Source organism: Aliidiomarina celeris (assembly GCF_003316875.1).
Lineage (GTDB): Bacteria > Pseudomonadota > Gammaproteobacteria > Enterobacterales > Alteromonadaceae > Aliidiomarina > Aliidiomarina celeris.
Window position 1 is genome coordinate 1 of record NZ_QMIL01000005.1, and the last position, 57671, is coordinate 57671.

The window sequence follows — 57671 nt, forward strand, 5'->3', positions numbered from 1 at the left end:
CGCGCGATATGGTCATGCTATGAGTCAGTATGATGACTTCCAAGTCTGGACTCCAGAGTCTAAACAGGCTCGAGAGTTACGCGCCATGCTGCGTCGCCTCGATGCCTTAGAAAAAGACAAACGAAGAGAGCAGAACCGTTTAGAGGCCTCTCAAATTAGCGGGGCTTCCGAGCGCGTGCTCGAGTCTATCGAAGCCATGATAGCGAGCCTAGAAGCCGAGATTAAGCGGCTGACATCGGATGTTGATAACCATATCGATGGCGACCCACAGCTCAAGAAAAACAAAAGCCTTCTGATGTCCGTGAAGGGTGTAGGCCACGTTATCAGCCGAGAGCTGGTGAGCTTATTCGCGGTGAAGCAATTTAAAACCGCAAAGCACTTTACTGCTTATCTAGGGCTCATACCTAAGCTCCAGGAGTCTGGGAATATGAAAGGTCGAGTTGCTTTGAGTAAACAAGGGCCTTCTCGAATTCGAGCGAAAATCTACATGGCGAGTGTCTCTGCTGGCACTCATAATCCAGATATTATTAAACAAAAACAACGGCTTTTAGCCGCCGGCAAGCTAAAAATGCAGGCGATAGGAGCTGCCATGCGTAAGCTGATGCAGATCTGTTACGGTGTAATCAAACACCAGCAAGAATATCGACCTCTAGCGACGTGAAATTATCGCTAGAAGTCGGTTGTGAGAGATGGTATCTACCGCGAAACACGCGAGCATCAAATTTTAAGGAACACTATGACGCACAAAGCGCAACTAAAAATCCCTGCTACCTATATGCGTGGCGGCACGAGCAAGGGTGTATTTTTTCGTTTAGACGATTTGCCAGAAGCTGCGCAGCAGCCGGGTGCGGCTCGAGACGCCTTGTTACTGCGCGTTATTGGCAGCCCAGACCCTTACGGTAAGCACACCGACGGTATGGGCGGAGCTACTTCGAGCACCAGTAAAACGGTAATCTTGTCGAAAAGTACACAGCCAGACCATGATGTAGATTACCTATTTGGTCAGGTGGCTATCGACAAACCCTTTATCGATTGGAGTGGAAACTGCGGAAATTTGACCTCTGCGGTGGGCTCCTTTGCGGTAACGGCTGGTTTAGTCGACGCAAGTCGGGTGCCAGAAAACGGTACCGCAGTGGTTCGCATTTGGCAGGCCAATATCAAGAAAACCATTATCGCCCACGTGCCCATTACCCATGGCGAGGTGCAAGAGACCGGCGATTTTGAGCTCGATGGCGTTACGTTTCCCGCTGCAGAAGTGCCTATCGAGTTTATGGATCCCGCCGACGGCGAGGGCTCTATGTTCCCGACGGGTAATGTGGTGGACGATCTGGAAGTCCCGGGCTTAGGTGTACTGAAAGCTACTCTAATCAACGCCGGTATACCGACCATTTTCGTCAATGCAGCGGACATCGGCTACACGGGAACCGAGCTTCAAGGTGCTATTAACGAAGACGCTAAAGCCTTAGCCATGTTTGAAAACCTGCGCGCTCATGGCGCAATAAAAATGGGGTTGATCAAGGATGTAAGCGAAGCCGAAGCGCGCCAACATACGCCGAAAATTGCCTTTGTGGCAGCACCGAAGTCGTACGTTTCTTCTAGTGGTAAAGATGTCGGCGAAAACGATATCGATTTACTGGTTCGCGCTATGTCTATGGGCAAACTGCATCATGCCATGATGGGTACAGCAGCGGTTGCCATTGGCGCGGCAGCAGCGGTTCCAGGCACGCTGGTTAACCTTGCGGCTGGAGGCGGTGAGCGCACTGCGGTTACCTTTGGGCATCCGTCCGGCACCTTACGGGTAGGCGCAGAAGCCAAGCAAGTCAACGGCGAGTGGGTAGTTACTAAAGCGCTCATGAGCCGAAGTGCTCGCGTACTTATGGAAGGTTGGGTTCGCGTTCCCGACGTTTAGGCGCCGGTTGCTGGCTAAGAAGTTGGAAGCCTCGCTTGACAGGGCGGGGAGCAGTCACTTTTATATATTTTGAATTCCGCAATTCTCGAATTGCGTGAAAACCGAGTTGCGGGAAAACCTAAACTAACTTAAAATCATTACCAATTAGGTAACGGTTTTTATACATCGGAACCAATCTAGCTCAAGGAGGAGCGGATGCCGATTCATCATTGGAAGTCTTTGTCACTTCAAGAGTTCTATTTCGGAGTTTGCGACGATTTACATATATTCCTTTTACCTCATTTGCGCCAACAGCTGCGGGACTCCCTAGATATTCTGGATTCGGCAATAACAGAGCGAGACCTGGAGCTAACTTGGGCGCGGAAGTATGCCGAGCCGTGTTCTTGGGTTATGCCTATTGGTTACAATGCCTTGGAAGTAAATGTACATGTAACCTTTAAATTTCGAAGAGCATATCCAGGAAGGCCTGCAGAAGTGTGGGATGTTGATATTTATGAACACAATTAGGAGAAGATCATGACTCAAATCAATGTAATGAAGCGTGTCGTGACGCATCCTGGACTATTTGTTCTTGAGCGTATTTTGCAGCCACATCAAATATCTTTAACAAAGTTTGCTGAATACTTGAAAGTAAGTCCTAAACATTTATCAGAGATTACTCGTGGTCTAAAACCTATCAGACCAAATTTGGCATATCGCATTGAGCTAGCGACAGGATACAGTGCCGAGATGTTTTTGGAATTGCAAATGAAACATGACTTGTCGATTGAAAGAGAACATGCTTTTGGCATAAGTCGTATTCCGCCATTCAGCGACAGGCTGGAGAAATAGCGCGGGGAATTAAAGCGAGTAGTAACCGCGAGCTCAGCGCTTATACTGTGTAGGACAATAAGCGCGGGTTACGTTGGGGGAGCGTAGGGCTAGATGTTTGGTTTTACGACCACTGACGCGGGTACGCCAGAGTTTAAAAGAGCTCGTTTTGAGCTCTTTTCTCATCAGTTTTATGACCTCTTTTTCCGCTAATCCATATAAACGCTCAATGGCTTCAAAGGGGGTGCGATCTTCCCACGCCATTTCGATAATGCGAGAGCGTTGTTCTTCGGTCATCACTGTTCTTTGCTCCCGTTGTTGTGCATCGCAAAGGCAAGGTAATTCACTTGGGCACTGTTACTTTCACGCCATATTTTGCTAAAGGGATTAAAATTTAGCCCGGTTACGTGGTTAATGTGAAATGCATGGGGTAGCAAGTACTCTTGCATACGGGCGGGGCGAACAAAATAGCGCCAGTTATGGGTACCCTTCGGGAGTAGCCGCAGCACATATTCCGCACCAATAATGCCAAATAAAAAAGACTTGAGCGTTTTATTCAGCGTTGCCAGTACCAGCAGGCCTTCGGGTTTACATAACCGACAACAGGTATCAATCAGTCCTTGCTGGTCTTCCACATGCTCGATGACTTCGGTGTTGAGTACAACGTCAAATTGCTGGTCGTGACCGAGCTCTTCGGCCAAGCAATGCCGGTATTCAACCTTCACCTTGCTTTGTTCGGCATGGGCTTGGGCGATACGAATACTGTATTCACTGCCGTCGATGCCAATGACTTCAGCGCCTGCGCGGGCCAAAGCTTCGGTTAATAGGCCGCCACCACAACCGATGTCTAAAATACGCAGGCCCTTGAGCGGTAATTGCTGGTTTAGTTCGCGTTGGAAATGCTCGGCAATACGCCGTTCAATTACAGCAAAGCGCGCGTGGTTAAACGCCAACACATGTTTGAATTTGCCATTTGGGTCCCACCATTCCGGCGCTAAGGCGTCGAACTTCGCGAGCTCTTCGGAGCGGGTAAAACTATTGGGGAGCGACTGACGTTGGCTGCGATCAAGCATGGTGTATGAAAGTTTAAAGTGGAATTATGTTTATTAAACGTGAGTATCGAAGGTTTGGTTCAGTGGCTACGCATTAGGTAACAAAAAAGCCCGCAGACATGCAGAGGAGCACATGCTGCGGGGGCCGAAAGCTGCTCTGTGAGGATTTAATTTTCCTTGCTGCTAACAAATTCTGGATAGGCTTCAACACCACAGTCGGTTAAGTCGGAGCCAATTCGTTCTTCGCTGGCGTTAATGCGAATACCCAAGGTTACTTTTAAGAACAGCCAAAGCACTAAGCTGGCAGTAAATACCCAGCTAAAAATAGCGGCGGCCCCCAACAACTGGGAGAGTATGTTGGCGTCGGCGCTCGTCCATGCGACGAGCAGCAAACCATAGAGCCCACAAACACCATGCACAGAAATTGCGCCTACTGGATCGTCAATGCCACGGCGGTCGAGGAACAGAATAGAGCCAACTACGATCACACCTGCACCCAATCCAATCAAGCAGGCAATCAGTGGCGTGGGCGCAGAGGGCTCAGCGGTAATAGCCACGAGTCCTGCTAATGCTCCGTTTAAAATCATGGTTAAGTCGGCTTTTTGCCATTTGAGCCGAACCAGTAAGAATGCACCTAAGGCGCCACTTGCGGCGGCAGCATTGGTATTCACGAATACCAGTGCAATGGCATTGGCGTTGTCGGTGCCGCTCAGTTGCAACTGCGACCCGCCGTTAAAGCCAAACCAGCCCATCCAGAGAATAAAAGTACCTAAGGTTGCCAGTGGCATGTTGGCACCGGGAATGGCACGGCTGGTACCGTCTTCTGCGTATTTGCCTTGGCGTGGACCGAGCAGTAATACCCCAGCAAGCGCCGCTGCAGCACCAGCCATGTGAACAATGCCAGAGCCGGCGAAATCGACAAAGCCAAGTTCACTTAAAAAGCCTCCACCCCAGCTCCAACTGCCTTGCACCGGATAAATAACGGCTGTGAGCACGAGGCAGAACAGTAGAAAGCTATTGAGCTTCATGCGCTCGGCCACCGCACCCGAAACAATCGACATGGCGGTGGCCACGAACACCATTTGGAAAAAGAAGTCGGCTTGTTGAGCGTAAGTTTCAACGTTGGGGGTTCCGTACATTAAGCGGTAGCCGATCACGAGATAAGCAATGCCGGCAATAGAGTAGAGCAGCACGTTCTTAACCAGTATTTCGGTGGTGTTTTTACTGCGCACCATGCCTGCTTCTAGCATGGAAAACCCTGCGGCCATCCACATCACCAGTGCCGCGCTCATTAATAAATAGAATGTGTCTACTGAGTAAGCCAGTTGTTCTATTGTCATGTTAGGCCTCTTAAATTGCGCTTTCGTTCGTTTCGCCGGTGCGAATGCGCACCGCATGTTCAAGGCTAAGTACAAATACCTTGCCGTCGCCGGTATTGCCCGTTCGTGCTGCGTTTTCAATGGCGCTGACAATACGGTCGGCGTCTTCCGACTGCACGGCAATGTCGAGGCGTGTTTTCAAAAGAAATTCGGCATGGTGAGGGGCGCCACGATAAAGTTCGTCATGGCTTTTCTGTTGCCCGAATCCTTTCACTTCGGTAATGGTCATGCCTTTGCAGCCAGCGGCTTGTAGGGCGTCTCGTACTTCCGGTAGTTTTGCCGGTTTAATAATGGCAATAATAAGTTTCATGGCAGGCGTCTCCGTGGTTCGTCGCGAAACTGCAATGGAACATGAGCAACCGCCGTGCCAATATTTATATCTTTGTTTTTAATGATATTTTTATAACACACCCCGTTCCGCTGCTGCATTTTTGTGCACGCTTGCACAGCATTGGTGCAAGTCCGCTCAAAAAAAATCCCTGCGAATGCAGGGCTTTGTTTATGTGCTAAGGGCACGGCGCTAAGGTTAGAGCGCCTAGAAGCGGCCTTTAAACCCTAAGGCTAAGGTTGGTCCATACTCTTCAAACTGTAAGGTATAGCTTGGTGTGCCTTGATAAAGTTCGAGTGGCTCGTCGGTAATGTTGGTTACTTCTGCCACCAGCTCGAATCCTTTGCTGAACTGATACGACGCGGTCCAATCCAATTGGGTATGCGCTTTTACATAAAGGTCGTAGCGGCTATCGTCGCCCACTTCTTGCAGGTACTTGTCGCGGTGTGTCCAGCTTAGGCGGGTACTGAATGCGCCTTTTTCGTAACCCACAAAGGCATTCGCGGTCAGTTCAGCGGCTTCCGGTAGTGCGAAGGTTTCGTTCGTGCGCTCGAGTAATTCAAGTTCTGTATCCAGCACGGTAAGGTTGGCACCCAGCAGTACGCCTTGCATAGGGCCGTCAACAAAGTTGTGCAACCAGTTTGCTTCTACGCCCATTACCGACGCTGAAGTGCTGTTGGTTGGTCGCGTTACGTCGAACCCTGCGTACTCGGGTACATTGTTCGAAGTCACTTCTACAACATAGTTGTCGATGTCTTTGTAGAAAGCGCCCAAGGTGAATACGCTCCCTTCGGCATAGTACCAGTCGAATACGAGGTCGAAATTCATAGCTTCGTAGGGGTCAAGATCTGGGTTGCCTAATTCAACTTCTAGGTCTTCGCGGTCAACCGATGCACGCGGCGAAATGTCTGAGAAACTGGGGCGTGCAATGGTGTTTGTCCATGCAGCGCGGAGCATCATGTCGGGCGTGAGGGTGTAGGCAATGTGATAGGCGTTATCTTCTGGATTGGCTTTGGCGAGGTGTCGTTTGTCGATCGTCGCACTAATGAGAACAAAGTTACTAAACTCGATGATTTCAGTTAGTTCGCTCATGAACGCAAGTTGATGCTGCCGGCTACGGAAAATATTGAACTGGCCAGTTCGGCGCCGAATCTCATTTTCATGCAATACTATTTGGTCATGGCCAAAATGGTTGAACTTAAACTTTTCGAGTGTAGGTACAATGACTTCGCTGTAGTGCCGTTTATGGAATACACAAAACGCGAGTACGAAAATAGGGTACTGTGGATCAATACTCTGCAGGTTGTGATTACCGCTTTCATCTACATAAACAATATATCTACTGAACTGGTCGTCTTTACCATTGATGTGGGGTTGATGTTTTCCGAGTTGAGCTAAATTATCAGGCGAAAACTCAAATAAAGGGAGCTGACCACTGGCTACTTGAGTTTTCTTCTTTTTCCATACCCCATTGCATGATTCCTCTGACCGCTCCACATGAGTTGACATTTTAGAGTTGCAATTCTCCATAATAGCGTCGTTGGGTCACTTTCTTCTACATAATGGTAGAATCCGTGGCGCGTTTGGGAATGATAAAGCGGGCAACTTGTAGTTTCGTTTGCCGCGCATTGTGCTACCCTTCATTTCCTTGTGAGAGCATTGAGCTTAAATTCAAAGGGAATCTGCGGTGGACAAACGATTCAAAGTGCTACTGACCACACTAATTCTGTTGGCCTCTTTTTTTTCTGTGGTATGTGGCGCAAGCACTTCATTTCAATTTTATTCAGAGCGACTGGGTGAAACGACAACCATAAGGGTGGCGTTACCCGAAACCTATGTGCATTCTTCACACTATGAGTATCCGCTGCTTTTGGTTATGGACGGTTCAACACAATTTAATCATATAGCGGGTAATATTGAGTTTCTGAGCACATTCGCTGAAATCCCCGACATGATCGTGGTCGGTGTCAGTGCAAATAGCCGTTTGCTGAACTTTACCCACACCGAGTTAGAACAGTTTGCGGGTCGCTCTGGTGGTGCGGAAAACTATACAAAATTCGTGTTTGAAGAGTTGCTGCCCAAGCTGCGTGAAGACTATCGGATTGCACCTCACGTGACAGTGACCGGACATTCGCTGTCGGGATTATACACGGCTTATCTAGCGCTCAATCACACTGATCGAATACAAGCCGCAATTTCTATCAGTCCTAGTTTGTGGTGGGACGATTTCGCTATTGTAAATGATTTGGCATCTCTTACGGCTGAAAGCGCCAAGGTTCGTTGGTTCGCTAGTATGGCTAGCGAACCTGACGAAATGGCCGAGGGTTTTAATGCTTTAGAAGCTGCACTCGGCGAGTTGTCTGACGGTAATTTAACTTGGCAGCTACGCCGATTTCCCGATGAAAGCCATGACTCAACACCGTTAATCGGCAATGTGGTGGGGCTTAGATCGGTTTTTCGAGGCTTTAATGCGGTCCTACAAATCGAGGTTAAATCACTCGAGCAGCTTACCAAATATTATGCAGAGTTCGCCGAAATTGCAGACTACAAACTGTCGATGTCTGTCCACCAGTATAATGTTTATGGCCTAAAAGCCGCCTACGAAGGCCAACTTGCTTGGGGCGTTGAAATTTTAGAGGCTGGTACAAAAGCGTTCCCGTATTCAGAGATATTATGGGATAGCTTAGCAACCGCTTATACCATGAATGATAATCGTGCAGGTGCTTTAACTGCGTCGGAAAAAGCTGTGGAATACGCAACAAAGCATGATTCGAAATACTTGAGTGAAATCCTGTTGCAAAACGCTAATTTGAAGCGAGACATACAATAGCGTTTGGGTTTATAAATAAAAAAAAGCCAAGAGGACGTACGCAATGATAGAACGAATGTTACCTAGCGCCGCCCTTGTTTTGATGAGTACAACGGCATTTCCGTCGGTTGACTATGTGGTTCAAGAAAAACTTCATACCATTGCAGCCGCACCTTCTGCCGCCAACATTGAGCGTGATATTGCCAAACTCGTGAGTTTCGGCACCCGTCATACTTTGTCTGAGACCGAGTCGGAGACACAAGGTATTGGCGCCGCTCGGCGTTGGATATTTGAAGAATTCGAGCGTATTTCGGCCGCCTGTGGGGGATGTTTAGAAGTGTATTACAGTACGGACGTGATTGAGGGCACGCCGCGTATACCGAATGCGACCGAGGTGGTAAGTGTGGTGGCCATTCAACGGGGTAAGAATGACCCGAATCGCTATGTACTAATGGCAGGTGATATTGACTCTCGCGCAACCGACATTATGGATTCCACCTCGGCAGCGCCGGGTGCCAACGATAATGCGTCGGGGGTGGCGGGAACACTCGAAGCGGCTCGTGTGCTTACCCAGTACGAATTTAATGGCTCTATTGTGTATGCAGCACTGTCGGGTGAGGAGCAAGGCTTGTTTGGTGGTCAAATTTTAGCGCGCCAAGCACAGGAAGAAGGCTGGCGCCTGCATGCCGTGTTGAACAATGACATGATTGGTAATATTGCCGGCATCAATGGCGTTATTGATAATACCTCTGCGCGTATTTTTGCCGAAGGCACGCGTATGAATGAAACGCCTGAGCAAGCCCGTTTACGCCGCTTTACTGGGGGTGAGGTAGACTCACCGAGCCGTAATTTAGCCCGCTATATCGACTGGATTGCAGATCGTTACATTCCAAACCTCGATACCATGGTGGTTTACCGTCTGGATCGCTTTCGTCGTGGTGGCCACCATCGGCCTTTTAACGACTTAGGTTTCCCCGGTATTCGCATTATGGAAACCAACGAGCATTACGACCGCCAGCATCAAGATTTACGCAACGAAGAGGGACGCCATTATGGTGACACCATTGAGTATGTGGATTTTGATTACGCTGCGAAGTTAACAGCATTGAATGCGGTTTCGTTGGCAAGCATGGCATGGGCACCAGCGCCACCAACGGGGGTTGAAATTGCTGGCGCAGTGAGCCCTCATACTACGGTAAGTTGGGACGCGCCGAGTGCAAAAGAGCAGGAAATTATTAAGGGGTACAAAATTTATTGGCGTTATACCGATCAGCCGCAATGGCAATTCAGCCGCGAAGTGGGCAACGTAACCGAGTTCACCTTAGAAAACGTAGTGATTGATAATTACTTCTTTGGTGTGGCCAGTATTAACAAAGACGGTATTGAAAGCCCGGTTGTGTTCCCAGGCCCTGCCGGCACCTTTGAAGTGCTGTAATTCGTGTTTTAGAGCGCCGTTGCAGGGGTAGCCTATACCGCTGCAATGGCATAGCTTTAATCTTTTAGCGACTCACAGTGCACTTCTTTGCACATGCGTTCGAGCCAGTTTAAGTCTGTGAGCTGATTACCTTCAAGCTGCACGGTTACTGCGGCTGCAGCTACCCCGTAATGGGCTGCGGTTTTGAGCTCGGCGTCTTGATTGAGTTGGTGTACGAGCGCCGACATGAAGCTGTCGCCAGCACCCACATGACTTACAATATGAACCTTCGGCGCCGTGTAAAGATAGGCCTCGCCGTTAGCACTCACAAGCATAGCGCCGCCACGGCTTAAGGTTACAATAAGCACCTGTACCGCACCTTTTGCCACCAATCCCTTCATTTGTTGATACAAGGTTTCCATGTCGGCGTGTTCGTCGAAGCCACTGGGGTTGTTATTAAACGTGTTGGCTAACGAAGCAAATTCTTTGCGATTCAATTTGGCTAAATAGGCTCCTGCAAACAGGCTTTCAGACAATGCGGGACCAGACGTGTCGAGCATGACCTGAGTGCCTTTTTGATTGGCTTTGGTAATCACCTCGCGGTAGAAAGTAACCGGTACGGTGCTCGGCAAACTGCCACTAAGTACCAAATAGCGAGGCTGCGGCGCACAGCTAAAAATAGAGTCTTGGCATTGCTGGAACTCTGTCTCAGAAAGTACAGGGCCTGGAAAAACAAAATGGTGCATAACCTTGCGCTTACGCTCGGTAATGGCAAAGTTTTGTCGTGTTTCGTCAGCAACCTCAATTGCGGTAAAAGGTGTTTTATCCGCCGCTAATAATTTCTTTAGGAGGGCGCCATTTACGCCACCGGCGGGAAAAACAGCCATGGTTTGACTGCCCATGCGTTGAATGTTGCGAGCAACATTGATTCCGCCGCCTCCGGGTTCAGACGAAGCTTTGTCGCAGCGACTTTTCGAGTCATCAAAAATTTCGTCGGTAACACCAAAAACATCAACCGCCGGATTCATAGTAAAGGTCACAATATCGATAGACATGATTGCATTCCTTGTTGAGTTACCCAGTTAAGTTACCCGGTTTAATTCGCCGAAAACTGCAGCGGAATACGCCCAGTTTTCACCACATTTTTCTGCAGTCGCGGTTCGGGTGCAATAACGTATAAGTCACCATTTCTGCCAGAGAAGCTAAACTCAATACCGCGTTCGCTGGCGAGTTTTTGGTGGAAATCCAAATGCTCGGGTTCACCATGAGTTGGAATTGCTATTTTGGGTTGTACCCAGTCGTAAAGCAGTTTGAGCTCTTCTTGGCAGGGGTGGCCACTGGCATGAATTGGGCGCGCTGTTTCATGCGCCTGAATAACGTTGAAGCCGCGCGCTTTGAGTGCGCGAACCAAAGCGGCTATAGCGTCCTCGTTGCCGGGAATAATCATTGAGCTAAAGATAACTCGGTCGCCCTTTTCAAGCTGTAAATCACGAAAACCGTCGTTTGCTAAGCGGCGTAATGCTGCGCGCGGTTCACCTTGGGAGCCTGTGGCCACGGCCAGCACTTCTTCCGCGGGGAGATAGCCCAAGTGGCGCTGATCGGCCACTGGAATGTCGGCAGGCCAATACCCAGTAGTACGCGCTATACTCACCATGTTCTGCAATGAACGACCGATAGGCGAGAAGTAGCGGCCGGTTTCTTTGGCAATTCGGCCTAACGTAATTAAGCGGGCAATATTGCTACTGAAACAGCTTACCACGACACGGTTACGGGTTTCGCTAATGAGTTTTTTTAACTCCGGATACACGGCCGCTTCCGACGTTGAGTAACCTGGCTTGAGGGCATTAGTGGAGTCGCAGACCATGGCGCTAATGCCTTGTTCAGCCATGCGCTCAAAGGGGCGGCTTTGGAACTTTTTGCCTAATACAGGGTTGGCGTCGATTTTCCAGTCGGCGGTGTGAAAAATAGCACCTGCTGGTGTACGAATAACCAACCCGTGGGGCTCTGGAATAGAATGCGTGGTGGCCAACCATTGCACTGAAAATACGCCAATGTTTTGTGTGTCGCCGGTGTTTACTTCAATAATGGGTACCTGGTCGAGCAAATTAAATTGCTGGAGTTTGCGCCGTAGCACTTCGGCGGTAAAGGCAGTGGTGTAAATGGGGGCTTGAAAACGCTGCCATAAATAGGGAATGGCCCCCAAGTGGTCTTCATGGGCATGCGTAATAACAATACCTGCAAGGTGCTCTTTGTGTTCCACAATAAATTTAGGGTCGGCGGAAACCACGTCGAATAGCGTTGGGTTTTGTGTATTCAGTGGCTCTTGGAAGGTTACTCCGCAGTCGACCATAAGCCATTGCCCGGCATGGCCAAACAAATTTAGGTTCATACCAATTTCGCCGGTACCGCCGAGCGGAAGAAACCAGAGATCGCGTGGGCCTGGAATGAGGTAATTAATAAGCAACTCCTACTACTGCGGTAACGACCGATAAAGTGTAACCGAAAGCGCACGGCTGTGCATAAGAACATACTCATGAAAGTAGACATTCGCGCGGTTATTTGCTTTCATCGGGGCCTTCACAAAGGGTTTTGAGTATTTCCATGAAAACAACGACCATGCTTTTGCGTATTCCTTCGGTGTTGGCAGCTGCAGCGCTTTTACTGGGTTGTGCTTTCCCTCAGGAGGAAAGCACTACGGAAAAAACCTCAACGGCAAAAAACGCCGCATTTAGTGTGTACATTGCGCATGTGAACGACACTCATTCGGCTTTTGACCCTATCGGCGCTTCTGTTACCGCTAACTTCAACGCAGGATTAGCAGAACCGCATTTTGCCAAGGGGCAGATGCTGTACACCGAATTTGGTGGCCACCCGCGGTTACTGAGTAAGGTGGAGCGTTATCGTGCGCAAGCAGAAGCGGCGCAACAACCGTTTTTGTTATTGCATGGTGGCGACGCTTGGCAAGGCACGGCTTATTTCAAGTTAAATGAAGGTTTAATGAACGCCGACATATTGAGCCAGTTTGGTTTCGACGCGATGGCGCTTGGGAACCACGAGTTCGACCTCACGAATGCTCACTTAAATGCCTTTCTTGAGCGAGTTAATTTTCCAATGGTTGCGGCGAATATTGATACAACGGCCGACCCAGACCTTGCCGACCAAGCCAACTTAATGCCCTATGTGATTTACGCCATGAAAGGCAATGAGAAACAGCGCATAACGTCGCTCAACGAACTGCGCCAAGTAGAGCCTGACTATACTTTAGTGGCTCTGTTTGGGCTGGCGCTCGACAGTATGGCAACCATTTCTTCAAACACCGGCGCCGTACAGTTTTTTGAGATGGTGAGCGCAGCACAGCAAACCGTAGACGAACTTACCGTCCACGGCATTGAACATATTATTGCGGTAACCCATATCGGCCACAGTGAAGACCTGCGTGTGGCGCAAAACGTGAACGGGATCGACGCTATTGTGGGTGGCCACTCTCACACCTTGCTTGGCGATTTCACTAACCTTGGCTGGGACTTTCCGGGTGAATACGCCCAACGTGTTGTGAATCCCGACGGGCAAGGAACAACCTGCGTAGTGCAGGCGGGGCAATATGCCACGGCCGTTGGGTTGCTGAATATTCAGTTTGACCAACAGGGGCGAGTAGCGGCCTGTGACGGCGGCAATACCTTGTTAAGTGACGGCACCTTTTACTTGCAAAGCCGCCGTGCTGAGCGAGACAAAGCCAGCGATATTCAGCATCAGTACGTTGGTGCGTTTATTGCAACACAACGGAATATTGCCATTGTTGAGGAGCAACAACGCTTACGAGCGCATATTGATCAGTACTACAAACCAGCATTAAACGAAGCCTATGGCGACGTACTTGGTTTTGTGCCGCAAACCGTTACCCATGTTCGTTTGCCCGGGCAAGGGAATTCGGGAAGCCAAGGCTCTGGTTTGGCACCCTTGGTAGCAGAAAGTCAATTTCAATGGTTTATGCGCCCCGAGGTGCAAGCGCTGACTGGGCTTACTCCAGATTTTGCTTTGGTGGGTGCAGGCGGTATTCGCCAATCGCTGTCGCAAGGCGAGCTGCGTGAAGGCGATATTGCGCTGGAAATGCTGCCCTTTGCGTCGCCGTTGTCTATTGTGCCGTTAACCGGCCAGCAAGTGCATCACCTGCTCACCGAAGTGCTGCTGCAAGTGCTACCGGAAGGCGCACACGCAGGTAAGTTTCCTTATGGCGGGCGAATCCGCTACCATTTTCGGGAGCAGCAACGCGGTGTGAGCGGTGAATTGGTGTCTGTTGAGGTAAATAGGGGCACACTGGCAACGCCGAACTGGCAACCGCTCGACCTTAACGCACGCTACAATGTGGTAATGAGTGCCTATAGTGCTGCCGGAAACGACGGCTGGCTTGCCGTTTATGAAGCGCAGCGCGAGCAGTCGCAGCGTATTGATATTGCTTATGTAGACAACCAATTAACTGCGTTCAACGTAGAGCGCGTTAGCCAAGAGAACGGCCAGCGGTTGCAGACGCTTTATCGAGGTGAGGCGCTAAATTGCAGTGCGCCAGCGGTAAACTGTGCGCTCGACGCCAAGGCGTTAATTGAATTTTTTCGGGCAGACAGTGATCGCCTACAACCGCTGCCTTATCCGGTAGTGAACTTTGAACGCAGCCGCTAATCGCATTCGGGCGCAAGCCATTAAAATAACAAGAAGAGTAGCTTATGAACCACACCAACTCCCCGGCTAAAATGCCGTCGCCCGCCACTCGTTGGCTGGTGTTACTGTTTGTTAGCCTTGCCATGTTTGGCAATTACTATATTTACGACGCGCTTTGGCCGGTCGTGGACTTGTTGCGTAACGACTTAGGTTTTAGTTATGCACAAATAGGTCAGTTGTCGACCGCTTACAATATAGCGGCGCTGCTCGTGTTGTTGGCGGGTGGTTATATTATTGACCGTTTTGGCACGCGCACGGCCATTACCGTGTTTGCCATTGTGTGTATGGCAGCGGCAGCATTACGTGCTGCCTTTCCTTATTTTGAAACCATGTTGGCCGGGCAAATACTGCTCGGTTTGGGCGCAGAACCACTGATTGTGGCTGCTACGGCCACGCTGGCGAAATGGTTTCGTGGCCGCGAACTCAGTTTTGCTTTTGGCATTAACCTGTCTATTTCCCGCTTGGGTTCAGCCTCGGCCGACCTGTCTACTTCGTTTGCCAGCCCGCTCTATGTGAATTGGCAAGACCCATTATGGCTAGCAACCGCGGTGGCCGGCATTTCCGTAACTGCGGCTATTCTGTACTGGATTACCGAGCGCAGAGTTGAACAAGGCTATGTTTTAGGTAAAGCGGACGAAACGGAAAAGCTAGACTGGAAAAGCATTTACAAGTTTAGTGCGTCGTATTGGTACATTGTGGCGCTTTGCGTGGTGTTTTATGCCACCGTGTTTCCGTTCCGTAGCTTTGCTATTGACTACTTCCAAGAAGCTCACAATTTAAGCCGTGAAGCGGCCGGCATGTTAAGTAGTATGTTGCCGATAGCGGCAATTATAGCAACGCCGTTGTTTGGCCTCTGGGTTGACCGTGTTGGGCGCCGCTCGTTGTTTATGGCAGCGGGCTCATTGGTAATGTTGCCGTTGTTCTTAATGGTTACTTATTTACCGCCAGGGCCGATGATTGCTATTGGCATTCCGGGTCTTGGCAGTGAGTTGGTGCCGCTCTCTTTATTTGTGGTGATTTTAATGCTGGGCGGTGTTTTTTCGCTCATACCCGCCGTAATGTGGCCTTCAGTAGCCTATATTGTGAGCGACAACCGAATTGGCTCTGCCTACGCCTTAATGACCTTTTGCCAGCAGCTCGGCTGGGCGGTGGTACCGCCCATTGTGGGTTGGTTAAACGACACTTATCAAGCGGGCGCAGAAAATGTAGCGGGGTATGCGCCGGGTATGTGGTTCTATACCGGCTTGGCCGCTACGGGCTTATTCTTTAGCTTCAAACTCTGGCAGTCGGAGCGCGGCCCCAATGCCCATGGGTTAGAAACCATTACCGCGAAATCACAGAGTTAAGCGTTGTATTGCGTTAGGCCTTGGTCGCTGCTTTGAGTGTGGCGACCAGCTGATCGCTATTATGCATTTCGCCATTAATAACCACAGTTGTTTGTTGGGTTTTGCCATTGGCGTCGCGCCACACGAGCGCATATTGCTTGCCAATACTAGTAATTAAGAATTGCCGCCACATGGGGCGTTCCTTGAGATCAAGAATGGCGTCTCGTGAAAACGTGCGGCTACCAAACAAAGAAGTTTGCGTAAGCTGGGTATCGCTGAGTGTGTAGCGAGTCCATGCAATATGCGCGCCGATTGCCATTTGTCCGCCCAAAATGAATAAAATGATATTCAGTACAGGCCCGCTCGCCGCCATATAGCCGTAGCCAAATAAACCGAGAAGACAGCTTACGGCAATTCCGCCCATAGCCACGAAGAGAAACACGGCTGCATATTTGCTACTTTTCTGTGAGTACACTTCTAATACTTCGCCCTGTTCTGTTTGTGTTGCTGGCGCGGGCTTTGCTTGTGTGAATGCAAAGCTATACCAGTAACTCATAAAAAAGCCGTAAAAGGTCATATTGAACAAGAACAGCGTGGCCAGGGTTGATAGGTTTTCCATAACCGAAGCCGTGGAGATTAAGTTCATAATCAACATGAGCGAAGCGAAGATCAAACCAAAACGAAAGAACATGGTAATAAACAGCTTATAGCGTTCGTGCCGCTGTGCTTTGGCATGGTGCTCTGCAGGGCCGAAGTTCGCTGTGGCTTGGGAACCCGCTTCCGACTCCGAGTAACCGCTGCAAAGGAGTTGGCTTTTTTGTTCTAAAAGATGATCGCGTACTTCTTCAAGGGTAACGCGGCGCACGCCGGTGCTACCTGCTAACCCCTTGTCGAGGGTTTGCAAATACTGGTCAATCGCCGCGTCGTTGGTGTTTAAGTCGGCTGGGAAAGCATGTTTGGGAAAACGTGTAAGGCTATGAAACTTCATATTATGGTCCTTTCTAACCGCTTTATAATTAAGATTCTTTAAAAATAGTGCGCTCAAGCAGGCTGAGAACTTGCCGCCATGACTCGGTTTGTTGGTTCAAATAGGTAAGCCCCGCTTGGGTAATTTTGTAGTACTTGCGCGGAGTGCCGCGCTCGCCCGGCTGCCGGTACGACAGTAAAAGCTCACGCCGTTCAAGCCTATGCAGCAAAGGGTAAAGTGTTGCTTCCTTTACCACCTCGGCGTCTTCACCTAGTTGCGTGCGCAAGGCTTCCTTAATACCAAAACCATAATTTTCATGCTCGCTTAGCGTGCTTAGCACGAGCGTGTCGAGTAATCCCTTTAAAATTTGGTCGTTGTCGTTTTTGGCCATGCCCGAATAAGCCTTATGCACTAAGCTTTATATTGTAAACATTATATTGTTGATATTAGAAGAAGCTCAAAAGGCTGGCAAGCCGCGCGCAAACAAAAACACCCAGTGAATTGTAACTGGGTGTTTCTAACGAGCGGTGCAACTAAATATTAAGCGCACCCGCAAGGCGGGCGGGTTAAGACTCAGGGTAGTCGAATACCCAGTTAATGTAGAGCTCGGTGCCGGTTTTCAGGGCCGCTTCGTCGGCGTAGAAAAACGGCGAATGATTGCTCGGTGCCGTGGCGGGGTCTTGATCAGGTGGAGTAATTCCCAAAAATACGAACAGCCCGGGTGTTTCTAGTGCATAAAACGAAAAGTCTTCTGCGCCGGTTACTAAGGGGTTCTCCAAAACATTATCGGCACCAGCAACCCGTTCCATGGTGGGTAACATGCGCGCCGTAAGTGTTGGGTCGTTAATGGTTACGGGGTAGCCCTCGTCAATATGCACATGTACTTCGGCTCCACTACTTTTCGCCGTGTGCTCTGCGGTGGCGGTTAAACGCTCAAAAATGCTTTGGCGAATGTCCATGTCGAAGTTACGAATGGTTCCTTCTAAATACACATTGTCGGGAATAATGTTGTTACGTACACCGCCTTCTACTATGCCAAAGCTAATCACCGCAGGTGCTTTGGTAATATCCACTTGGCGGCTCACAATGCTTTGCACGTTGGTAATAATTTGCCCAGCGGCAACAATAGGGTCAACGCCACCCCAAGGCCGAGAGCCATGGGTTTGTACGCCTTTTACATTAATTTCGAAACGGTCTGAAGACGCCATGAGCGGGCCCGAGCGATATCCCAATTTACCGGTGTTTTGTGCGCTCCAAACATGAATGCCAAACACGGCTTCGGGTTTTTGCGCTGCAAATAAACCTTCTTTGAGCATGAGCTCTGCGCCACCTTCTTCGTTAGCGGGTGCGCCTTCTTCGGCGGGTTGGAAAATAAACATGACCGAGCCTTGAATTTGCTCGCGGTGTGCCACCAAGTGCTCGGCAGCGCCCATGAGCATCGCCACATGCAAGTCGTGGCCACACGCATGCATAACACCGACTTCGTCACCCCGGTATTCGCCAATGGCTTCAGAGCGGAAGGGTAAATCTGTTTGCTCGGTGACCGGTAGGGCGTCCATGTCGGCGCGAAGCGCAATGAGCGGGCCGGGCTTGCCTCCTTCGAGAATAGCCACAACGCCCGTGTGCGCAACCTCAGTTTGCACTTCAAGTCCGAGCGACTCGAGGTGTTCGCTAATCACACGGGCAGTACGAAACTCGCGGTTACTTAGCTCGGGGTGTTGGTGTAAGTCGCGGCGCCATGCAATTACCTTTTGCTCTAGCGACGAGGAAATGCGCTCGGTAGCTTGCACCTCGATGGTGGATGAAAAACACGCCGTGAGTCCCAAAACAAGGCTAACTGCCATACTCAGTTTTAAGGTTTGCATTCTTTTCGCTCCCATGGGGTTAGCCTGCGCCCGGTACGCGTTCGAAAATTTCGATGCCGCGTAATTCTTCGTTGTCGTTCAACCATGCACTAATCATCGCGGCGATGGCTTCCGCTTGTGAGCCCACAAACTGGCCGTCTAGCGTACCGTAGCTAAAGAGACCCGTACCTTCGAGATTAACAGATGTGCCATTGAACAGCGCCATAATGTCGGCTTGCAATACCGATAAGGTATTGTTCATGCCTTCGTAATTAATGCTGAAATCGAAGGATTCATTTTCAAAGTCAACGTAGACACCGCCACTGACCGCATTCAGCGTTTCGCCCGTTACGGTATTAATAAGCCCCATGCTGCCACTGGTGGTTAAGCCGTAACTGGCGGCGCCAATGTTGCTCTGTAGGTTGCTTAATGCGCTGGCTTGCGTGGCATTGCTGGCGATCAAGTAGAAGTACGGTGAACTGTTGTCGAGCACGGTTTCATCACCATTTTCCGTGGAGAAGGTGAGCTCGTAACTTCCGCCTTGCCAATAGCCCCACAAAATTTCGTCTTCCCCTTCATTGGTGGCAACTTGATGCGAGCCGCCGGTCCAGTCCGCACTCGGGTTTTGCGACATAATGGAGAACAAGTGACCACCCTCGCCGTACATGCCCGTACCATGAACCACGAGCTGAGGCGTGCCGGTGCCGAAAATATCTACCAGAATGCCGTCGGTTTCTTTGCTCCAAAAGTTGTTGTTGCGGGCAAAGGCCGTTACGTTACCGTTCGGGTAGTAATCGCCAATATTAATACCAGGAATTCCTTCGCCGGGGCCACACGGGAAATCGGCAGACTCTACGCAGCGTAAGAAGGCATACAAGCCGAAGCCGGATATCGGGTTTTCGTCGAAGAAGTCGACATATAGTCCGCCTAGAATAGCGTCGAGCCCCCAACTTTGGTCACCCACAAAGGAGCCGTAGAAGCGCGCGTCGTTAAAGCTTAATTGAGTGTCTTCTGCGGCGAGCGAGATGAAACCGTTATAAAGGTCAAACACGCTGCCATGGCCCATAAGGTAGCCAATCATCTCGTTCGGACCATACTGGAACGGCAAGTTAAATTGCAGTTCAAAATCGCTGGCGGTGGCGTCGAGATTGAGCAGAATAGAACTGTTTGGCATTAAATCGAAATTCAGCCCGTTCGACAGGTTCATTCCCGGCCCGCCGGCAAGGTTAAACACCACCTGGCCTTCATGATGTTGGTTCGCAATCGAGCTCACCGTAGACGCCACACGAATGGTATGGTCGGAAATGAGGTACGGCATTGCCGCGCTATTATTCATTTCCTCGCCCCAATAGTTCTGCAGGCTATAGCTTTCTGCTTCCCAACCCCCCCAGTGAATCGTTGCTTCAGACTCCATAAAATACTCATTGAGCCACAAAGACTGCATAAAGTTGGGTAAAGCGCCTTCATTGGCATTAAAGGTATACGCGTTATTTTGCACATAAGTTGGGGCAAAATGACCGGCGGATACTTCCTCTACTTGGGCCTCGTCGAAAATTTCCATTTCAGCAAGGTTTACGTCGAGTATGCCGGCGTTCGTCAGGTTTATACCCGGAATTATCGGCAAATCGGTGAACGAACAGTCGTTGTTGTAATAGCAGTGTACGAAGGCCATGGTACCAAAGGCCACATCGCTGTCGTCACCGATTAATTGAAGCAGTAGCCCCGCTAACAAACCGTCTACGTTCGGATTTGCAGTCCAAGTGCCTTCAGTATCGCCCGGTAGGTAAGCGTAGCCGGTGAGCTGACCAAATAAGCGAGCAAGGCCAATAATAGGGTCGCTGCCTTGTTCAATCAGTTCAATGTAGTGCTCATAGAGGTCGACGATATTGCCGCTACCCACTAATTCGCGCAGGGTTGCAAAGTTTTCCTCCGAGTAGGTTACATCGATTTGTATTTGGATAGAGCCATCGTAGGGGTCCACCGTAATGGCGCTCGATGGCGCCACGTTAAAGGAACCGCCGTCACGGAACGTGAGTGGCGTTGCGCCTGCCAACCGGAAATTCATCGGCATGCTGTACCAACCTAGGGTTGTAATGGCACGGTCGTATGATTCTAAGCCAATGAAGTTGTTGGTTTCGGCAAAGGCATAATGGAACGCGGTGTTGCCGGTACCAGGAATAGGTTGATTGACGCCGTTGCCGTCTTCCTCATAAAAGCTCCACGAGCCAGCTTGGTAGGACCCCCAATACAGCCCTTGCCTTGGTGCAGTGAATGGCATCATGGCGTAAGTGGGTAAAATAAAGCCACTGGAGGTGTCGAAGGCGCGAATAAACTTACGCTCGCCGTCGTCGATAACGATTGGAGCCCACACCGCGTCGCCACCTTGTTGTGTGCCGGTTTGATTGGTGATAGCTGCTCCTTCACGGACAATGTAGCCTTGGTCCATTAAGCCACCATATTGCAACTCTACAGGCGGTGCAGGGTCACTGACTTCACAGCTTTCACCCATCCAACAATAAAGGAAATAATGCAAGCCAAAGCCGCTACCAGAACTCGCGTTCAAGTCGGTAATCGCTAAATAGAGCCCTGCAAGCAACGCGTCAATGCCTGTATCTTCGGAGCCGGTGAGCGTACCGTACATACGCGCCAGATCGACAATACGTTCGCCGCTGGTGGTTTCTTCAAGTTCAATGTAGGCCTCGTAAAATTCACTCAGCGAGCCACTCCCAAATAAGGTACGCATTATTTCCATGTCTTCGGCGCTGTAAGCAAAGTCGAGCTCAAATACAACTTCGGCGCTGTCTACATCAATAAATACGCGACTGGTGTCGTTGAGCTCTACCCGTTCGGCATTGCTTAAATCCACGCCAGTACCGCCGCCGAAGCGGAAGGTCAATACGCCCTCGTCGGCGTGATGACCTGCCAGCACGTCATTCACACGGTTTAAGCTTTCCAGCGACTGATCAGACATCATGTAAGGGAAGGCCGTGTTATTTGCGCGTACGTAACCGTTACTGTCCACAAGGCTGTACTCGCCAGCGGCGAAGCTGCCCCAATCGATAGCGGAGTAGCTGTTGGGGTTCCAGTCGTTCACCCAAGTAATATAAGACTCCGACGGCGTACTCACCAGTGCCTCAAAGGTAAGGTCGTCGTTGGCAACATAAATAGGGAAAATCTGGTCGTTCTGCCCTATACCCGCCTCAAATCGATCGAAGTCGCGCCCGCGCTCAAAATAACCACCAGTGGTGAGGCCAAGGCCTGCGTCTGGCAGTTCAAGCGGCGGCAAATAGGCAAACACCCCTGTTCCGCGGAAGGTTTCGTTTCCTTGCTGGGCTTCAATAAGTGCGATAATTGCGTCGAGCCCTTCACCGACAAAGGTTCCCCAAATGGAGCCGGTGTCGAACCCGTCGCCACCAAGGGTTACGCCGTCAATAGCATTCAAGAACGCATAAAGATCAAGGTTGCTGCCCGACAACACGGCGTTGTTGCCATTGTCGTCGAACACTAACATTACGCCGAAGGTGCTGTCGTTGAAGTTAACGGTAATACCACCCTCAAGCATGGGCAGCACTCTGTTGTCGAGGTCCGACACCAGCCCTGAACCGCCAACGTTAGAGAAGACAAAGCTACCGTCTGCTGGGATTTCCGTTGTTAAATGGCTGGCAAAGATAAAGTGGTAGTTGCTGTCGTTCGACAAGGTTTGCACTGGGTCGCCCGTAAGCGGGTCGAAGGTAAGACTGTAGCTGTCGGCAGCCCAATGGCCCCAGAAAATCACTAGCGGCTCACCATCGGTTTCAATAACAACGGCTTGGCCCGGTTCTAGGTTTGTGGTTAAGCTCTCTGGATCATGCGCTTGGAAGCGTACATATCCGGTTCCGCTACTTTGCTGCTGAGCGCTTACCGCCATGTATTCACTGAGCTCTTGCAGCCAAGTGAGTTCGCCTTGGCTTGGGATGAGACGGTTTGCATTCGACGCCAAAGTAAAGCCACTGCTCCAGCCCACGTCGGCAGCGTTTACTTGCCCTGGGCCTAACAGAGGGCAAGGGAAGTTACGCACACAGTCGTTTAAGAAAGCCAACATACCGTAGCCTTCAATAACGTCGTCACCGTCTTGCACCAACAAGGTTAACGCGGTGAGCAGCGCGTCGAAGCCCCAATCTTGGTGGCCGCTAAACACCCCGATGAGGCGCGAGCCGTCGAGAATAATAGGGTTAGCACCCATGTCTTGGAGCGCAATGTAGCTGGTGAAAAGGTCGGTAATGGAACCTTCGCCGTACATAAACCGATTGGTTTCGCCAGGTGTGTTATAGCCGTAAAACAGTTCAACGCCCACCTGACCGCTGTTCAGGTTTACCGAAATAAGCGAGTCGGTGCCAATTTCGAAACTTGCGCCGTTGCTCATTGCAACGCCGGGGCCTACGGGTAAGCCAAAGTGAAGCGTTTGGCCAAAATGCCAAGTTTCCGAAATATTGTTAAATAGGTTACCTGAGTAGATGGGGTTGTTACTGAACAGTGCTAAATAGTCGTAATTAACCTCTATTTCTTCGCCAAGCGAGTTCAGTAAACGGTACTGTTCAGCGGTCCAGCGCGCCCAGTTAATGTCTGAATTTGATGTAGCAAAGGTGCTAGAGGTATTCACGTAGCCTCGGTCAATATCGGCCACGTCAATTAAAGACTCAAAGGTTAAGGGGTCGCTAACTACGCTCGTAAGTACGAATTGTCCCGCCGGAATTTGTTCATAGCCAGGAACGAGCGCAAAAGTACCAAAGGGTGAGAGGCCAATACCAAAGTCGGGCAAAGGCAAAGGCGTATCGGGCTCGGGCTCGGGTTCAGGCTCTGGCTCAGGTTCCGGTTCAGGCTCTGGCTCAGGATCCGGCTGATTTTCATCGACAATGGTTTCAACGGTGTCTTCGGTGGCTTGATCGGGTGTGGTCAACACTGAATCGCCGGTTTGTTGGTTAGTCGTTGTGCTACTCGTGGTTTGGCCCGTTGAGGTTGTTTCCCCTACATCGTCGGCCATATCGTCGCCCGAGCCGTCATTGTTGTCGTCTTCGTCACTGGCTTGTTGCGTATTTTGCTGGGCAAAGAAAGCCAATACTTCCGGAGGCGCCGGAAGTGGGGCGGTTACTGCGTCGGGTACCCAAAAGGTTTCACCCATGTTCACCAGTTGCGCACCAGCTTGGTTGCTCACCAAAACCGCTCCGCTTTCTACTTGTACAAAGGTTCCTTCGGGCAAGCTAAAGTTTTGTGACTGACCGGGTGGAACATGCGCAATCGACAGCACAGTGCCGCGAATACCCATGGTGGCTACTGGGGTTTCAAACTCAACTTGTTCGGGTTTAGCGCGACCAATAGCACCGGTCATTGCGCGCAAACTACCGCGCAACAGTTGTGTGCGCTGTTCGCCGTCGCCGGGGTTATCGGCGTCGAAGCTGTAACTCGAAATTAAGAATGTGGAGTTCGGGCGAACGGCAACAAGGGCGTCGTCGCGAAAGCGTATTTGCGCACTGGAAGCTGCTTGGGTAGTGAGTATGTCTTCACTAAATAATGATTGGCCGCGCTGTGCCGCGCTGCGTGTGTCGTTGCGGCTGAGCTCAACCGTGCCGTGGACAAAAAGTAGTTTGCCGGCTTCTTCATTATTGCTTTGCGCCAGGGCCGCAAAAGCCAATGAACTGAGAAGTACAACCGTTACTACGCCGCTCCAAAATTTGCCTGCAGGTGCAAAAGTGACGTTAGAAAACATAGGTTACGCTCCCCTGAACTAAGGTTTGGTCTAAATCGAAGAAATCTATTGAAGAAGTTTGTTCGCGATACTGACCGAATAAACTGAATCGCCAGTGTTGAGTGGGCTGATAGGCCCATTCCAGCCGAGCGCGTAAACTGTCGTCGTCCCGAATATCGGCAACGCCACGGTTAAATACGGCAAATGCAGCACTGCTGTATTCTTGTGCTTCATAACCGAGGGTAGCGAGGATTTGTGTTTGCGCGCTGAGGTTATAGTCAATATGGGCACTCACGTGAAGTTTGTCGAGGTCACCGCCTTGTCGTGTGGTGGCTTCTACTACCGTTTCTTGTTCAAAGCCAGCTTTGAAGCGCAGACGCGTTTGCGCCGACCATGCGTGCCGCCACTCAAGGTCTCCAGACCATGAATAGTAGTCGTTACGGCTTTGATTAAACTGGAAAGTGCGATACGCGCCATTCACATGCAGTTCATTTTTACCATTCAGCTTTTCGCGTAACCCGAGTGTTAAGCCCGTATGGTAGCGATAACGGTCGTTGTCGAGCCACAACTGGGCATGTTCAACACCGACGCGGAGTTCGCGAGTGTCGGAGAGTTCAGTGCCAAAAACACCGGCGCCATGAATAACGGTGGTGTCGAACATACTTGCCGCGCTATTGTGGTTCACCCGCATTTGGCCCATAAGGCTCGCTTCAAAATAGCTACCGTGTTTCAGGTCAAAACGCTGCCAGTACACACCGCGAACGTTGTTGTAGCTGGTATCGTCGGCCTCGAGCACGGCAATACCCTCTAAAATGGTGTCGGCGAATAAGTCGAAACTGTCAGGATAGTTTAAATAGTTGCTGTCATAACCGGTGTCTAAAGAGAGGGTAACAAAACGCATATTATGTGAGTTTACGCTGCGGCGCTCGGCAATTACATCACGAAAGCGGTTCATGGCGGAGCGCGCTCGCGTGGGCGGGTTTAAACCGTCGAGTACGTCGAGTTGCTGCTCCGCTGAATTGAGTTGGTTTAATTGAATATAAACAGCAACAAGTTCGAGCCGCGCGCCGGCGTGATTTGGTTGATTCGCAATCACTCGCTCAAGCGCTACCGAGGCTTCGAAGGGCTCCCCTGCCCGCACCGCGGCAACACCATACCAGTAGTCGAATTGGTTGCTGCCCGCGAGCGTAGCTTCGTGTTCGCGAAAGTGCGCAAAAGCTTGTGTGGCTTGTTGCTGTGAGAGCAACTGCTGTCCGCGCTGAATAATTTGTTGCTGTTCTGTGCTCAGTGTTTGCGCGTTTGCTTGCGGCTTCGCATGGGTAAGGGTAGCGGCGAAAAACAAACTGAGCAGTAATGCGGAAAAAGCCCGGCGAGAGATTCTGTAATGTCCCATATTTTTCTCTTTTGGTTTGGCGCCTTCTTTCGCTTGGCGCATCGCAACGAGGAACGATAGGCTATTGAGTAGCCTCATTTACATATTTTTAACTCAGTATAGCGAATCTGCACTGGGTAACAAGTAAGAGCAGTGTTTTCTGTGTTTAAGATAAATAATTAAAAAAATTGGGAATAAACACCAATGGTGAGCGTTTTATAGGTGTATGTTTGCTCGCTAACGGTAGCGTTATGCTAGTTCCAGCGAGATCAAAAACGAGCGTGGCGTAATAAAAACAGGAGTATAGGTAGTGTCGGCCTATTCAGAGCATTGGTTGGAATGGTACTCGGGTGCGTTAGCACTGGCGCACCAATTATTAAAAGGTGCGAATACCCATGGTCATGACCCAGCCGATATTGTGCAAACAGCTTATTTGAAAGCACAGCAGCAAAAGCGCCTACCGGACGATGTGTATGCACAAAAGGCATGGTTACTGAAAGTAGTGCGTAACGCGTGTATTGATGTGCTGCGTGTAGGGAAAAAGTTTGACCCCACTGCGGCCGATGAAATGGCGGAGTGCAGCGAAATGAACGCAGGCAAACAGCAATTAATTGCGCAAGAGCGAACACTGCAAGTACGCCGCGCCATGGCCAGTTTACCGTTAGAAATGCGAGAAATCTTAGCCCTGCGCGACATTAATGACTTGCCGTATAGCGATATTGCTGCCGTGCTTGGCATTGAAAAGGGCACCGTAATGTCGCGGTTGTACCGCGCCAGAATGGCACTAAAAGAAAAGCTGAGCCACTGGTATGCGGACCAGTAAGAGAGGAGTAAAAAATGACGCAGTCGTTTAATTCAATGGCCCCGTGTGAACAAATGGAAGTGTTCATTTCGGGCTATATAGACGGGGAACTCACCCAGCAAGAAAGCCAACAAATGGCGGTTCATATTCGTCGTTGTGAATCATGTGAAAAACTTTATAAAGAACTTGTGGAGCTTAAAGGTATGACTAAAGAAGCGCATCACATTACGGTAGACGAGCGTGATTTACCGCGCATTTTGGAGAATAAAACCAATCGTTGGCTCATGACGCTTGCTTGGGCGCTGGTGATTATTGGCGGTTTGGTGGTGGGTGGTTTTATGGCGTGGGATCTTGCCTATGCTTTATGGACCGACACGAGCCAGCCGTGGTGGCTGCGCTTTGCCCTCGGCGCATTCTATTTAGGCTTTGTGGGCTTGTTCCTTGTAGTGCTACGGCAGCGATTAATTGCAAGAAAAACAGATAAATACAGAAAGGTAAAATTATGAATCCAATTATTGTGTGTACAACAGAAACCGTAGCAGGCCATGAAATAACCGAAACCTTAGGTATTGTGCGAGGAAATACCATTCGCGCACGCCATGTGGGGCGCGACATTTTGGCAGGGCTAAAGAATATTGTTGGGGGTGAGCTACACGACTACACCAAGCTTATGGCTGAAGCGCGAGAGCAGTCGATTGATCGTATGGTCGACGAAGCGAAAAGCCTTGGTGCCGATGCGATTGTTGGTGTGCGTTTCTCTACCTCGGTGGTCGCGCAGTCGGCAGCTGAAATTTTGGTTTTTGGTACCGCGGTACAACTAAAACCGAACCGCTAAGTACCGCAAAAGGTATTGCTTATTTCTTGTTCAGCCTTTGGCGCCTTGGCCCAAGGGCTGTTTTTTTGCTCACTGTTAAAAGGTTGCGTTGCGGCTCGCAATAAGTAATGGAACGGGCGCAGGTCGCCTTCGGCTTGCGCCACTTGAATAACCGCTTGCAGATGATGATTGCGCGGAATAACGACAGGATTCACGGTGTTCATGCGAGCAGCCGTTACGCTGAAGTCTTCCTGTTGGCGTGCCAATCGGTCAAGCCATTGTTGCCTCAATGCGCTCGGTAAGCGTTGCTCAGGGGCGAACTCATTAGCGGAGCTCGCCGGCTCAGCGCTGTCTGCAAGCGCCCGAAAGCCGAGCGTGAAGTCTATTTGCTGTTGTTGGAAATGCACCAGTACCTGATTAATCAGTTCGCGGTCGAATGGCGTGGGTTGCACAATGCCGAGTTTGGCGCTGAATCTCTCTAACCATGCTTTTTCATAAAGTGTGGTGAAGTGTTCGAGCGCTGCGCTTATATCGTCGGCAGCCTTTGTTGTGGGCATGAGTGGCGCTAAACACTCAGCGAAACGAGCAAGGTTCCACTGCGCAATGCGTGGTTGTTGGCTGTAGCGGTAGCGGCCGCGCTTGTCGATAAAGCTATAAAACTGCTCGGGTTGATAGCTGTCGAGCATGGCGCAGGGGCCATAGTCGATGGTTTCTCCACAAATACTGGTATTGTCGGTGTTCATTACTCCGTGAATAAACCCAAAACTCATCCATTGGGCCACCAACGTTGCTTGGCGTGCAATCACCGCTTCGAGCAAACCCAGGTAAGGTTGCGGTTGCGCTGCACATTCGGGGTAGTGGCGGGCAATAACATAGTCGGCAAGTAATTTTACCTGTTCAGGGCCACCATGGGCGGCAGCAAACTGAAAGCTACCCACGCGAATATGGCTACTGGCCACGCGGGTTAGTACGGCTCCCGGCTCGGCGCGCTCGCGCTGCACATATTCACCGGTCGCTATTGCTGCCAGTGCGCGGGTGGTGGGTACACCAAGGGCGTGCATGGCTTCGCACATAATAAATTCCCGCAATACCGGACCCAGCGGCGAGCGACCATCACCACCGCGGGAGAAGGGTGTTCGGCCTGCACCTTTAAGCTGCACGTCGCGCAATACACCTTGCTGGTCAAGAGTTTCTAAAATGGTAAGCGCGCGGCCGTCGCCTAAGCGCGGGTTAAAGTGACCAAATTGGTGGCCAGCATAGGCTTGGCAAAACGGAGCGAATTCGGAATAAACGGTGTTTCCTGCAAACAGAGTAAGCGCGGTTTCCTCAGCTAAAAATTCGGCGGGTAACTGTAGTGTTTCAGCAAGGGCTTGATTAAAAGCAATAAGCTGCGGGCGCTGCACTGGCGTGGGTGTGCATGGCTGGCTGAAAAAGTCGCCTAAAGTACGGTAGCTTGCGGTCATAATCGGCCTTCTCGTTGTTGGCGCGTGGGTGAATTGCGCTTCGTTGCTTAAATTGGTGACAGGCGCGCGCCTCATGTATAATAAACCGTTAATTTCTTGCAGTCACTGAATGAACGGAGCGCTATGAGCGTTAAGACTTTTAATCCTACTATGTCTCAGCAAAAGGACCAGCCAACGGCGCAGCCCTCGGAGCTGAATAACCCGACCACAACGCTCGAAGGGCCCGCCAAAGTGTTAGCGAAGCAAGCTGAGGGGGCGAGTGGCAGCCAAAAAATTGGTTTTGTAAGTTTAGGTTGCCCGAAGAACTTGGTCGACTCAGAGCGTATTCTTACGCAACTTAGGGTTGAAGGCTATACCGTGGTACCCGACTACAACCAAGCCGGTTTGGTGATTGTAAACACTTGCGGCTTCATAGACAGCGCGGTGCAAGAGTCGCTCGACGCAATTGGCGAAGCGTTAGCCGAAAATGGCAAAGTAATTGTGACGGGCTGTTTAGGCAAACGCGACGACGAAATTCGTGAAGTTCACCCGAATGTATTGGCGATTACTGGGCCTCATGCCTACGAAGAGGTTATGGGCCACGTGTATGCACACCTGCCAAAGCCTGAGAAGATCCCGTTCGAACAGCTGGTACCCGAAACGGGTGTAAAGCTTACGCCGCGCCATTTTGCGTATTTAAAAATCTCGGAAGGCTGTAATCATCGTTGCACCTTCTGCATTATTCCCTCGATGCGCGGTGACCTCGACAGTCGGCCGATTGGTAATGTGTTAGACGAAGCACAGCGGCTCGCGTCTGCCGGGGTAAAAGAATTATTGGTGATCTCGCAAGACACCAGTGCTTACGGTGTCGATGTGAAACACAAAACCGGTTTTTGGCAGGGGCAGCCGGTAAAAACCCGTATGTTAGAGCTGTGCCAAGCGCTCGGCCAGTTGGGTATTTGGGTTCGCTTGCATTATGTGTATCCGTATCCGTCGGTCGACGAGGTTATTCCCCTGATGGCTGAAGGCAAGATACTGCCGTATCTCGATATTCCTTTTCAACATGCGAATAAGCGCATTTTGCGCCTAATGAAACGGCCAGGTTCGTCGGACCGCGTATTGGAGCATATAGCTAAGTGGCGCGAGATTTGTCCTGAACTTGTTATTCGCAGTACCTTTATTGTTGGCTTTCCGGGCGAAACCGAAGAAGAGTTTGAAGAGTTGCTGGACTTTTTGCGCGTGGCGCAGCTTGATCGTGTTGGCTGTTTCAAATATTCACCGGTAGAAGGCGCGGTGGCAAACGACCTGCCAGAGCCTGTGCCCGAAGCGATAAAAGATCAGCGCTTGGCGCGTTTTATGGAAGTGCAGCAAGAAATTAGCGCCGCGAAATTACAAGCGCGAATTGGCCAAGAAATGCGGATTTTAATCGACGAAGTAACGCCGGAAGGCGCAATTGGGCGAACCTATGCCGATGCGCCTGAAATTGACGGTGTAGTGCATTTAACTGACGAATTCGATGTGGCGCCCGGCGATTTAATTTGGGGCGAAATTATTCACGCCGACGAGCACGACTTATGGGCGGTAAAAGTGAGTGACGACGAAGAGGAATAAATGCCGAACCCGCCTGCGAGAATAGATTTCAGACGCCTGTTCACCACTCAGCGCCCCATTGCTTCGAGGGGCGAGGTTGGCCATGAATGGGCGTACGAAAGCGACCGTGGGCGTATTATTAACTCGGCGGCTGTTCGTCGGTTGCAACAAAAAACTCAAGTGTTCCCACTCGAGCGCAATGCCGCGGTACGCAGTCGCCTCACGCACTCTTTGGAAGTACAGCAAACGGGGCGCTTTATTACCCGCCAAATCTTTAAAATTTTGGGTTCGGACGCCGAGCAGTACGGGTTAACCGGCCTTGAGCGTGCCATGGAGTCGTTGGTGGAAATGGCGTGCTTAATGCACGACATAGGGAATCCGCCCTTTGGCCATTTTGGTGAAGCGGCTATTTCTGATTGGTTTGCCGATTTTTTGCCATCGGTAAAGTTGCTCGAAAGCCAAAAGACTACGCAACGAAAGGCTTTTTGCGCTGCCATTCAAACAGAGTTGGGGCAATTTGAAGGAAATGCGCAAGGCATTCGCCTTATCGCGAGCTTACAAAAGCTGAACCTTACCTACACGCAAGCGGCCTGTGTGCTGAAATACACGCGTTTGGCAACCCAGCCGAAACCGAACAGCGCTGACCCCTGCAGTTATTTACAAAAGAAGCCGGGCTACTTTTTAACGGAGGCAACCTATGTAGCTGCGCTTCAGCAAGCGCTTGCACTGCAGCCGGGCCACCGTTTTGCACTGGCTTATGTAATGGAGGCTGCAGACGATATTTCTTACTGCCTTGCCGATCTTGAAGACGCCGTAGACAAAGGCCTACTGACCTACGCGGCGCTGGCAGATTTACTGAACAAAGAGTTTCGGCAACAATGCCAGCAGGGCTATAACAACGCGTATTTTTTCGGCAAAAGTTTTGCGCAGTTATTCGCAGAGGCGCTGGACAAAGCAGAGCGCGAACCCATTAACAAAGCCCATGAGTTTTTTGTATATGTAAGGGTGGCACTCATTCACCCGCTGGTTCAGCATGCCGCACAGTCGTTTATTAACGAAATTGAAGCGGTGTATGAAGGCCGGCTAAACAGAGCTTTGCTTGAAGACGGCAGTCCATTTCATGCGGTGATTAAGACGCTAAAAAATGTGGCACTACGCCATGTGTTTAGCTCGCCAGAAGTAGAGACACTCGAGCTGCAAGGGTATCGTATTTTAACGGGCTTACTAAACCACTATTCGCCATTGTTAACCCTCAGTAAAAACGAATTTGAACAGCTGCTAAATGGCGATGCTAAGGGTATGCTGGTGCAAAGTCGTTTGCTCAATCGGTTGCCGAATAAGCACGTAAACGCTTATGTAGAAGGCGTAAAACATAGCCACGAGTACCCAGACTTATGGGAGTTCTACTGCCGCTGCCGACTCCTGCAAGACATGGTAAGCGGCATGACTGATACCTTTGCGCTCGAGGAATTTCGTACGCTAGAAGCAATGCTGTAATTGGTGAAGGGTATAGTGGTGTTTTTGAAAACCCTTGCAGAGCGCAATCACAACCGAGGGACTCGAAATGAACAATAGAATGAGCACAGTACTGTTCGGTTTAGCTGCGCTTAGCGGGCTTGGGTTGACGGGGTGCGCAACTGTTGCCAGCAATTCCAGTAGTGCAGACAGCGCTGGGCCAGCGCCAACACAGGCAAACATGGTCGGGTGGCATTGTGACCAGTTGCGTGTTGAAACCATAGCCCAGGGTGACGATTTGATGCTTTATGCACGCGACAAGTCCTGGCGTTTGCAACCCGTAGTTTCTGCGTCGGGTGCCAAGTACCAATCAACGGAGCGACCGTATACGGTGTTTTGGCAAAAAGGGCACACAGCAAATGTAGCGCTTGAAGGGCAAGAAATGCGAAACTGTGTGGAGCAGAGCGTTTTTCCACTGCCACTCACAGCACGCGGAAACGAACCCTTCTGGACCTTAACGCTCACAGACTCTGCGATAAACTTTAACCCTATGCAGGGCAGTGAAGTACCAGCAGGCGTGAAGCCGTCGATTTCTCTCACTCAGCAGGTTTGTACCGACACCATGACAGGTATGCCGTATCCGTACCGTGCCCGTGTTCATTATAACGGCCAAGTTTTAAACGGTTGTGGTGGTGAAACGGTGCAATTGCTAACGGACACTGAATGGGTGGTTCAGCAGTTGAATGGTGAGCCGGTTGAGCAAAATGCGCCGTCTCTGCGTTTTCACAGTGACGGGCGCATTTCCGGTAATGCTAGCTGTAACCGCTATTTTGGTGAGTACAGCATTACCGGTGAAGGCATTGCACTTAAGAACATTGGCGCCACACGAATGGCTTGTGCGCCAATACAAATGCGCCAAGAACAGCAGTTCTTTGAGCTTTTAAATAGCGTAACAAACCTGCAGTTCGACGCCGTGGGCGCGCTTGTTCTTAACAATGGAGTGCAGCAACTACGGCTGTTTGCTTTGTGACTGCTCCCCGCCCTTTCGGGCGAGGGTTTACGGCGTATTTGCTAAGTTGTCGCTGGAAAACGCATTGAGCGCGAGCTCAATCATGGGCACGAGGGCTTGTTGCCGGTCATAGGCATTTAGCCCTTCGCCGGTAACGAGTGAGTCGGTAACCGTGAGTAATGTAGCGGCTTGCCGCTGAAAGCGTGCGGCAGTATAAAACAGCGCGAAAGACTCCATATCGACGACATCAACCTCACTGCTTTGCGCTAGCCAACGTTCGCTTATATTGGGCTCTTGATAGAACACGTCGGTGGTATGTACGCGTGCTTTGGGCAATGTAGTTTCAAGTACGAGCGCGGTTGCTTCTAAGTGATTATTCAATTCTGGCGAAGGATAAGCCGTTTGCTGCGGTTTACCGCTTTGGCAGGCCGCAAAGTTTGAATTCGTCCAAGCGTAATCCGCGAGTACCACGTCCATGAGGCTTAGCGATGAGCTATAAGTGCCACACGTACCTACCCGCAGTATTTTTTGCACGCCGTAAACCTTGAATAATTCCCAGCTGTAAATACCAATACTAGGCATGCCCATACCCGAGGCCATCAGGGTGATGTCGGTGTGGTTGTATCGCCCCGTGTAGGCCAGTACATTGCGAACACGACTCACAAGTTTTAAATCTGTAAGCCAGTTCTTTGCAATAAACTCCGCCCGCAATGGGTCGCCCGGCATAATAACATGTTCAGCAATGTCGCCGGTTTTGGCGCTGATATGAGGGGTTGCCATGGATTACTCCTTTGCTTGGCTTGGCCACTCGTTGAGAAAGGTAATGAGATCTTGAATAGCGAGTGGTGGACTCATTAAGTAGCCTTGTATTTGATTACACTTTTCTTGTTTTAAAAATAGTACTTGTTCGGTATCTTCCACGCCTTCGGCAATAACACGTAAATTAAGTGCGTGCGCCATAGCAAGAATAGTGCGCACAATCATGCGGTCGCTCGGGTCTGTTTTTATGTCGCGAATAAAACTCCGGTCAATCTTAATTTCCTGTACCGGGAGGCGGCGTAGTACGCTCAGTGAAGAGTAGCCGGTACCAAAGTCGTCAACGGAAATTTGTAAGCCTTTAGCGCGTAATTCCTGCAAGCTTTGAATAACGCGGTCGAGATTACGCATTACCGCGGTTTCAGTAATTTCCAACTGAATGGAGCACCAGTCGCCCGGAAAGTCTGCAAACCGGTTGATAAAACGGTCGATACAGTTGTCGGCTTCGAGATCCAGTGCCGAAACATTAATCGACACCCGCGGTATAGTGCTACCGAGCAACTGAGCTTGCTGAAGCTCGAGTAGCGACTGTTTGCAAACAAAGTCGGTAATCAGGTGAATAAGGCCAGACTGCTCCGCCAATGGAATGAAAACGTCGGGGCGTACATAGGTACCGCCGCGTTTCCAACGTACTAGCACTTCTACGCCAGTGAGCTTTTTCCAATTCACGTCGAATTGCGGCTGGTACATTAACGACAATGACCTTTCTTGAATTGCTTGTTTTAAGTCGCTGAGCAGCTCGCTCCTCCATTGCGCCTCTTCACCATAGGAACGATTGTAAATACGAAGCTCGCCTTGGCCTGCCAGTTTTGCTTGTTCCAGCGCAAGGGCCCCTGAACTCAGTAACGACTTTACCGACTCGCCGTCTTCAGGAAAGCACGACAAACCAATGCGAGCAGTGAGCGACAGGCCCGGGTAATTTTCCAATTGAATATTGGCAATTTGCAACTGTAGGCGTTCTAACTTGGGAATGATGTCTTCGTTGCCAAGATCGGATTTCATTAATAGCGCAAACTCGTCGCCGGCAATACGGCCTAGCTGAGCCTGTAGCTCAAAATGTTGGCGTAAAATATCGGCTACCTTTTGCAGTACTTGGTCGCCTACATGCTGGCCCGCGCTATGGTTAATTTGGCGAAAACCGTCGAGATTAATCAGTGCCAACGTTAGCGCCGAATGGTCTTGCCGAGCTTGCTGAATAGCAACTTCGCACTCTTCGCGAAACATATTGCGGTTCAAAAGTTTGGTGAGGGCGTCGCGCTCATTCTGACGTTTTTGCGCGCTGAGCGTTGCGTAAGAAAGTAAAAAGAAGAGTAAGCCAGTAATAAGCACATACACCCAGCCTTTCACGGTTTGCAATGTAGACAACTGCAAAACGTCGGCGACCATGGCTTCGAGCGCGCGATCCGAAAACACAATCCATAGCGCACCGAACACCACATAAATGAGGCTAATACGAAGAGCATGGCGAAAAGGTGAAACCGAAGACGCTTTCAAATAGAGCCCCGCTAGGTAAAAAAAGTGTTTACTCCCTTAACTTTAGCAGGGCTTCGGCAACACGCAATAGGCTGATCGTTAAGGGGCGATCGTAAATTTCCGAACGCGCTTCTGTAAGCTTGCTGCTAACTGCTGTAGCTCCTTGCTCGACGCGCCCACTTGCCGAGAGCCCGCCGCAGCTATTGTTGCTTTGTCGGTTATCCCGGTAAAGTTACCACTAATTTCTTCGGCAACGACCGACTGTTGTTCAGCCGCTGTGGCAATTTGCGCATTCATATCGTTCAACTTTTGTACAATGGTGTTAATAGACTTCAAGGCTTCACCTGCACGGCGCGCTTGTTCAACACTCACTGTGGTTTGCTGTTCACCCCGTTGCATAAGCTCTGCAGCATTCTGTGCGTCTCCCGCTACTTGGGCCGCCTCTACCGTGTGCCGGGCAACTGCGGCCATAATGCTTTTATCATGTTTTGTGCGCACGCGAATGCTAAGGTCACCACGGGAAAGCTGCGAGATGAGTGCAGCCGCTTCCTCGGGCTCACCACCACACCAATGGCTACGGCAATCAGGGTTACCAGAACCATGAGAACAGTAAAGCCACTGGTGGCGTTGCGCGCCGCCTCCGCATAGAAGGCTTTCAATTCTTCAATTTGGCGATAAAAGCCAGCCCGTTGCTGTGCGTCTTGTGTTAATACTGCGTCTCTAATGGCGATAGCTCGGTCGTGCACGCTGCCACGAAAGTTAATGGCGTAGCGCTGTTCTGCACTTTCAATGTCAGACACATGAGCGAGTTGGCGATCAGTGGTGGGATTACGGCAAAAACTTAGATCAAATTCAGTCGAAATTTAAAATACTTGTATAATTCTGCTTACAAAGCACAACGAAAGTACGTGCATTCTAATAAAAATTGCCCGCCAGCGTTCCATTTATTTTGCTATAGCACTAGTATGAATAATTAAGTTTCAATATTGGAACAATTTATGCTGGGTGTATTATGCAGGACTTAACCAATTACGCATTATTCGCTCATGTTGTGGCGTTTGAGGGATTCAGTGCAGCCGCCCGAGAGCTCAATATTCCTAAATCGACACTGAGCCGCAGGGTGAGTGATCTGGAAAAAGAACTGGGTGTGCGTTTGCTTAATCGCTCCACACGCAAACTGAGCCTAACCGATGTTGGGCGCGAGGTGTTGGTGCATTGCCAAACGTTGATCGACGCAGCGCAAGCAGCCGAGCATGTTACCCAGCGCGTGCGAGAGAAACCACGCGGCCGCGTACGGCTGAGTTCTCCTTATGCCATTAGCCAAGGGTTGTTGGTGCAAATACTACCCGACTTTATGGCTATGTATCCCGACGTAACTATTGATTTGGTGACCACCAATCAACCGGTAAACCTCATTGAACAACATATTGATATTGCTCTACGTGTTCGTGACGTTATTGAAGACTCGTCACTCATTGCGCGGCGAATTTTGCCGTCGCCACAAGGTCTATTTGCTCACCCTGCACTTTTGCAGCAATTTGGCGAGCCGAGTCACCCCAAAGACTTGCTGCAGTGGCCAGCGCTAAGTTTGCATCAATCTTCAGGGCGTTATCAGTGGTCGTTCACATCTGCCACGCATGAAACTCATGTACTGAGCTACCAAGCGCGCTTAATTACAGACGACATGAATATGTTGAAAGCGGCGGCAGTGGCTCGGCAAGGCGTGGTCGCATTACCCAACTATATTTGTCGTGACGAATGGGTGCGTGGCGACTTAGTGCGTGTTCTCAAAGACTGGCAAATGCCGGTGGGTATTCTGCACCTCGTGTATCCGCACCGACGTGGCTTATTGCCCGCAGTGCGAAAGTTAATTGATGTGCTGGTAGAGCGAATGCCAGACGCTGCCGGCGCAGTGGGCATTGGCGCGAGTGAGTAACTACTCACGCGGGAAAAGCTGATCGAAGGTGTCGAGGTAGTTGGGGTGCGCGCTAAACCAAAAGAGCAGTTGACGACGAAACTCGAGGTCGCTTTGAATGTGTGGCAAAGCATTATTAATACGCTCAACCATGGCGTGACCCCATTCGTTCCTAGTACAGCCAATTGCGCCGAGCACGGGTTTGCTTTGCGTTTCTGCAATTTCAATAAAGGCCATGTTCGAACCGGCAGTGAACTGGTCGTAGGTCGTGAGTGGACTGTAGTCGATTGTGTAGTGAACACGGCCAGCCCGAATCATGGCGAGGATTGCTGTGGTTGCATTCTCACCAGTGCGTACCACACGGTAGCTGTCGTCGCTGGCAAAGGAGTCGATTAAGGGTTGTAAAATGCCGTAGGCGCGGCCGTCGGGGTAGCCAAACCGATATTGATTCTCTTGGAGTAAAGCTTCAAGCTGAATGGGGTTACCGAATTTGGCAGTGAGTTCTGCGGCAAGCTCATGAGTGGTAATAATGCCATGAGGTGGATACCAGTGCGTAGGCTGTGTCATGTAGGTGCCGGGCAGACCTTTTTCGGTATAAATTAAGCACGGAACACACATGTTCTCGCTGCGCCCTATTTCAACACCCGCGCGAGTAATAGGCCTATTGAGTGTTCTTGCTGGAACATCGGGCAGTGCGCGCTCGGTTGCCGCAATAAGCGCGTCGCATATACCTTGACCGACAAGCGGACCGTCGACAATATGAAAAGGTGGCGCGGTATTCACGGCCCACACGAGTTGCTGAACATCGGCATTTGGCGGATGATCTGCGGAAGCGGGCGGAGCATTGACTGCACAAATGAGCAGCAACGCCGAAAGATTAAGAATTAATTTACGCATGGCTTAGAATTTATAGTGTAGGCCTATTTTTTACAACATTAAAATTACAAATATGCGGTGGCTGCACCGGAATTATAGGTAAATGATGAACGAAAATAACAGAAATCTAACGCGGGTGGATGAGCGCTACCGTTACTTCTTGCAAATTCAAGTGTGTATTCCGCTGTTACTACTGGGTGTTGTGCTTTTTGTGTTTTGGTTATGGGTACCCCGAATTCCAGACGCGTTCTCGCTGTATGGTGGCGCTGCTGTATTACTGCTTTTGGTTATCGGAGTATTTATTTGGGCCCCGCGGCGCAGCCGCGTAACCGCCTATTATGTGGAAGACGACTTAATCGGATTTATTGTGGGTGCACTTTGGCATAAAGAAGTAGTGGTGCCGTTTAATCGATTGCAGCATCTTGAGCTTCAACAAGGCCCAACTGAGCGCCTCTTGGGCCTTAGTCGGCTGGTGCTCTATACCGCAGGCGGCACAGGAGCCGACCTTGCCATTCCCGGTTTACGTACAGAAACTGCAGAGCAAATTCGAGACCAAGTGCTGGGTATTGTGCGTAGCGAAGTGCTGGAAGACGAGGCAATAACACAAGCGAACGATGCGAGCGAGGCTCGCCATGACTGAGCCAGTAGAAGCACCGCTGGAGGAATGGCAGCAGCGCTGGCACAGATTGCCACTTGTTGCACTTATATTCTTTTTTTTGAAAAGCGTACATCAACTCGCCAAACAGCTATACCAAGCTATTCCTGCGCTTGCTGGGGTATTTATTTTTGCCCGAGACTTTCGCGACGCTTGGCCTTGGTTTGCTGTTGGTATTTTAGTGGTCTTTGTACTTGCAGTGGTTCTGCAATATTTGCGCTTCACCTATCAAGTTAACGACCAACGGGTGCAAATGAAACAAGGCGTGTTCAAGCGCACTGAATTAGCGCTCGATTATGAACGCATTCAACAAGCGGATTTACAAATCCCTTGGTATTTACGTTGGGTTGGGCGCTACGTTGTTCGCCTTGAAAGTGCCGGCGCTAAAGGGCAAGAAGTTATTCTGGTGGGCTTAACTCAACCGCAAGCGGAACTATTGCAACAACGGGTGCAGTTACGAGGGAATCAGGCAACAAGCCCGCAAACACATACTAACGCCAACAGCGTGGCGCAACCTAACACCGAAGAGGGTGCCGCAGACTTTAGCTTTACTATTGGTAAAAACGAAGTGTGGAAAATAGGGCTCATTCAAAATCCATTTATTGCCGTGGGTTTAGTTTTGGCGTTTCTGGTGTCGAATGAGCGAATACGCAATGCAAGCGAGTCGGCGTTAGTTGGTTTTGTGGAGCGTTTTCCTTCCAAAACGTTAGCCTTGGTCGTGTTGGTGGGCGGCGCATTTTTACTCATGGCCTTATTTATAGCTGCAGCCATAGGCTTTGCATGGAACAAATACTATGGCTACCAATTAACACGGAATGATCAACGCTATAGTTATAGAGCTGGCTTCGCGAGCCCACTGCAACGCAGCTTTTCATTGCGAAAGCTGCAAACGATAAAAATAAAGCAAGGTATTATTGCTCGCTTAATGCACCGTGTAACTATTGAGCTTGCACAAGCGGGGGGAATGGCACAGCGCCAAGAACGCTTTTTAATCCCCATTTTAACGGAACAACAACGCCAACGCTTTGTGGCCGACTTAGGCGTACCCAGCTCCGAAACAACATGGCATCGTAGCCATAAATGGTGGATCAGCCATTGGCTACTCATTACCTTTGTTGTTCCTACGCTAATTTTTGATTGGCGTGTGGGCGTAGGTGCTACCGTGCTTGTTTTTGTGCTGCGCGTGCTGAGCTGGCGCAAACGCGGCTGGTTGATCAATGAACAGTGGTTTGCCACACGCTCCGGCGTATTTGGATTTACCGAGCGCTGGCTGCCGATTAGTAAAATGCAATCTATATCTTGGGCACAGGGGCCTTTGCAGCGGCGTTTGAATATAGCGTCTGTGGTGGTCTGCAGTGCAGCGGGCCATTTTTACGTTGTCGACATTCCCGTTCAGCAAGCACGGCAGTTGCAGCAACGCATAATTCAAGAAACTGCAAGCTGCCGTCGGCTATGGATGTAATAACGGCGTTATTTCCAATATTGTTCGAGCGTAACGTTACCCGGCTTACGGCGTAAGTTAAGAATGAGACCGCGTGTGGCAAGCTCCGCACGCGTCTCCTTAATCATTTCTGGGTTACCGCAAAGCATAACTTGTGCAGAGGTGTTGAGTGGTGTCCCTACTGTCTGCTCTAGTAGCCCTGAATGAATTAAGCCAGGAATACGACCGCGTAACGCCCCCGGACAGTCTTCGCGGCTCACTACAGGCTGGTAATGAAAAGCGCTTTGGTGTTGGTGTTGCCATTGTTCAATTAAAGGTTGGTAGCACAGTTCGTTTGCGTGACGAACTGCATGGACTAGCACTATTTTTGGGAACCTTTGCCAAGGTTCAGACGCTCGCAACATCGACAAATATGGTCCAATGCCCGTACCCGTGGACATTAGCCACAAGCTTTCTGCCGAGGGAATGTCACCTAAGCCAAAGAAACCGCTGGCGTTTTCCGCTACCAAAACGCGCGCGCCGGGATGCAATTGGTTTAATACTGGACTTAGCGTGCCATTTGGCACCGCAGTAATCACAAATTCGAGCTCAGCGTTATTCGGCGCGTTCACTAAAGAGTAGGCACGGTGAAGTACTTCGCCTTGGCTTTCAACACCAATGCGCACAAACTGACCTGGCTGAAAAGAAAATTCCGAAATGTTGTTACCATTACTGTCGGTCAATTGCCCGAGCCGAAGGGAAAAGAGAGTAGGGGTCCAGTGATAAACGTCGGAAACTGTACTGGTTAACCAATTGATCATGTAAGCCTATGCGCTCCTTTTACTTAGAAAGTGCGTATAATGCGGTGTTCTATTCGTGCAATCAACCAATGAAGTGTAGGGGTATTATGCAAACCAAGCGAGAACAGGAACTTATACCCGCTTGTGACTGGCAGCCGTGGCAATGGCAAGCGCCAGAAGGGTTCTGGTTACGCGGTGTTCACACAGTGCCGCGTGGTTTGCCGGTGTTGCACTTTATTCACGGAAATAGCTATTGCGGCCTTATTTATGAGCCCATGTGGCAATACCTCACAGTTCATTTTGATGTATTTTTACACGACGCGCAGGGGCATGGCGAAAGTGACTTTGGCGGTCGATTTGTGGGGTGGAAGCGCAGCGCTGAATTAGCAAAATCCGTTTGGCAACAGCACAGAGGTCAGTTTGGAAATGTTCCTCATATTGGTATGGGGCATAGTTTTGGTGGAGTATTAACCAGCGTAGTGAGTGCGCACGACAACGACTTTTTCGACCGACTAGTATTGCTCGACCCCATTATAATGCCACCAAGAATGACGCGCATAGTGGAGCCCTTAGAGCGGTTACGGCTATACAAACTTAATCCGTTCGCGAAAAAGGCAAAACGCCGTCGCAGCCAATGGGCATCGGCGCAAGAAGCACAAAACAGTTTAGCTGGGCGAGGTATGTTTAAAGGTTGGAGTAATGCAGCAATGCTTGCTTATGTTACCCATGGCATGACTGAAAATTCCGACGGAACCGTTTCGTTGAAGTGTAATCCCGCTCGAGAAGCTGAAATATTTTCTAGTTATATGCCAGGCCTGTGGAGAACATTGCCCCAGTTAGCCTCACCCACTTTTGTTCTTTATGGCGACCAAACCTACCCATTTGTACGCGATTCCTTAGGTAAGTTAGGTGATCTTTTACCACAGCTTCATGTTGAAGAAGTAGCGGGTGGGCATTGCTTTATGCAAGAAACGCCGGCAGACACGGCAATCCGTGTGCGAGAGCATTTAACAAGACGCTTGTAATCAGTTGCCTTTTCCTTGCTTAAAGCCAGAGCTTGTTTCATCTGCATGCGGGTGCGCATAACTGCAGCTATATGCGTTAGGTCAACGGGTGGTGCAAGGGCGTGGTGCAAGGGCCTTCCTGTGCCAAAGTAACGTAAACACTCATTTTATTTATAATCCGCAGGGCCAGTTATTAGCGGAAGGCACAAGCGTGCAATACATCTATTTTGCAGGCCAATTGGTGGCCACGGTTAGGAATAACCAGTTGTATTGGGTACACAACGACCACTTAGGTCGTCCAGAGGTGCTTACCGACAGTACAGGAAATGTGCTGTGAGGTTGTTTTCAATGGTGATTCACTTAACTTAATGACTAATCCCAAATATATGGGTACATATAATTATGTGAACCCGGCTCCTGTTCCTAGTGTCTGGTATGACGCGGCTGGATGGCTCATATTTACAGGGCGAGGTGTAGGGCATTTCGCTTTAGATGTCGCTCCTTATCTTTTGGGTGGTAATGTAAGAGGAGATAATTAGTGTGTATCGGTGTAAAAATAGGTATTGGAATTGTATTGTTATTAGCCCTTTTAAGTCTGACGGCTTGTAATACTGCAACAATTGCAAGTTACCAGCATGAGCAGTCAGAGATATTTTACAAAAACTTTGATATTGAGAGCGCAGAGGTTAGTAACTTCAAATTTAACGAGGTTTTATTTACTGTAGATGTAAATAAAGTCACCCACAGCAGCTATGCAATATGGCTAGGTCTATATTCACATAAAGCAGGAAAGTTTATAAATATTGAGAGAGCTGTAATTGTCGGTGAAAGCTGGAAGGAGGAGCGGAGCTTTAACCAAGAGTTGATTATAGATTCTGCTGTTTCTGACTATGATTTATTTAAGCTCGATAGCGGACTAAAGCTTTTTGAGATGAGCAAGAGTGACTCGGGAAAATTGCTACTGCAAGACCAAGAATTGCACTTGACAGTGTTCTTTGATGTTGGCGGTCGTATTGAGAGTATAACTTTTGTTCTCAAGGAAAAAATTGAAAAGCAAGTGGTTTTTCCAACTTAGAGCTGATTTCAGTGCAGCCGATTAGGTGTTTCGGTTTCATCCGATTACCGATTTCGGGCTACCCATTCAGACAGTGGCGGGTCAGTTTTGATGACCGTTTTACCATTACACAGCATGGAGTCACCGAACTGATAAGTGAATGCGGACAAACGTGGTTCCGCCGTAACTTAGGCAATGCCATTGTTGAGCGGCGAGGCGACAGTGTAACAACACGGTACGTATACACAGACCATTTAGGCAGTGTGGATGTGATTACCAATGACGCGGGGCAAGTCGAAGAAAAACTTAGCTTCGATGCCGTTGGTAAGCGCCGTGCGGTGTTTAAAAGCAATAACCAAGCCGTGAACTTTACCTTGGCCTCGATATTAAGCCTCACGCACAAAGGTTACACCGGCCATGAGCAGGTAGACCACGCCAGCGTAGTGCAAATGGGTGGGCGCATTTATGACAAAATTGCCCGGAGCAATTTTGAACGTTACGCAGTAACGGCCCCGCAGGGGCGAGGCGCATGGACGCGCCGAGTATCCCCACATAGGCCGCTTCCTACAAGCCGACCCATTCGTACAAAGCCCGAGCAACAGCCAAAACTTTAACCGCTACAGCTATGTACTGAATAATCCGCTGAGCTACACTGACCCGAGTGGGTATTTGTTTAAGAAGCTTGCTTCGCCTTTTAAACGTGTCATTCGTGGGGTGTTTAAAGCATTGGGTGCTGATATCAGTCAAACCATTGTGAGTATTGGTTCTCTGTTCTGTGGCCCGTGGGCGCCCGCTTGTTCAGCCGCGGGAACTTATAATGTTGCGCGCGCTCATGGCGCATCCTCTAGTCAGGCCTTGCGGGGCGCAGCGGTTGCCGGCGCTTCAACATGGGCGTTTACGCCATCAGGCGGACCGGCAGCACCGACAGCGAGTCAAATGACGATTCGCTTGGGAATAAATATCGTTGCGGCACATAATCCGAATATGGGTCAGGCGTTGATGTATATCTCCGGGAGTTTAGGTAAAGATTTTGGCGGTTGGGTGCAAAATGCGGTAGGTAGTTACGGGCAATACAAAGCGCAATCCGAGTTAACACGCTTTGCGGCTAAAAATGGTTTGAGCTTGCAAGAGTTGAACTTGATTTTGGGGCTTAACTCCAAACTGGGGCTTGAAGTGGCGGGGACGACTTACTCTTATGAAGAAGGAGTAATATATGGATTTGGTCAACGCCATGGAGGGCAATTAGACCGATGGAAAGGAGTGCTTTGGGATGTAAATGATTGGCTTCTTGGTACGCAAGGGCTTCTGGATGCAGTAACTTTGAGTGCGATTAACAATTTGCCGAGTACTGGTCATTTGACAGGGCATAGTCTAGGAGCACTGCGTGTCAATAATCTGTTGAGGCAAGGTTATATCCAGAGTGCAACTTTGCAGTCATTGCCGGTAGTACCTTGGTTCAATGTTGCTGCTGCTGGAAGTGTAGGAGGATGTATGCAATTTGATCCAATTTGCTTAGGGAGCTTTGGAGCGATGTTGCAGCCTAGCGTTCAACGTCTATGCCTAAACGGAAATAGTATATTGGCCGCTCACGATAGCGAGCTGTATGTTAGTCAGTGGCACACGAGGGGATTGTCATGCAATTAATAAGAGCATCCACAGTTGGGATGCTGTTTTGTCTAAGCATCGGGTGTACTTCAGTAACCGATATATCTCATGAGTCGCCCTACCAGGAAATGATAGGGCAATGCTATGTTTTGCAACAGGACATGCTCATTCAAGAAACTTGTTGGGTAGTAGGGGACTTGGTGTTGTCAATTGATGGAACGGGTTTCTGTTTTGATGGAAATATGGGAGAGGTTCCAAAAGGAACTGAGGTCACTATCAGTGCGATTAAAGAGCGTGTTGAATGGAGTATCGGAAGGTGCCCGCAGTTGATTCTCGAAATACCGGACATTGAAATACCGGGACGTGAAGTTTCTCCTCCTGTTTGTTCAAGGGTAAACGAATTTAGCTGGGGGAAAGAATTTTTATGGTCTAGAGGATCTGAAATTTATTTAAAGGAAGAATATGTCAAACCGTGTGAATAATGAATGTAACGATAAACGAACCAGTTTGAGGAAGTTTCGATGAAAGCCACGTTTCATATTCTTATTGTAGGCTTATTAGGTTTGCTAACGAGCGGTTGTACTTCAATTACTGACTTATCAAATGAGCGACCCTATGAAGATATGGTGGGCGAATGTTATGTCCTGCAACAAGATATGAATATTGTTCGTACACAAGGACGCTGTGCTGCAATTGGTGAGGAAGTTATTACACCTTACCTGAGGGCATATTGCCTAGAAGACAAGGTTGGGGAGTTAGCAAAAGGCAGTGAAGTTATTATTTCTGGAGTGCACATCAGAAAAGCTATCCCATACACGTGCGCCACCATGATTTTTGACGCTGTTGACTCTAGTACCTTGAACTTAGAGTCTCTTAGCGCCCCGCTGTGTGAAGTGGTTGGAATTCTTGATTGGAGAGAAGGCGATCGGCGCTCCTACTTCCGACGAGGTGACACTATTGAGCTTAGAGAAGACTATGTGAAGCCATGTCGTGAATGAACTAAAGATTTTTAAGATCAATTGCCGTGAAGGAACGCAATATGCATGGAAGGATGTTATTCATAGCTCTATTTGTAGTTTTATTAAATGGCTGTAGTTCTTATGCTGTTGTGCCTGTTCTTCTGCTTTTAAATGGAGGAGATAAGATTACCGATATCTCGAGCGAAGAGCCTTATCAAGAACTCATTGGTCGGTGTTATGAAATTCAACAGGATATGAATGTAATGAGTACGGCTGGAGGTTGCTGGATTATGGGGGACTTGTTGTTAACACCTCACCAGCGTGTACATTGTTTACAAGATAGGCTTGGTGTTTTGCCGAAAGGGACAGACATAAACATCGTCGCGGTTACTATGCGGCAAAAAGCAACAGGGGAATATTGTCCTCAGATCTTAATTGAACACTCTGGTTCACCAATTACTGAACAAGAAATATCTTTACCTGTCTGTGGTCATGTCCATTTTTTGAATTGGAACGATGTACCTATGACTGAATGGTGGGCGCTAGGAGATAACTTCGAGTTAAAAGATACGTATGTGCAGCCTTGTCAAAGCCCTCTTTAGAATTCGCACCTTAGTTAACTTAATGAGTCGTCCAACGTATTTAGATTTTGGGTAGGTTTAGATTTGAGAGAGGAATATTCACATTTGGAAGTTGATTCTACTGATTGGATCATATTTTTGCGACTGAGTGAACTTAGCGTAGTTTAGGAGTTATCTGGGATATTAACGATACCTTGCTAAATGCTCAGGGCCTACTGGATGCTGTCTCCTTAAGTATAGTCAACAACTTACCTGCAAGTGGACACCTAACAGGTCATAGCCTCGGAGCATGGCGAGCGAATAATCTCCTAAGGACGGGGCATATCCAATCAGCCACTCTGCTATCCTTGCCCGGATTTGCTTATCCAGCGGCAGGCAGTAATGGCTATTGTGCCAGCATGGATATGATTTGTGGCACCCGCGCCATGACACTCATTCGGCCGGGAACAAGTAATGTTCCAAGCCCAAGCTGGTGGAACTGGGTGGGCCGTAATCATAAAATTTGTACTGTAGGCGGTTACCAAGAAAACTGGGGGGGGCACATGTTAACTTTACAACAGATTTGCTGGTTAGGTTTGGGTTTGTCTGTGGTCGGTTGCACGGGAACTAAAAACCTACCGTCCGAATTGGTTGGCAGTTGTTTGCGAACGAATACAAATGCGTTTATTCATAGAAGTAACTGCCCTGCCGGTACTGGGGATTACTTAATATCAACTCGATTATCAGGTGGTCGTTGTATCAAAAACCAGCCTGAAACGCTTTTAACAATGGGCAGTGATCTCCAGATAGTCAGAGTGATGAAACAAGGGCGGGGCTCAACAGGTGACTGCCTTCGGATTGAAGTGAGCATCTTATCGGGTGAGCAGAGGGGTTTGTTGGCAGACTTACCCGTATGCGGGATATTGCACCCAAGCCCTTGGTGGATCACGCAAGGGTTTGATGCAGAATCAGGAATTGTTTTTAACCCTGAGTATGTAGCTTTAGTGCCCTGCGCTGATTAACAGTGTTTCGTTTAACCCTGCACGCTTTGGCTGTTTCTTCGGCAGGCAGAGAAAAAATGAAACTACACGGCGGTAATTTTGGCCATGGCTTTTTTAGTGCCGGGTTTACCAAATGGGCGGGTAAAACATGGAACATGGACACCGAAAGCCCGCACAAGGTGATTGGAAATTCATTAAGACAAGCCATTATTGGTGGCACCGCATCTCGTATTACCGGTAATAAATTCTCGAATGGCGCGTTCACGGCAGCACTGCAGTATATTGTGAATGAAGCGGGTTCGCAGTTAAGTGAAGTTCAGTCCAAAGCCCAAGCTAATAGGCAGGCTAGAGAGCTGAACGCCCAGGGTGGTAATTGGACTACAGTTCGGACTGAGGATGGTAATTGGACCATACAGCCTGCAAATATGCGAGCACTTGAAGTTGCGTTCGGTAGCTCGGCAACGGAGAGTATAATAGAAGCAAAATCAGAGAATTACTGCAAGCTCATTTGTCCAAGCTTAAGTGTTGGGGCGACATTGCTTGGAGGTGATATGAGTGGGAGTGCAAATAATGCCGCAATTAATTCTGCTATTGAGTTTTCCAACTATTATGGGAAAGGAGTTGGGGTGCTTCAACATAGTCCTGTAGAAGATGTTAGTAGCTTCGCTGTAGGTTTTGGAAGGTTGGTTCCAGTGATAAAGTTAGGTACCGCAGCGTCAGCAGCTTTAAATAACTATCAAGCGTGTATGATTGATTGTCAAAGTAGGCGAGGATTTTAACGTGAGAACGATTGATTTTAACCTGTCATTCAAACGTCTCGTTGTAGGATGCCTGCTGTACATGATTTTTAGTCTTCACCTTAAAGCTGAGGGTTTAGACGTTGATATCACAAAGATTCCTGTAGGCGAGCCTGTCATATTCAATATTGATGGAATACCAGTGTTGGTGCATAAAAGAACTCAAATGCAGTTGGAAGCAGGGCAACTTGTCGATGGGGAAGATAACTGGTTTCAAGCTATTTCGATGTTTGCGATTGCTTTTAATGTAAAGCAAGCAAATTTTATGCTCGCTGAGTCTGAAATTTACACCCATCATTTTCGGTCAAAACGTCCGGATATAGCCGTTTTTTATGCAATTGCTGCACCTCGTTTTTGCATGGTGGTGTACGACACTGAACAGAATAGATATTCAGACCCATGCACCGGCACTTCTTTCGATACAAGGGGCCTGCCTGAGAATGGGGGGTATCCATTATTGATCCCGCCTCATTACTACGAGGGAGATAGGCTTTTCTTTAAATCAATAGATACCGCTGAGATTACGGAGCACTTCACAGCTGATTCGATTTTGATGGCTCCCGAGCCAAGGATTGATCGTTTGCTAGCAGCAGCTTTTTTAGACGACTATGCTGCGTTTGAGTCTATTCTTTCTGAGGAGCTAAGTTTCCTTGAGGATAACACCGAGCTTGCAGTAAAAGTATTTGTAATTGCAATGTCTCGCAAACAGTATGAGCTTGTAGAGTTGCTGTTAGATACCGGTGTGGATGCGAATTCAAGTACAGCAGAAGGTGTTAAACTTTTAGATTTTGCATTTATGTTGCTTGACCCGCAATTGGTTGCTTTGCTTAGTCGATACGATGGGCAGTTAAGCGCAAATTTTCAGTGCAATAACGGATATAAAAAGCTTTTTGAGTTTATTAAAGAATTTCATGGTGACCTTATTACGGCTCAGGAAATACAAGCTTTCTTAGATACGGCGGAGGATGTTGTTTCCTTGTCAGACCAAAGCTGTTGAGAGGCTCAATCACTCCAACTCCACAACCAACTCGACAAATTAACCATAAGCAACTGTTGAATTTTTACGAGCATCAACGGCAGTTAGGTAAAGAGAGTAATTAAAGTATGCGTATTTATCTTATGATTTTCTTGCTGATGATTGGGTTGGTAACTTTCCCAGTACGATTGGTTGGAGAGGATGAATACACAGCACTCAGTTGTGATTTTGATGCTTTTTTTCAACGTGAATTTGCAAGCCTTTCAGCCCGTGAATCTTCAGAATCTATTGAGGGACTGAAGGTTGAATTTTCTAATCTGAGAATTTTATTGCCTGATCGGTACATGGAGACCTCGCAAGCTAACGGAAGAAGTTCGTATTTTTCCGATATTCCTCAGCATGTTTATCGGCGTGAGAGCTGTGGGCCTGTTTTTTGGGTAAGTGGGATGATAGGGAGCGGTATGGTTGAAAGCTGCATCTCTTGCACCAGAGAAAGTTTTAATCCGAAAACATGGGGAAGGAGCATATCCTCCTCGAAAAGCCACTTCATTCTTGAACGGGAGTCAGAGGATGCTGAACGAGGTATCTTCCTTATAGCGGTGATATCTGAGTCCGATACAAAAACTGAAGAATTTGAACGTTATGAAAGCGACCCTTTGTTCGGCGTACTCGCTTATGATGAAAACGAGTATATCAGAATACTTGACCCCAATGGGTATTGGCTAAGAAGCGTTTACGAACAGATTGAAAATGCTTTTTGGCCGGAGGATGCCAACGGAACGAACTAGCATCAAGCAATAGCCAGAACTTAAACCGCTACAGCTATGTATTCTCGGCTCTAGTCTATTGCGGGGCGCAGCGGTTGCCGGCGCTTCAACATGGGCGTTTACGCCATCAGGCGGACCGGCAGCACCGACAGCGAGTCAAGTGACGGTTCGCTTGGGAATAAATATCGTTGCGGCACACAATCCAAATATGGGTCAGGCGTTGATGTATATCTCCGGGAGTTTAGGTGAAGATTTTGGCGGTTGGGTGCAAAATGCGGTAGGTAGTTACGGGCAATACAAAGCGCAATCCGAGTTAACACGCTTCGCGACTAAAAATGGTTTGAGCTTGCAAGAGCTGAACCTAATTTTGGCGCTCAATTCCAAGATAGGGCTTGAAGTGGCAGGGACGACTTACAGAGCCGACACCGGGCTTATGGAAGGCTTTACTAAAAGAACAGGCGGGCCACTGTCAGGAGCAAAGGGCGTGTTGTGGGATGTCAATGATTGGTTATTAGGAACTCAGGGGTTGCTGGATGCGGTTGCTTTGAGCGCCGTTAATAACTTGCCGAACAATGGGCATTTGACAGGCCATAGTCTAGGAGCAATGCGTGTCAATAATCTGTTGAGGCAAGGTTATATCCAGAGTGGAACTTTGCAGTCATTGCCGGTAGTACCTTGGTTCAATGTGGCGGCGGCTGGCAGTAAGGGCGGTTGTATGCAGGGAGATCCTATTTGTATGGGGCGTCTCGGTGCTTGGTTTCAACCGAATACCCAGCTTCTGTGCCGTGGAGGTGGGAGTATCGGAAATGCTCATGACAGGAGGTTGTACGTCGAGCAATGGCATACGAGGGGGCAAGGGTGCAACTAAGAAGCTTTTCATTCGCCATGGGGCTGCTGTTAATCAATGGCTGCACCTCTATTAAGGATATATCGGATGAATCCCCTTACCGGGAAACGATTGGGCAATGCTATGTGCTGCAACAGGATATGCAGATTTGGGAAAATTCGGCTGGTTGTTGGGAAATAGGTGATTTGATTTTGTCACCCCACACATCGCACTACTGTGCGACAAAAAGCAAGGCTGATATACCCAAAGGCACAGAGATCACTATCATCGAAGTTAAGGAACGCTGGCAGTGGGGAGCCGGGGCTTGTGCACAATTGGTTCTTGCTATTCCCGGTATTGATATTCCTGGACGCAACGTCTCTCCCCCCGTTTGTTTTAGCAGGCCATCCCTCAACTGGAATGAGGAACTAGTTTGGTTCAGGGGCGATGAAATTCAGCTAAAAAAGGAATATGTTAAACCCTGTGAATCAACACCGGAGCGTTCCAGTTACTAACCCGGCAGGGGCGTTCATACCGTTCGCATACGGATATATTCAAGTTCTTCGGTCCTGATCAGATACGGGCACACAAGGCTGCTGATGTAGACCCATATTTTAAGTGAGGGAATTGATAGTGAAGGAAATGAGATATTTAGTGCTTTTCTTTGTGATATGCATATCGATGATAGGCATATCGGCTTATGGAAATGCGGGTTCGGTGGACGACGAGTTTTATAGAAATAAAATGATTGAAAACATGAAAAGTGCCGGACGCTGGACTATCAGCGAGGGTGTTAGTACTTTCGATGATGGTGGAAAAGATGCTATCCAAAGAAAGCTAATTTATGATTTTGGTGTGCAACTGTGGGTTGACCCATGGATTGAGACTGATCGCTATTTGGCGCAATTTAGAATCAAAGCTAGGGGGATTAATTACGATATCCATAACTTGTACCGCGAAGAAGTTGACGAAGAATTCTATGAGTTTTGGCTCATCAAAGTGGCGGCTAGAGACTGGTCCGGAGAGAACGCCAGGTCGGTGTTCTTTGTAACGAGAACAAGTGATATTTATGGTCAAAGAGAGATATTGGTAGAAAGTGAGCAGTTTATTGAGTCGTACCTGGTCGCGGGTCAAGAAATTCAATTACCGCTAGATGACATGGAATTGCTTTATGATATGCAAGCTTGGTTGTTTCCAGACAATTATCAGAATTCCGATTTAAAGAATAAACGAGTTGTAATGGATGCTAGAGGTAATATTACTTTTGTTCAATAAATATTACCTGCAAAAGTGAGGATTTATGGCTGTATGGAAGGCAATTCTCCATAGATATAAGTTTAAAGTATGGTAGCAAAGGCTACTGCTAAAGACTTAGCTCCAATAGAGTTTGATAGTTGGATAAAGCCGGCCCATACGGAAAGCAGCACCAGCACCGAGCAGGGCAAAACCACCACCATTACCCAGCATGGCATAGCGGAGCTCATCAGTGAAGGCGGGGAAAGTTGGTTCCGGCGTAATTTGGGCAATGCTATTGTGGAGAAGCGCGGTGAAAGCATCACCACCCGCTATGTATACACAGACCATTTAGGCAGCGTGGATGTGATTACCAATGACGCGGGGCAAGTAGAAGAAAAGCTTAGCTTCGATGCCTTTGGTAAACGACGTGCGGTGTTTAAAAGCAACTACCAGGCTGTGAGCTTCAACTTGGCGTCGATATTAAGTCTCACTCACAAAGGCTACACCGGTCACGAGCAGATAGACCACGCCAGCGTAGTGCAAATGGGGGGCCGAATTTACGACAAAATTGCCCGGAGCAATTTTGAACGTTACGTAAGTAACGGCCCCGCAGGGGCGAGGCGCAAGGAAGCGCCGAGTATCCGCACATTGGCCGCTTCCTACAAGCCGACCCATTCGTACAAAGCCCGAGCAACAGCCAGAACTTTAACCGTTATAGCTATGTGCTTTCAGCTCATGTTTTAAAAAAAGCCACTGAGCTACACTGACCCGAGTGGGTATTTGTTTAAAGCGCTCAAAAAATACTGGCGCGTGATAGCGGCCGCCGCCGGCGTTTTTCAATGTAGTTTCAAATTGGGCTATTAAAGCATTTAGCGAAGGTGTACTTGCTGGTTCGGTAGCTGGCGGCGCAGCTGGGTTTATGGGGGGTGCTGTGGCGAGCACAGCTTGAAGCGTTTGACCGAGCCGTGTTGATGAGCACCATAGGTGACTTTAACATCGGGCTGCCCGGCCAATACAGGGACGACGAAAAGCAGAGCTGGTATAACTATTTTAGAGACTACGACCCAGGAACCGGGCGCTACTTGCAAAGTGACCCGATAGGGCTGAAAGGGCCCATTGACTACCTCATGCGCTTGTTCGAGCAATGGCCGCTTATCACAGGCGACGATGATATCGACTACCTGCTGCCTTGGAATATTGAGCTCACAGACTAGCGACGCTTACTGTTATTCTTCTACTCTTCATTAGCCTGAGCAAACTTATCTCGGCTTAAGTACACGAAAATTCCTATCAAGGCATAGGCGAACAACGGAGAGGCACCCAATAAAAAAGCGTGGATCGTATTCATGAATTCCTCTTGTGTCGCAACATCTGAAGTAAGGTTAGCACAGGAAACTGCGAGTCTCGAAAGCACGATGCGAAAGCAATTAATTAAAAGCCTTATATGTATTTTTGTCTTGCGACATTAACGACATTAAACGTGGATTCACAAATAACTTTTCCTTGCCAGAGGTTAGTTCTTGCAACACACCGATATCGCATAGCTGTTTCAAGTAAACTGAAGCCGTCTGGCGTTTTGCTATGTCGCGCTCTACCAGATTGCTAATCCGACAGTAAGGCTGCTCAAAAATCACTTGAACCAGTTCATGACTATACACTTTAGGAAGTTGCTCCTTCACATAGTCGCTTGTTCGCTGCATAAGCTCTTTCACTGCGGCGATTTTGTTACAAGTCCACATAGCAGTGCGCTCAACCGCTTCCAGTACAAACAAGAGCCAAGGTTGCCACTGTTGGTCTCGCGTCACTTTATTTAAGAGCCGATAGTAGTCTTGCTTGTTTTGAACAATATATCGGCTCAAGTAAAGTATGGGCAAGGTCAATAAGTTTTGTTCAATGAGGTAGAGAACATTCAGAATACGACCGGTTCTCCCGTTACCATCATAGAAAGGATGGATCGCTTCAAACTGATAGTGGCTCACTGCCATTTTGATTAGCGGATCAAGATCGTCTTTCTCGTGCAGGAAGCGCTCCCAATTCGTTAGGAGATCTCGAATCACTGCCTCACCCACGGGTGGTGTATAGATGACCTCGCCGGTTGTCTGGTTACCAATAATAGTGCCAGCCATCCTACGAATGTCCATCTGGGTATTTTTAAGTGTGCTACACACCTCAATGGCCGTTGCCGTACAGAGTGGCTTTCGTTCTAACTGCATAAATCCTTGGTAGAGTGCCGTTCGGTAACGCAGTGCCTCCTTTGTGGCATGGTCTGCCCCCTTGTCTTCTGCCGCATGTTTGAAAAGCTCATCTGTAGTAGTGACAATATTTTCAATCTCCGAGCTGTCTTTTGCTTCAAGTAGAGGCAATAAATTGATCAACATGCTCTGGTTCGGTATAAGCTCTCCAGCCTTTTTTAACTCAGCTAAAGCTGCCCTAGCCGCAATACAAGCCTTGAGTACGGGCTTGGTTTCTAATAGCTCGTCATCGGGCGGCAACAGTGGTAATTCATTATGTGGGCGGTCAGCATACCAAGTCATGTTTAAAATCCTAGAAAATATCGACATGTAGCATTCATTCAAGGAGTGTATGTCGTTGCTATAGACATGACAAGCTTATATGTCGATAAAACCATATTTGTTCAACATGTGTTCATGACATGGATAAAGCAACAATTCGTCTGTAATTTCCAGTTTACCCTCTGATTTCACCTATTCAGCTCCATCCATGGTCAGGTACTTTTTACCAGAGCTCCATTCGTCCGATATCTCCATAATCACGGCTGTGACTAATCTGAGGCAAGAGGCCTCATTTGGAAATAAAGTTGCAACGCGCGTACGGCGTTTAATTTCTTTATTCACGCGCTCAAGCGCGTTGGTTGTTCTTAAACGGCGACGATGTCCCGCAGGCAAAGCTAGTACAGCTAGCCCTTCAGGAAGCGCCGTTTCGGCCCATACTGCGAGCTTAGGCGCGCTTTTCTCATACCTCTTACACAACAACTCAATATGGCGTTTTGCTTCATCCGGTGTTTTCGCATCAAAGACACTGCGAATGTCGTCCGCCACCTGTGCTTTCATAGCCTGCTTGGGCACATAACTTTGCGCGTTTTGTTGCAAATGGAACTGACAACGCTGCCACGGCACACTCGGAAATACACTTTTGCGTGCCGCTTTTAGCCCTTCATGGGCGTCGCTAACGAAGAGTTTCATGCCGTGTAAGCCTCTATCTTTCAGGCTGAGCAAGAACTCTCGCCAATGGACTTCTTGCTCTGAAAGCGATACCGAGCAACCTAAAAGCTCTCGATGTCCTGATTCGTTGACGCCCATCGCGACTAAAACAGCACAATCAATTACGGAGCCTCCGTGTCGTACTTTCTCATAGCGTGCATCAAGCACGACATACGGGAAATTGCCAAGCGGCCGCTATCGCCACTGTTGCAAGTGTACATCGAGCTCATGTGCGGCGCGACTCACTTGAGTGGAGCTGATTTCAAAGCCGCACAGCTCTTCAGTCACACGTGCCACTTTACGCGTCGACACACCTTGCACATACATCTCTGCTAATGCCAGCTTGAGCGCTTTCTCAGAGCGCAAGCCTCGCTCTAAACTACTTGGATAAAAATCCGTGTCGCGGGTTTGCGGAATGCTTAAATCGAGCTTGCCAAAACGACTCTGGAGCGACTTTTTCTTATAACCGTTGGCGTACCCTTGGCGCTCTTCTGAACGCTCCCAGGGGCCCGCTCCAAGGTGCCGCTCTCGCTCTAACCGCATCGCTTCATTGAGTAAAATACTGATCGCTTCGGCTGTACCGTCCAAGCCTTGTTCAATTAATAATTCCAAAACATCGCCAATCGATCTATTCTGTATATCGCAGGTCATTGTGGTTCCTCTTTCAATTTACTTTGGTCAGTAAATCAAAAGGATAAACTTTGACCTGCACCTTTTCCAGCTCAGGCGAAATTACAGAAAGAATGATGCACTAACAACTACGCGGGAGTAACATTATGAGCTTTGTCTTGGTGTTTCTTAGAGAATTTGTGACCAACACTCTACTAGTGCTTGGCTTATTTGTTATTACTCATAGCATTTATGTTATTTTTGACGTAAGAGAGCTTGCTGATTTTTCTTCAGTTGAATCCTTGGTCAAATTGTACTATTGGGTAATATTAGTATCTACTGGTCTGTCGTTAAAGTCGACCATCTTACACATACGCAAAATCCGCTTGAATAACTCTTAAAATCGCCCTTTCCCAGCTATGTCAATGCACTTAGAGCAAAAGGCAGAAAAATAATAGGTTTAACCAGCATGATTATATTCAGCATTAAAATTACACAATTAGCTCTATATGTAAGTCGCCATTTCTTCTCAGACAAAAACGTTTTGCTTTTGTCTTTAGCTCTAAAAAGGATAATTGTACTTGGAGCAGCTGAAATAAGGTAAATCAGCAAACAAGGTACAATCTGTGCTAATAAAATCGGAAGGAGTAGTCCAGTACCAATCGTTTCAGGATCAGAAGCCTCGAGTCCCACATTGAAAGCAACTAACGCAGAAGCTACAAACACCGCATATACTAATCCTATAATGAGGCCAATCTTCAATAATGAATCTTTTTTCATGCTACCTATCTCTTTTACTCTTGATCATTGTCGCCGTCAGGCTCTCGATAACAAGGATCCCCAGGATCACAAATTGTGCCAAACAAAGGAAATTGAATTGTTCCTCCGACAACGAAAGGACGGCCCCCTGTACAGCAAGACTCCCCCCTCGCATGATCCGTACCAGTATTTTCCGACATTAAGTTAAGCGCTTAATTTTCTGGTATATTTGGCAGTGGCTCACTTATGCAAGCGGCGAGTGTAAACAGCAATTTTCGCTCCACAGCATTAATGCTGCCGTCGTGTTTGACACAAGCTACCCAAGCCTTAACTAAATTTTCTTTTGCCCGCGCTTGCCAGTGATCAATGCGATCAAGAGCGTCGGCAAGATCACCAAAGCTAAAGGGCCGGGTGGTAATCGGCCGTAATGATGACTTGAAATACTTAGCGCCGGCATTAAAAGCAGCGTGTGCATGCTCGTTTTGCTCGTGACCATACCAAGCGAGTATAGAAAGCGTTAGCTCCGTGTCGGTTTGTGCTTTTAAACGCACATGAGGTACTTTGTAGTTCGGCTTTAAGTCTGCACGCAAATACCGTTCTACGAGTTGTGCTAAACACCACTCATACAATGATACGCTTTGGTCAACCTGTTTGAGTTGCTGTAAGGTTCCTAACAGCAATTGTTTTTCGCTTGCAGTAAGAGCTTTCACCGCCGGCATGGCAACTTCTACGAGTGGCAACCTTTGCTCGGTAGTTAACCCCTGCACTTTGCTAAAGTGTTGCTCTGCTTGCTGGCTTAGTTCTGCATCATGTCGTTCAGTGATCAGTTGCAACTGTTCGGCCTGCACTTTGGGGGCTTCACTTAACATTAATGCAAGTAGCAATCCTTCGGCTGTGTTGTGGCCTCGAGCTTCGTTGCAGAGTGTTTCGGGTAGCGATGCCAACAATGCCAAACGTGCAAGCTGCTCGTTGTGTCCGCTAAGGCCTATGGATTGGGTTTGAGGGCTTGTACTCTCGTTTTTGGTAAGCGTAAGTTGCTCAGCAGTGTTGCTTTGAAACGTGCCGTTCCATTGCGGTAACACGCGTTTAATTCGCTTTGCAAGAGGTGGGTGTGTGGCGAAAATAGACACCCAGCGATTAATGGCTTGGCCGAAAAACAAGTGGGCAGCTTCGTCGGCGTTTTTGCTTTGTATTTCACTGCCACTTTGAACGGCGCCTATTTGCTGTAATGCACCGCCAATTCCTTCTGGGTTGCGAGTAAACTGCACCGCAGAAGCGTCGGCGAGGTATTCTCGCTGCCTACTAACGGCTGCTTTAATAATATTACCAAATAACACACCAATGGAGCCGATAATGAGAAGTGCAATGCCCAACAGTGGTAACGGGTTTTTGTCATTCCGGCGGCCTGCGGAAACCATACCTGAACGAAGCAGTAAGTAGCCTGCATGGCTGATAAACAAAATGCCATTTAAAATGGCCATAATGCGAATGTTCATGCGCATGTCGCCATTCAATATGTGCGCAATTTCGTGAGCCACCACGCCCTGTAACTGATCTCGTGTGAGTTGCTCGGCGCAGCCTCGGGT

The 57671-nt window shown here is 49.0% G+C and carries 54 protein-coding genes and 1 pseudogene (1 of these 55 running past the window's edge); 32 read left to right on the top strand and 23 right to left on the bottom strand.

Annotated features, from left to right (window positions below; translation table 11 throughout):
- From DQW12_RS09965 to DQW12_RS09980, 3 genes are all read left to right on the top strand, one after another.
- Positions 1-661 (top strand): transposase (locus tag DQW12_RS09965; protein WP_232819946.1); only part of this gene is annotated, 661 nt, incomplete at its 5' end.
- Positions 662-736: 75 nt separating this feature from the next.
- The gene (gene prpF / locus DQW12_RS09970) at positions 737-1909 is read left to right on the top strand and encodes a 2-methylaconitate cis-trans isomerase PrpF (protein ID WP_113907724.1); all 1173 of its coding nucleotides are present in this window, start codon (positions 737-739) and stop codon (positions 1907-1909) included.
- Between the two features lie 516 nt (positions 1910-2425).
- Positions 2426-2740 (top strand): HigA family addiction module antitoxin, encoded by a 315-nt coding sequence (locus DQW12_RS09980; protein ID WP_113907726.1) that lies wholly within the window; start codon positions 2426-2428, stop codon positions 2738-2740.
- A gap of 33 nt (positions 2741-2773) precedes the next feature.
- On the opposite strand, the gene DQW12_RS09985 is transcribed toward DQW12_RS09980, so the two are convergent.
- The 5 genes from DQW12_RS09985 to DQW12_RS10010 all read right to left on the bottom strand — a co-directional run bounded on the left by DQW12_RS09985 (position 2774) and on the right by DQW12_RS10010 (position 6987).
- Positions 2774-3016 (bottom strand): TIGR03643 family protein, encoded by a 243-nt coding sequence (locus DQW12_RS09985; RefSeq protein WP_113907727.1) that lies wholly within the window; start codon positions 3014-3016, stop codon positions 2774-2776.
- Complete coding sequence (gene ubiG, locus DQW12_RS09990; protein WP_113907728.1) at positions 3016-3792, bottom strand: bifunctional 2-polyprenyl-6-hydroxyphenol methylase/3-demethylubiquinol 3-O-methyltransferase UbiG; 777 nt, start codon at positions 3790-3792, stop codon at positions 3016-3018. Before ubiG ends, DQW12_RS09985 begins: the two co-directional genes overlap by 1 nt.
- Before the next feature lie 146 nt (positions 3793-3938).
- Entirely contained in the window at positions 3939-5111 is a 1173-nt protein-coding gene (locus DQW12_RS09995; RefSeq protein ID WP_113907729.1) for an ammonium transporter family protein, read from the bottom strand.
- Between the two features lie 10 nt (positions 5112-5121).
- Complete coding sequence (locus DQW12_RS10000) at positions 5122-5460, bottom strand: P-II family nitrogen regulator (protein WP_113907730.1); 339 nt, start codon at positions 5458-5460, stop codon at positions 5122-5124.
- Between the two features lie 225 nt (positions 5461-5685).
- The gene (locus DQW12_RS10010) at positions 5686-6987 is read right to left on the bottom strand and encodes a TonB-dependent receptor domain-containing protein (RefSeq protein WP_113907732.1); all 1302 of its coding nucleotides are present in this window, start codon (positions 6985-6987) and stop codon (positions 5686-5688) included.
- Between the two features lie 178 nt (positions 6988-7165).
- Here DQW12_RS10010 and DQW12_RS10015 point away from each other — a divergent pair, with 178 nt between their 5' ends.
- Both DQW12_RS10015 and DQW12_RS10020 read left to right on the top strand, forming a co-directional pair.
- Positions 7166-8308, top strand: coding sequence for an alpha/beta hydrolase (locus DQW12_RS10015; protein ID WP_232819947.1), 1143 nt, complete (start codon positions 7166-7168; stop codon positions 8306-8308).
- 43 nt (positions 8309-8351) lie between these two features.
- A complete protein-coding gene (locus DQW12_RS10020) occupies positions 8352-9722 on the top strand; it encodes a M28 family metallopeptidase (RefSeq protein ID WP_113907733.1) in 1371 nt (456 codons plus the stop codon).
- 56 nt (positions 9723-9778) lie between these two features.
- On the opposite strand, the gene DQW12_RS10025 is transcribed toward DQW12_RS10020, so the two are convergent.
- Both DQW12_RS10025 and DQW12_RS10030 read right to left on the bottom strand, forming a co-directional pair.
- Complete coding sequence (locus tag DQW12_RS10025) at positions 9779-10756, bottom strand: 1-phosphofructokinase family hexose kinase (RefSeq protein WP_113907734.1); 978 nt, start codon at positions 10754-10756, stop codon at positions 9779-9781.
- Between the two features lie 41 nt (positions 10757-10797).
- On the bottom strand, positions 10798-12090 hold the full coding sequence (locus DQW12_RS10030) for a ribonuclease J (RefSeq protein ID WP_113907869.1): 1293 nt from the start codon (positions 12088-12090) through the stop codon (positions 10798-10800).
- A 212-nt stretch (positions 12091-12302) separates the two neighbouring features.
- Here DQW12_RS10030 and DQW12_RS10035 point away from each other — a divergent pair, with 212 nt between their 5' ends.
- The gene (locus tag DQW12_RS10035; protein ID WP_232819948.1) at positions 12303-14375 is read left to right on the top strand and encodes a bifunctional metallophosphatase/5'-nucleotidase; all 2073 of its coding nucleotides are present in this window, start codon (positions 12303-12305) and stop codon (positions 14373-14375) included.
- A gap of 44 nt (positions 14376-14419) precedes the next feature.
- A complete protein-coding gene (locus tag DQW12_RS10040) occupies positions 14420-15760 on the top strand; it encodes an MFS transporter (RefSeq protein ID WP_113907735.1) in 1341 nt (446 codons plus the stop codon).
- 13 nt (positions 15761-15773) lie between these two features.
- Here the strand turns inward: DQW12_RS10040 and DQW12_RS10045 are convergent, their stop codons facing one another.
- The 5 genes from DQW12_RS10045 to DQW12_RS10065 all read right to left on the bottom strand — a co-directional run bounded on the left by DQW12_RS10045 (position 15774) and on the right by DQW12_RS10065 (position 25665).
- Positions 15774-16727 carry a hypothetical protein gene (locus DQW12_RS10045; protein ID WP_113907736.1) on the bottom strand — a complete coding sequence of 318 codons (954 nt, stop codon included), beginning with the start codon at positions 16725-16727 and terminating at the stop codon, positions 15774-15776.
- A gap of 28 nt (positions 16728-16755) precedes the next feature.
- Complete coding sequence (locus tag DQW12_RS10050; protein ID WP_113907737.1) at positions 16756-17097, bottom strand: PadR family transcriptional regulator; 342 nt, start codon at positions 17095-17097, stop codon at positions 16756-16758.
- A gap of 175 nt (positions 17098-17272) precedes the next feature.
- Positions 17273-18571 carry an amidohydrolase gene (locus DQW12_RS10055; protein ID WP_113907738.1) on the bottom strand — a complete coding sequence of 433 codons (1299 nt, stop codon included), beginning with the start codon at positions 18569-18571 and terminating at the stop codon, positions 17273-17275.
- Positions 18572-18590: 19 nt separating this feature from the next.
- Complete coding sequence (locus tag DQW12_RS10060; protein ID WP_113907739.1) at positions 18591-24293, bottom strand: FecR family protein; 5703 nt, start codon at positions 24291-24293, stop codon at positions 18591-18593.
- Entirely contained in the window at positions 24283-25665 is a 1383-nt protein-coding gene (locus DQW12_RS10065) for a tetratricopeptide repeat protein (RefSeq protein ID WP_157957899.1), read from the bottom strand. Before DQW12_RS10065 ends, DQW12_RS10060 begins: the two co-directional genes overlap by 11 nt.
- 289 nt (positions 25666-25954) lie before the next feature.
- On the opposite strand from DQW12_RS10065, the gene DQW12_RS10070 reads away from it, so the two are divergent.
- From DQW12_RS10070 to DQW12_RS10080, 3 genes are read left to right on the top strand one after another with little or no spacing between them, the layout of a single operon-like run.
- Positions 25955-26467, top strand: a complete 513-nt coding sequence (locus DQW12_RS10070; RefSeq protein WP_113907741.1) for an RNA polymerase sigma factor — start codon at positions 25955-25957, stop codon at positions 26465-26467.
- Positions 26468-26481: 14 nt separating this feature from the next.
- Entirely contained in the window at positions 26482-26952 is a 471-nt protein-coding gene (locus DQW12_RS10075; protein WP_113907742.1) for an anti-sigma factor family protein, read from the top strand.
- Positions 26949-27281 carry a YbjQ family protein gene (locus tag DQW12_RS10080; protein WP_198683946.1) on the top strand — a complete coding sequence of 111 codons (333 nt, stop codon included), beginning with the start codon at positions 26949-26951 and terminating at the stop codon, positions 27279-27281. Before DQW12_RS10075 ends, DQW12_RS10080 begins: the two co-directional genes overlap by 4 nt.
- Here the strand turns inward: DQW12_RS10080 and DQW12_RS10085 are convergent.
- Entirely contained in the window at positions 27278-28723 is a 1446-nt protein-coding gene (locus DQW12_RS10085; RefSeq protein WP_113907743.1) for a protein adenylyltransferase SelO, read from the bottom strand. The two genes, DQW12_RS10080 and DQW12_RS10085, sit on opposite strands and share 4 nt — an antisense overlap.
- A gap of 123 nt (positions 28724-28846) precedes the next feature.
- On the opposite strand from DQW12_RS10085, the gene rimO reads away from it, so the two are divergent.
- The 3 genes from rimO to DQW12_RS10100 all read left to right on the top strand — a co-directional run bounded on the left by rimO (position 28847) and on the right by DQW12_RS10100 (position 32777).
- Positions 28847-30313 carry a 30S ribosomal protein S12 methylthiotransferase RimO gene (rimO, locus tag DQW12_RS10090; RefSeq protein ID WP_113907744.1) on the top strand — a complete coding sequence of 489 codons (1467 nt, stop codon included), beginning with the start codon at positions 28847-28849 and terminating at the stop codon, positions 30311-30313.
- Positions 30314-31789 (top strand): dGTPase, encoded by a 1476-nt coding sequence (gene dgt, locus DQW12_RS10095; protein WP_113907745.1) that lies wholly within the window; start codon positions 30314-30316, stop codon positions 31787-31789.
- Positions 31790-31856: 67 nt separating this feature from the next.
- Entirely contained in the window at positions 31857-32777 is a 921-nt protein-coding gene (locus tag DQW12_RS10100) for an META domain-containing protein (RefSeq protein ID WP_113907746.1), read from the top strand.
- A 27-nt stretch (positions 32778-32804) separates the two neighbouring features.
- Here DQW12_RS10100 and DQW12_RS10105 read toward each other — a convergent pair whose 3' ends face one another.
- The 4 genes from DQW12_RS10105 to DQW12_RS10120 all read right to left on the bottom strand — a co-directional run bounded on the left by DQW12_RS10105 (position 32805) and on the right by DQW12_RS10120 (position 35845).
- On the bottom strand, positions 32805-33536 hold the full coding sequence (locus DQW12_RS10105; RefSeq protein ID WP_113907747.1) for a purine-nucleoside phosphorylase: 732 nt from the start codon (positions 33534-33536) through the stop codon (positions 32805-32807).
- Between the two features lie 3 nt (positions 33537-33539).
- Entirely contained in the window at positions 33540-35066 is a 1527-nt protein-coding gene (locus DQW12_RS10110; protein ID WP_113907748.1) for a putative bifunctional diguanylate cyclase/phosphodiesterase, read from the bottom strand.
- Between the two features lie 78 nt (positions 35067-35144).
- Positions 35145-35516, bottom strand: coding sequence for a methyl-accepting chemotaxis protein (locus DQW12_RS10115; protein WP_113907749.1), 372 nt, complete (start codon positions 35514-35516; stop codon positions 35145-35147).
- Positions 35489-35845: a hypothetical protein gene (locus DQW12_RS10120; RefSeq protein WP_113907750.1), complete on the bottom strand. Its 357-nt coding sequence runs from the start codon at positions 35843-35845 to the stop codon at positions 35489-35491. The genes DQW12_RS10115 and DQW12_RS10120 overlap by 28 nt, the downstream gene beginning before the upstream one ends.
- A 212-nt stretch (positions 35846-36057) precedes the next feature.
- Between DQW12_RS10120 and DQW12_RS10125 the strand changes: the two genes are divergently transcribed.
- On the top strand, positions 36058-36981 hold the full coding sequence (locus DQW12_RS10125) for a LysR substrate-binding domain-containing protein (protein ID WP_113907751.1): 924 nt from the start codon (positions 36058-36060) through the stop codon (positions 36979-36981).
- Here DQW12_RS10125 and DQW12_RS10130 read toward each other — a convergent pair whose 3' ends face one another.
- The gene (locus DQW12_RS10130) at positions 36982-37857 is read right to left on the bottom strand and encodes an ABC transporter substrate-binding protein (RefSeq protein WP_113907752.1); all 876 of its coding nucleotides are present in this window, start codon (positions 37855-37857) and stop codon (positions 36982-36984) included. It lies immediately after the preceding gene.
- An 82-nt stretch (positions 37858-37939) separates the two neighbouring features.
- Here DQW12_RS10130 and DQW12_RS10135 point away from each other — a divergent pair, with 82 nt between their 5' ends.
- Together DQW12_RS10135 and DQW12_RS10140 are read left to right on the top strand one after the other, a co-directional pair.
- A complete protein-coding gene (locus tag DQW12_RS10135) occupies positions 37940-38476 on the top strand; it encodes a PH domain-containing protein (RefSeq protein ID WP_198683947.1) in 537 nt (178 codons plus the stop codon).
- Entirely contained in the window at positions 38469-39953 is a 1485-nt protein-coding gene (locus tag DQW12_RS10140; protein WP_198683948.1) for a PH domain-containing protein, read from the top strand. The genes DQW12_RS10135 and DQW12_RS10140 overlap by 8 nt, the downstream gene beginning before the upstream one ends.
- Before the next feature lie 8 nt (positions 39954-39961).
- Here DQW12_RS10140 and DQW12_RS10145 read toward each other — a convergent pair whose 3' ends face one another.
- A complete protein-coding gene (locus DQW12_RS10145) occupies positions 39962-40732 on the bottom strand; it encodes a ferredoxin--NADP reductase (RefSeq protein WP_113907754.1) in 771 nt (256 codons plus the stop codon).
- An 86-nt stretch (positions 40733-40818) separates the two neighbouring features.
- Here DQW12_RS10145 and DQW12_RS10150 point away from each other — a divergent pair, with 86 nt between their 5' ends.
- The 16 genes from DQW12_RS10150 (at position 40819) to DQW12_RS10225 (ending at position 52710) form a co-directional block, all read left to right on the top strand.
- Complete coding sequence (locus tag DQW12_RS10150; RefSeq protein ID WP_113907755.1) at positions 40819-41736, top strand: alpha/beta fold hydrolase; 918 nt, start codon at positions 40819-40821, stop codon at positions 41734-41736.
- A 190-nt stretch (positions 41737-41926) separates the two neighbouring features.
- On the top strand, positions 41927-42052 hold the full coding sequence (locus DQW12_RS13715) for a hypothetical protein (RefSeq protein ID WP_269800931.1): 126 nt from the start codon (positions 41927-41929) through the stop codon (positions 42050-42052).
- 201 nt (positions 42053-42253) lie between these two features.
- Entirely contained in the window at positions 42254-42790 is a 537-nt protein-coding gene (locus tag DQW12_RS10160; RefSeq protein ID WP_113907757.1) for a hypothetical protein, read from the top strand.
- A gap of 11 nt (positions 42791-42801) precedes the next feature.
- A complete protein-coding gene (locus DQW12_RS13475) occupies positions 42802-43383 on the top strand; it encodes a hypothetical protein (RefSeq protein WP_157957900.1) in 582 nt (193 codons plus the stop codon).
- Entirely contained in the window at positions 43322-44413 is a 1092-nt protein-coding gene (locus tag DQW12_RS10170; RefSeq protein WP_113907759.1) for an RHS repeat-associated core domain-containing protein, read from the top strand. Before DQW12_RS13475 ends, DQW12_RS10170 begins: the two co-directional genes overlap by 62 nt.
- A complete protein-coding gene (locus tag DQW12_RS10175) occupies positions 44404-44856 on the top strand; it encodes a hypothetical protein (protein ID WP_113907760.1) in 453 nt (150 codons plus the stop codon). Before DQW12_RS10170 ends, DQW12_RS10175 begins: the two co-directional genes overlap by 10 nt.
- Before the next feature lie 39 nt (positions 44857-44895).
- Positions 44896-45372 carry a hypothetical protein gene (locus DQW12_RS10180; RefSeq protein WP_113907761.1) on the top strand — a complete coding sequence of 159 codons (477 nt, stop codon included), beginning with the start codon at positions 44896-44898 and terminating at the stop codon, positions 45370-45372.
- Positions 45373-45413: 41 nt separating this feature from the next.
- The gene (locus DQW12_RS10185) at positions 45414-45935 is read left to right on the top strand and encodes a hypothetical protein (RefSeq protein ID WP_113907762.1); all 522 of its coding nucleotides are present in this window, start codon (positions 45414-45416) and stop codon (positions 45933-45935) included.
- Between the two features lie 982 nt (positions 45936-46917).
- A complete protein-coding gene (locus DQW12_RS10190; protein WP_157957902.1) occupies positions 46918-47673 on the top strand; it encodes a hypothetical protein in 756 nt (251 codons plus the stop codon).
- 1 nt (position 47674) lies between these two features.
- Complete coding sequence (locus tag DQW12_RS10195; RefSeq protein WP_113907764.1) at positions 47675-48688, top strand: hypothetical protein; 1014 nt, start codon at positions 47675-47677, stop codon at positions 48686-48688.
- Positions 48689-48795: 107 nt separating this feature from the next.
- Complete coding sequence (locus DQW12_RS10200; RefSeq protein ID WP_113907765.1) at positions 48796-49455, top strand: hypothetical protein; 660 nt, start codon at positions 48796-48798, stop codon at positions 49453-49455.
- Positions 49456-49594: 139 nt separating this feature from the next.
- Positions 49595-50302, top strand: a complete 708-nt coding sequence (locus DQW12_RS10205) for a hypothetical protein (RefSeq protein ID WP_113907766.1) — start codon at positions 49595-49597, stop codon at positions 50300-50302.
- Positions 50293-50775 (top strand): hypothetical protein, encoded by a 483-nt coding sequence (locus DQW12_RS10210; protein ID WP_157957903.1) that lies wholly within the window; start codon positions 50293-50295, stop codon positions 50773-50775. Before DQW12_RS10205 ends, DQW12_RS10210 begins: the two co-directional genes overlap by 10 nt.
- Before the next feature lie 118 nt (positions 50776-50893).
- Complete coding sequence (locus tag DQW12_RS10215; protein WP_157957904.1) at positions 50894-51535, top strand: hypothetical protein; 642 nt, start codon at positions 50894-50896, stop codon at positions 51533-51535.
- A 69-nt stretch (positions 51536-51604) separates the two neighbouring features.
- Positions 51605-52240 carry a hypothetical protein gene (locus DQW12_RS10220; RefSeq protein ID WP_113907769.1) on the top strand — a complete coding sequence of 212 codons (636 nt, stop codon included), beginning with the start codon at positions 51605-51607 and terminating at the stop codon, positions 52238-52240.
- A 227-nt stretch (positions 52241-52467) separates the two neighbouring features.
- Positions 52468-52710, top strand: coding sequence for an RHS repeat-associated core domain-containing protein (locus DQW12_RS10225; protein ID WP_113907873.1), 243 nt, complete (start codon positions 52468-52470; stop codon positions 52708-52710).
- A gap of 213 nt (positions 52711-52923) precedes the next feature.
- On the opposite strand, the gene fic is transcribed toward DQW12_RS10225, so the two are convergent.
- The 4 genes and pseudogenes from fic to DQW12_RS10245 form a co-directional block, all read right to left on the bottom strand.
- On the bottom strand, positions 52924-54030 hold the full coding sequence (gene fic, locus DQW12_RS10230) for a protein adenylyltransferase Fic (protein WP_113907770.1): 1107 nt from the start codon (positions 54028-54030) through the stop codon (positions 52924-52926).
- A gap of 171 nt (positions 54031-54201) precedes the next feature.
- Positions 54202-55368 (bottom strand): annotated as a pseudogene (locus DQW12_RS10235) (IS256 family transposase).
- Positions 55369-55743: 375 nt separating this feature from the next.
- Positions 55744-56106 carry a hypothetical protein gene (locus tag DQW12_RS10240; RefSeq protein ID WP_113907771.1) on the bottom strand — a complete coding sequence of 121 codons (363 nt, stop codon included), beginning with the start codon at positions 56104-56106 and terminating at the stop codon, positions 55744-55746.
- A gap of 191 nt (positions 56107-56297) precedes the next feature.
- A protein-coding gene (locus tag DQW12_RS10245) for a M48 family metallopeptidase (protein ID WP_113907772.1) crosses the window boundary here: on the bottom strand, positions 56298-57671 show its 3' portion. Its footprint extends 477 nt past the window's final position; 1374 of the gene's 1851 nt are visible here — the last part of the coding sequence; its start codon lies beyond the right edge, outside the window — the gene reads right to left on this strand; it ends in the stop codon at positions 56298-56300.

Coding starts and splice junctions, on each gene's coding strand:
- prpF (WP_113907724.1), top strand. CDS start 737: ATGACGCACAAAGCGCAACTAAAAATCCCTGCTACCTATATGCGTGGC.
- DQW12_RS09980 (WP_113907726.1), top strand. CDS start 2,426: ATGACTCAAATCAATGTAATGAAGCGTGTCGTGACGCATCCTGGACTA.
- DQW12_RS09985 (WP_113907727.1), bottom strand. CDS start 3,016: ATGACCGAAGAACAACGCTCTCGCATTATCGAAATGGCGTGGGAAGAT.
- ubiG (WP_113907728.1), bottom strand. CDS start 3,792: ATGCTTGATCGCAGCCAACGTCAGTCGCTCCCCAATAGTTTTACCCGC.
- DQW12_RS09995 (WP_113907729.1), bottom strand. CDS start 5,111: ATGACAATAGAACAACTGGCTTACTCAGTAGACACATTCTATTTATTA.
- DQW12_RS10000 (WP_113907730.1), bottom strand. CDS start 5,460: ATGAAACTTATTATTGCCATTATTAAACCGGCAAAACTACCGGAAGTA.
- DQW12_RS10010 (WP_113907732.1), bottom strand. CDS start 6,987: ATGTCAACTCATGTGGAGCGGTCAGAGGAATCATGCAATGGGGTATGG.
- DQW12_RS10020 (WP_113907733.1), top strand. CDS start 8,352: ATGATAGAACGAATGTTACCTAGCGCCGCCCTTGTTTTGATGAGTACA.
- DQW12_RS10025 (WP_113907734.1), bottom strand. CDS start 10,756: ATGTCTATCGATATTGTGACCTTTACTATGAATCCGGCGGTTGATGTT.
- DQW12_RS10030 (WP_113907869.1), bottom strand. CDS start 12,090: ATGAACCTAAATTTGTTTGGCCATGCCGGGCAATGGCTTATGGTCGAC.
- DQW12_RS10035 (WP_232819948.1), top strand. CDS start 12,303: ATGAAAACAACGACCATGCTTTTGCGTATTCCTTCGGTGTTGGCAGCT.
- DQW12_RS10040 (WP_113907735.1), top strand. CDS start 14,420: ATGAACCACACCAACTCCCCGGCTAAAATGCCGTCGCCCGCCACTCGT.
- DQW12_RS10045 (WP_113907736.1), bottom strand. CDS start 16,727: ATGAAGTTTCATAGCCTTACACGTTTTCCCAAACATGCTTTCCCAGCC.
- DQW12_RS10050 (WP_113907737.1), bottom strand. CDS start 17,097: ATGGCCAAAAACGACAACGACCAAATTTTAAAGGGATTACTCGACACG.
- DQW12_RS10055 (WP_113907738.1), bottom strand. CDS start 18,571: ATGCAAACCTTAAAACTGAGTATGGCAGTTAGCCTTGTTTTGGGACTC.
- DQW12_RS10060 (WP_113907739.1), bottom strand. CDS start 24,293: ATGTTTTCTAACGTCACTTTTGCACCTGCAGGCAAATTTTGGAGCGGC.
- DQW12_RS10065 (WP_157957899.1), bottom strand. CDS start 25,665: ATGGGACATTACAGAATCTCTCGCCGGGCTTTTTCCGCATTACTGCTC.
- DQW12_RS10075 (WP_113907742.1), top strand. CDS start 26,482: ATGACGCAGTCGTTTAATTCAATGGCCCCGTGTGAACAAATGGAAGTG.
- DQW12_RS10080 (WP_198683946.1), top strand. CDS start 26,949: ATGAATCCAATTATTGTGTGTACAACAGAAACCGTAGCAGGCCATGAA.
- DQW12_RS10085 (WP_113907743.1), bottom strand. CDS start 28,723: ATGACCGCAAGCTACCGTACTTTAGGCGACTTTTTCAGCCAGCCATGC.
- rimO (WP_113907744.1), top strand. CDS start 28,847: ATGAGCGTTAAGACTTTTAATCCTACTATGTCTCAGCAAAAGGACCAG.
- dgt (WP_113907745.1), top strand. CDS start 30,314: ATGCCGAACCCGCCTGCGAGAATAGATTTCAGACGCCTGTTCACCACT.
- DQW12_RS10100 (WP_113907746.1), top strand. CDS start 31,857: ATGAACAATAGAATGAGCACAGTACTGTTCGGTTTAGCTGCGCTTAGC.
- DQW12_RS10105 (WP_113907747.1), bottom strand. CDS start 33,536: ATGGCAACCCCTCATATCAGCGCCAAAACCGGCGACATTGCTGAACAT.
- DQW12_RS10115 (WP_113907749.1), bottom strand. CDS start 35,516: ATGGCCGCAGTTGCCCGGCACACGGTAGAGGCGGCCCAAGTAGCGGGA.
- DQW12_RS10125 (WP_113907751.1), top strand. CDS start 36,058: ATGCAGGACTTAACCAATTACGCATTATTCGCTCATGTTGTGGCGTTT.
- DQW12_RS10130 (WP_113907752.1), bottom strand. CDS start 37,857: ATGCGTAAATTAATTCTTAATCTTTCGGCGTTGCTGCTCATTTGTGCA.
- DQW12_RS10135 (WP_198683947.1), top strand. CDS start 37,940: ATGATGAACGAAAATAACAGAAATCTAACGCGGGTGGATGAGCGCTAC.
- DQW12_RS10140 (WP_198683948.1), top strand. CDS start 38,469: ATGACTGAGCCAGTAGAAGCACCGCTGGAGGAATGGCAGCAGCGCTGG.
- DQW12_RS10145 (WP_113907754.1), bottom strand. CDS start 40,732: ATGATCAATTGGTTAACCAGTACAGTTTCCGACGTTTATCACTGGACC.
- DQW12_RS10150 (WP_113907755.1), top strand. CDS start 40,819: ATGCAAACCAAGCGAGAACAGGAACTTATACCCGCTTGTGACTGGCAG.
- DQW12_RS10175 (WP_113907760.1), top strand. CDS start 44,404: ATGCAATTAATAAGAGCATCCACAGTTGGGATGCTGTTTTGTCTAAGC.
- DQW12_RS10180 (WP_113907761.1), top strand. CDS start 44,896: ATGAAAGCCACGTTTCATATTCTTATTGTAGGCTTATTAGGTTTGCTA.
- DQW12_RS10185 (WP_113907762.1), top strand. CDS start 45,414: ATGCATGGAAGGATGTTATTCATAGCTCTATTTGTAGTTTTATTAAAT.
- DQW12_RS10200 (WP_113907765.1), top strand. CDS start 48,796: ATGCGTATTTATCTTATGATTTTCTTGCTGATGATTGGGTTGGTAACT.
- DQW12_RS10220 (WP_113907769.1), top strand. CDS start 51,605: ATGGTAGCAAAGGCTACTGCTAAAGACTTAGCTCCAATAGAGTTTGAT.
- DQW12_RS10225 (WP_113907873.1), top strand. CDS start 52,468: ATGAGCACCATAGGTGACTTTAACATCGGGCTGCCCGGCCAATACAGG.
- fic (WP_113907770.1), bottom strand. CDS start 54,030: ATGACTTGGTATGCTGACCGCCCACATAATGAATTACCACTGTTGCCG.
- DQW12_RS10240 (WP_113907771.1), bottom strand. CDS start 56,106: ATGAAAAAAGATTCATTATTGAAGATTGGCCTCATTATAGGATTAGTA.